The organism is Streptomyces sp. GL_140 (assembly GCF_057834465.1).
This window is the reverse complement of record NZ_CM174404.1, coordinates 6,079,202-6,128,944: the sequence shown is the minus strand read 5'-3', so window position 1 is coordinate 6,128,944 and position 49,743 is coordinate 6,079,202. Positions and strand designations below refer to the sequence as shown.

General features: G+C 69.4%; 79 protein-coding genes (1 of these 79 running past the window's edge). 70 read left to right on the top strand and 9 right to left on the bottom strand.

Annotation, left to right across the window (positions count from 1 at the left end):
* The 4 genes in view from AC3IYJ_RS28755 to AC3IYJ_RS28740 are tightly spaced (each overlapping or abutting the next) and all read left to right on the top strand, a layout consistent with a single transcriptional unit that may run on beyond the window.
* On the top strand, positions 1–559 hold the 3' portion of the coding sequence (locus AC3IYJ_RS28755) for a PBSX family phage terminase large subunit (RefSeq protein ID WP_489397490.1). Its footprint begins 719 nt before the window's first position; 559 of the gene's 1,278 nt are visible here — the last part of the coding sequence; its start codon lies off the left edge, out of view; it ends in the stop codon at positions 557–559.
* On the top strand, positions 556–705 hold the full coding sequence (locus tag AC3IYJ_RS28750) for a hypothetical protein (RefSeq protein WP_489397489.1): 150 nt from the start codon (positions 556–558) through the stop codon (positions 703–705). Before AC3IYJ_RS28755 ends, AC3IYJ_RS28750 begins: the two co-directional genes overlap by 4 nt.
* On the top strand, positions 705–2,291 hold the full coding sequence (locus tag AC3IYJ_RS28745) for a phage portal protein (RefSeq protein ID WP_489397488.1): 1,587 nt from the start codon (positions 705–707) through the stop codon (positions 2,289–2,291). The genes AC3IYJ_RS28750 and AC3IYJ_RS28745 overlap by 1 nt, the downstream gene beginning before the upstream one ends.
* Positions 2,242–3,366, top strand: a complete 1,125-nt coding sequence (locus AC3IYJ_RS28740; protein ID WP_489397487.1) for a phage minor capsid protein — start codon at positions 2,242–2,244, stop codon at positions 3,364–3,366. Before AC3IYJ_RS28745 ends, AC3IYJ_RS28740 begins: the two co-directional genes overlap by 50 nt.
* Here AC3IYJ_RS28740 and AC3IYJ_RS28735 read toward each other — a convergent pair.
* A complete protein-coding gene (locus AC3IYJ_RS28735; protein WP_489397486.1) occupies positions 3,363–3,626 on the bottom strand; it encodes a hypothetical protein in 264 nt (87 codons plus the stop codon). The two genes, AC3IYJ_RS28740 and AC3IYJ_RS28735, sit on opposite strands and share 4 nt — an antisense overlap.
* A 64-nt stretch (positions 3,627–3,690) precedes the next feature.
* Between AC3IYJ_RS28735 and AC3IYJ_RS28730 the strand changes: the two genes are divergently transcribed.
* From AC3IYJ_RS28730 to AC3IYJ_RS28645, 18 genes are all read left to right on the top strand, one after another.
* Positions 3,691–4,374 carry a hypothetical protein gene (locus AC3IYJ_RS28730; protein ID WP_489397485.1) on the top strand — a complete coding sequence of 228 codons (684 nt, stop codon included), beginning with the start codon at positions 3,691–3,693 and terminating at the stop codon, positions 4,372–4,374.
* 14 nt (positions 4,375–4,388) lie between these two features.
* Positions 4,389–5,588 (top strand): SU10 major capsid protein, encoded by a 1,200-nt coding sequence (locus tag AC3IYJ_RS28725; protein WP_489397484.1) that lies wholly within the window; start codon positions 4,389–4,391, stop codon positions 5,586–5,588.
* Between the two features lies 1 nt (position 5,589).
* On the top strand, positions 5,590–5,766 hold the full coding sequence (locus AC3IYJ_RS28720; protein ID WP_489397483.1) for a hypothetical protein: 177 nt from the start codon (positions 5,590–5,592) through the stop codon (positions 5,764–5,766).
* On the top strand, positions 5,766–6,272 hold the full coding sequence (locus AC3IYJ_RS28715; RefSeq protein WP_489397482.1) for a hypothetical protein: 507 nt from the start codon (positions 5,766–5,768) through the stop codon (positions 6,270–6,272). The genes AC3IYJ_RS28720 and AC3IYJ_RS28715 overlap by 1 nt, the downstream gene beginning before the upstream one ends.
* Before the next feature lie 10 nt (positions 6,273–6,282).
* On the top strand, positions 6,283–6,699 hold the full coding sequence (locus AC3IYJ_RS28710; protein WP_489397481.1) for a hypothetical protein: 417 nt from the start codon (positions 6,283–6,285) through the stop codon (positions 6,697–6,699).
* Entirely contained in the window at positions 6,696–7,016 is a 321-nt protein-coding gene (locus tag AC3IYJ_RS28705; RefSeq protein ID WP_489397480.1) for a hypothetical protein, read from the top strand. The genes AC3IYJ_RS28710 and AC3IYJ_RS28705 overlap by 4 nt, the downstream gene beginning before the upstream one ends.
* Complete coding sequence (locus AC3IYJ_RS28700; protein ID WP_489397479.1) at positions 7,013–7,366, top strand: hypothetical protein; 354 nt, start codon at positions 7,013–7,015, stop codon at positions 7,364–7,366. Before AC3IYJ_RS28705 ends, AC3IYJ_RS28700 begins: the two co-directional genes overlap by 4 nt.
* A complete protein-coding gene (locus tag AC3IYJ_RS28695) occupies positions 7,359–7,781 on the top strand; it encodes a minor capsid protein (RefSeq protein WP_489397478.1) in 423 nt (140 codons plus the stop codon). Before AC3IYJ_RS28700 ends, AC3IYJ_RS28695 begins: the two co-directional genes overlap by 8 nt.
* A gap of 73 nt (positions 7,782–7,854) precedes the next feature.
* Positions 7,855–8,313, top strand: coding sequence for a phage tail tube protein (locus tag AC3IYJ_RS28690; RefSeq protein ID WP_489397477.1), 459 nt, complete (start codon positions 7,855–7,857; stop codon positions 8,311–8,313).
* Complete coding sequence (locus AC3IYJ_RS28685; protein ID WP_489397476.1) at positions 8,310–8,783, top strand: hypothetical protein; 474 nt, start codon at positions 8,310–8,312, stop codon at positions 8,781–8,783. Before AC3IYJ_RS28690 ends, AC3IYJ_RS28685 begins: the two co-directional genes overlap by 4 nt.
* A gap of 144 nt (positions 8,784–8,927) precedes the next feature.
* Positions 8,928–11,549: a phage tail protein gene (locus AC3IYJ_RS28680; protein ID WP_489397475.1), complete on the top strand. Its 2,622-nt coding sequence runs from the start codon at positions 8,928–8,930 to the stop codon at positions 11,547–11,549.
* A gap of 9 nt (positions 11,550–11,558) precedes the next feature.
* Positions 11,559–14,267: a hypothetical protein gene (locus AC3IYJ_RS28675; RefSeq protein WP_489397474.1), complete on the top strand. Its 2,709-nt coding sequence runs from the start codon at positions 11,559–11,561 to the stop codon at positions 14,265–14,267.
* 9 nt (positions 14,268–14,276) lie between these two features.
* Positions 14,277–14,759, top strand: a complete 483-nt coding sequence (locus AC3IYJ_RS28670; RefSeq protein ID WP_489397473.1) for a hypothetical protein — start codon at positions 14,277–14,279, stop codon at positions 14,757–14,759.
* A 64-nt stretch (positions 14,760–14,823) separates the two neighbouring features.
* Positions 14,824–15,603: a peptidoglycan recognition protein family protein gene (locus AC3IYJ_RS28665; RefSeq protein ID WP_489397472.1), complete on the top strand. Its 780-nt coding sequence runs from the start codon at positions 14,824–14,826 to the stop codon at positions 15,601–15,603.
* A gap of 9 nt (positions 15,604–15,612) precedes the next feature.
* Entirely contained in the window at positions 15,613–15,876 is a 264-nt protein-coding gene (locus AC3IYJ_RS28660) for a hypothetical protein (protein ID WP_489397471.1), read from the top strand.
* Positions 15,876–16,136 carry a hypothetical protein gene (locus tag AC3IYJ_RS28655; RefSeq protein ID WP_489397470.1) on the top strand — a complete coding sequence of 87 codons (261 nt, stop codon included), beginning with the start codon at positions 15,876–15,878 and terminating at the stop codon, positions 16,134–16,136. The genes AC3IYJ_RS28660 and AC3IYJ_RS28655 overlap by 1 nt, the downstream gene beginning before the upstream one ends.
* 9 nt (positions 16,137–16,145) lie before the next feature.
* Positions 16,146–17,741, top strand: a complete 1,596-nt coding sequence (locus tag AC3IYJ_RS28650; protein WP_489397469.1) for a hypothetical protein — start codon at positions 16,146–16,148, stop codon at positions 17,739–17,741.
* Between the two features lie 77 nt (positions 17,742–17,818).
* Complete coding sequence (locus AC3IYJ_RS28645) at positions 17,819–18,484, top strand: HAD family hydrolase (protein WP_489397468.1); 666 nt, start codon at positions 17,819–17,821, stop codon at positions 18,482–18,484.
* On the opposite strand, the gene AC3IYJ_RS28640 is transcribed toward AC3IYJ_RS28645, so the two are convergent.
* Complete coding sequence (locus AC3IYJ_RS28640) at positions 18,465–19,685, bottom strand: NsdA family TPR-like regulatory protein (RefSeq protein WP_489397467.1); 1,221 nt, start codon at positions 19,683–19,685, stop codon at positions 18,465–18,467. The two genes, AC3IYJ_RS28645 and AC3IYJ_RS28640, sit on opposite strands and share 20 nt — an antisense overlap.
* A 193-nt stretch (positions 19,686–19,878) precedes the next feature.
* Here AC3IYJ_RS28640 and AC3IYJ_RS28635 point away from each other — a divergent pair, with 193 nt between their 5' ends.
* The 4 genes from AC3IYJ_RS28635 (at position 19,879) to AC3IYJ_RS28620 (ending at position 21,063) form a co-directional block, all read left to right on the top strand.
* A complete protein-coding gene (locus AC3IYJ_RS28635; RefSeq protein WP_489397466.1) occupies positions 19,879–20,049 on the top strand; it encodes a hypothetical protein in 171 nt (56 codons plus the stop codon).
* Positions 20,042–20,254, top strand: coding sequence for a hypothetical protein (locus AC3IYJ_RS28630; protein WP_489397465.1), 213 nt, complete (start codon positions 20,042–20,044; stop codon positions 20,252–20,254). The genes AC3IYJ_RS28635 and AC3IYJ_RS28630 overlap by 8 nt, the downstream gene beginning before the upstream one ends.
* 112 nt (positions 20,255–20,366) lie before the next feature.
* Positions 20,367–20,915 (top strand): glycine-rich domain-containing protein, encoded by a 549-nt coding sequence (locus tag AC3IYJ_RS28625; RefSeq protein ID WP_489397464.1) that lies wholly within the window; start codon positions 20,367–20,369, stop codon positions 20,913–20,915.
* 13 nt (positions 20,916–20,928) lie between these two features.
* Complete coding sequence (locus AC3IYJ_RS28620) at positions 20,929–21,063, top strand: hypothetical protein (protein WP_489397463.1); 135 nt, start codon at positions 20,929–20,931, stop codon at positions 21,061–21,063.
* Positions 21,064–21,105: 42 nt separating this feature from the next.
* Here AC3IYJ_RS28620 and AC3IYJ_RS28615 read toward each other — a convergent pair whose 3' ends face one another.
* The 4 genes from AC3IYJ_RS28615 to AC3IYJ_RS28600 form a co-directional block, all read right to left on the bottom strand.
* Positions 21,106–21,348 (bottom strand): helix-turn-helix domain-containing protein, encoded by a 243-nt coding sequence (locus tag AC3IYJ_RS28615; protein WP_489397462.1) that lies wholly within the window; start codon positions 21,346–21,348, stop codon positions 21,106–21,108.
* Between the two features lie 170 nt (positions 21,349–21,518).
* Entirely contained in the window at positions 21,519–22,970 is a 1,452-nt protein-coding gene (locus AC3IYJ_RS28610; protein ID WP_489397461.1) for a recombinase family protein, read from the bottom strand.
* Between the two features lie 71 nt (positions 22,971–23,041).
* Positions 23,042–23,308: a hypothetical protein gene (locus AC3IYJ_RS28605; protein ID WP_489397523.1), complete on the bottom strand. Its 267-nt coding sequence runs from the start codon at positions 23,306–23,308 to the stop codon at positions 23,042–23,044.
* A gap of 193 nt (positions 23,309–23,501) precedes the next feature.
* Entirely contained in the window at positions 23,502–23,903 is a 402-nt protein-coding gene (locus tag AC3IYJ_RS28600; RefSeq protein WP_489397522.1) for a hypothetical protein, read from the bottom strand.
* Between the two features lie 274 nt (positions 23,904–24,177).
* On the opposite strand from AC3IYJ_RS28600, the gene AC3IYJ_RS28595 reads away from it, so the two are divergent.
* The 22 genes from AC3IYJ_RS28595 to AC3IYJ_RS28490 all read left to right on the top strand — a co-directional run bounded on the left by AC3IYJ_RS28595 (position 24,178) and on the right by AC3IYJ_RS28490 (position 35,425).
* Positions 24,178–24,471 carry a helix-turn-helix domain-containing protein gene (locus AC3IYJ_RS28595; RefSeq protein WP_489397521.1) on the top strand — a complete coding sequence of 98 codons (294 nt, stop codon included), beginning with the start codon at positions 24,178–24,180 and terminating at the stop codon, positions 24,469–24,471.
* Positions 24,468–24,650 carry a hypothetical protein gene (locus AC3IYJ_RS28590; RefSeq protein ID WP_489397520.1) on the top strand — a complete coding sequence of 61 codons (183 nt, stop codon included), beginning with the start codon at positions 24,468–24,470 and terminating at the stop codon, positions 24,648–24,650. Before AC3IYJ_RS28595 ends, AC3IYJ_RS28590 begins: the two co-directional genes overlap by 4 nt.
* 84 nt (positions 24,651–24,734) lie before the next feature.
* A complete protein-coding gene (locus AC3IYJ_RS28585; RefSeq protein ID WP_489397519.1) occupies positions 24,735–24,998 on the top strand; it encodes a hypothetical protein in 264 nt (87 codons plus the stop codon).
* Positions 24,995–25,387, top strand: a complete 393-nt coding sequence (locus AC3IYJ_RS28580) for a hypothetical protein (protein WP_489397518.1) — start codon at positions 24,995–24,997, stop codon at positions 25,385–25,387. Before AC3IYJ_RS28585 ends, AC3IYJ_RS28580 begins: the two co-directional genes overlap by 4 nt.
* On the top strand, positions 25,387–25,743 hold the full coding sequence (locus AC3IYJ_RS28575) for a hypothetical protein (protein WP_489397517.1): 357 nt from the start codon (positions 25,387–25,389) through the stop codon (positions 25,741–25,743). The genes AC3IYJ_RS28580 and AC3IYJ_RS28575 overlap by 1 nt, the downstream gene beginning before the upstream one ends.
* Entirely contained in the window at positions 25,740–25,991 is a 252-nt protein-coding gene (locus tag AC3IYJ_RS28570; protein ID WP_489397516.1) for a hypothetical protein, read from the top strand. Before AC3IYJ_RS28575 ends, AC3IYJ_RS28570 begins: the two co-directional genes overlap by 4 nt.
* On the top strand, positions 25,988–26,236 hold the full coding sequence (locus AC3IYJ_RS28565; RefSeq protein WP_489397515.1) for a hypothetical protein: 249 nt from the start codon (positions 25,988–25,990) through the stop codon (positions 26,234–26,236). Before AC3IYJ_RS28570 ends, AC3IYJ_RS28565 begins: the two co-directional genes overlap by 4 nt.
* A gap of 94 nt (positions 26,237–26,330) precedes the next feature.
* Positions 26,331–27,137, top strand: coding sequence for a PD-(D/E)XK nuclease family protein (locus AC3IYJ_RS28560; RefSeq protein ID WP_489397514.1), 807 nt, complete (start codon positions 26,331–26,333; stop codon positions 27,135–27,137).
* A complete protein-coding gene (locus tag AC3IYJ_RS28555) occupies positions 27,134–28,036 on the top strand; it encodes a hypothetical protein (RefSeq protein ID WP_489397513.1) in 903 nt (300 codons plus the stop codon). Before AC3IYJ_RS28560 ends, AC3IYJ_RS28555 begins: the two co-directional genes overlap by 4 nt.
* A 137-nt stretch (positions 28,037–28,173) precedes the next feature.
* Positions 28,174–30,696, top strand: a complete 2,523-nt coding sequence (locus AC3IYJ_RS28550; protein WP_489397512.1) for a phage/plasmid primase, P4 family — start codon at positions 28,174–28,176, stop codon at positions 30,694–30,696.
* Positions 30,697–30,964: 268 nt separating this feature from the next.
* A complete protein-coding gene (locus AC3IYJ_RS28545; RefSeq protein WP_489397511.1) occupies positions 30,965–31,291 on the top strand; it encodes a hypothetical protein in 327 nt (108 codons plus the stop codon).
* The gene (locus tag AC3IYJ_RS28540) at positions 31,288–31,725 is read left to right on the top strand and encodes a RusA family crossover junction endodeoxyribonuclease (protein ID WP_489397510.1); all 438 of its coding nucleotides are present in this window, start codon (positions 31,288–31,290) and stop codon (positions 31,723–31,725) included. The genes AC3IYJ_RS28545 and AC3IYJ_RS28540 overlap by 4 nt, the downstream gene beginning before the upstream one ends.
* Positions 31,722–32,258, top strand: a complete 537-nt coding sequence (locus AC3IYJ_RS28535; protein ID WP_489397509.1) for a WhiB family transcriptional regulator — start codon at positions 31,722–31,724, stop codon at positions 32,256–32,258. The genes AC3IYJ_RS28540 and AC3IYJ_RS28535 overlap by 4 nt, the downstream gene beginning before the upstream one ends.
* 10 nt (positions 32,259–32,268) lie before the next feature.
* Positions 32,269–32,475 carry a hypothetical protein gene (locus AC3IYJ_RS28530; protein ID WP_489397508.1) on the top strand — a complete coding sequence of 69 codons (207 nt, stop codon included), beginning with the start codon at positions 32,269–32,271 and terminating at the stop codon, positions 32,473–32,475.
* Positions 32,476–32,524: 49 nt separating this feature from the next.
* Positions 32,525–32,983 carry a hypothetical protein gene (locus AC3IYJ_RS28525; RefSeq protein WP_489397507.1) on the top strand — a complete coding sequence of 153 codons (459 nt, stop codon included), beginning with the start codon at positions 32,525–32,527 and terminating at the stop codon, positions 32,981–32,983.
* A complete protein-coding gene (locus tag AC3IYJ_RS28520; protein ID WP_489397506.1) occupies positions 32,980–33,285 on the top strand; it encodes a hypothetical protein in 306 nt (101 codons plus the stop codon). The genes AC3IYJ_RS28525 and AC3IYJ_RS28520 overlap by 4 nt, the downstream gene beginning before the upstream one ends.
* Positions 33,282–33,455 (top strand): hypothetical protein, encoded by a 174-nt coding sequence (locus AC3IYJ_RS28515; RefSeq protein WP_489397505.1) that lies wholly within the window; start codon positions 33,282–33,284, stop codon positions 33,453–33,455. Before AC3IYJ_RS28520 ends, AC3IYJ_RS28515 begins: the two co-directional genes overlap by 4 nt.
* Positions 33,452–33,655, top strand: coding sequence for a hypothetical protein (locus AC3IYJ_RS28510; protein WP_489397504.1), 204 nt, complete (start codon positions 33,452–33,454; stop codon positions 33,653–33,655). Before AC3IYJ_RS28515 ends, AC3IYJ_RS28510 begins: the two co-directional genes overlap by 4 nt.
* The gene (locus AC3IYJ_RS28505) at positions 33,652–34,062 is read left to right on the top strand and encodes a hypothetical protein (RefSeq protein WP_489397503.1); all 411 of its coding nucleotides are present in this window, start codon (positions 33,652–33,654) and stop codon (positions 34,060–34,062) included. Before AC3IYJ_RS28510 ends, AC3IYJ_RS28505 begins: the two co-directional genes overlap by 4 nt.
* 82 nt (positions 34,063–34,144) lie before the next feature.
* On the top strand, positions 34,145–34,393 hold the full coding sequence (locus tag AC3IYJ_RS28500) for a hypothetical protein (RefSeq protein WP_489397502.1): 249 nt from the start codon (positions 34,145–34,147) through the stop codon (positions 34,391–34,393).
* Positions 34,394–34,485: 92 nt separating this feature from the next.
* A complete protein-coding gene (locus AC3IYJ_RS28495) occupies positions 34,486–35,211 on the top strand; it encodes a hypothetical protein (protein ID WP_489397501.1) in 726 nt (241 codons plus the stop codon).
* Between the two features lie 25 nt (positions 35,212–35,236).
* Positions 35,237–35,425 (top strand): hypothetical protein, encoded by a 189-nt coding sequence (locus tag AC3IYJ_RS28490; RefSeq protein ID WP_489397500.1) that lies wholly within the window; start codon positions 35,237–35,239, stop codon positions 35,423–35,425.
* Between the two features lie 39 nt (positions 35,426–35,464).
* Here the strand turns inward: AC3IYJ_RS28490 and AC3IYJ_RS28485 are convergent, their stop codons facing one another.
* Together AC3IYJ_RS28485 and AC3IYJ_RS28480 are read right to left on the bottom strand one after the other, a co-directional pair.
* Entirely contained in the window at positions 35,465–35,719 is a 255-nt protein-coding gene (locus tag AC3IYJ_RS28485; protein ID WP_489397499.1) for a hypothetical protein, read from the bottom strand.
* A gap of 141 nt (positions 35,720–35,860) precedes the next feature.
* The gene (locus tag AC3IYJ_RS28480) at positions 35,861–36,154 is read right to left on the bottom strand and encodes a helix-turn-helix domain-containing protein (RefSeq protein WP_489397498.1); all 294 of its coding nucleotides are present in this window, start codon (positions 36,152–36,154) and stop codon (positions 35,861–35,863) included.
* A 156-nt stretch (positions 36,155–36,310) separates the two neighbouring features.
* Between AC3IYJ_RS28480 and AC3IYJ_RS28475 the strand changes: the two genes are divergently transcribed.
* From AC3IYJ_RS28475 to AC3IYJ_RS28420, 12 genes are all read left to right on the top strand, one after another.
* Positions 36,311–36,658 (top strand): hypothetical protein, encoded by a 348-nt coding sequence (locus AC3IYJ_RS28475; RefSeq protein WP_489397497.1) that lies wholly within the window; start codon positions 36,311–36,313, stop codon positions 36,656–36,658.
* On the top strand, positions 36,655–37,050 hold the full coding sequence (locus AC3IYJ_RS28470) for a hypothetical protein (RefSeq protein ID WP_489397496.1): 396 nt from the start codon (positions 36,655–36,657) through the stop codon (positions 37,048–37,050). The genes AC3IYJ_RS28475 and AC3IYJ_RS28470 overlap by 4 nt, the downstream gene beginning before the upstream one ends.
* Positions 37,047–37,550 (top strand): hypothetical protein, encoded by a 504-nt coding sequence (locus tag AC3IYJ_RS28465; RefSeq protein ID WP_489397495.1) that lies wholly within the window; start codon positions 37,047–37,049, stop codon positions 37,548–37,550. Before AC3IYJ_RS28470 ends, AC3IYJ_RS28465 begins: the two co-directional genes overlap by 4 nt.
* Positions 37,547–38,143, top strand: a complete 597-nt coding sequence (locus tag AC3IYJ_RS28460; protein WP_489397494.1) for a hypothetical protein — start codon at positions 37,547–37,549, stop codon at positions 38,141–38,143. Before AC3IYJ_RS28465 ends, AC3IYJ_RS28460 begins: the two co-directional genes overlap by 4 nt.
* A 99-nt stretch (positions 38,144–38,242) precedes the next feature.
* Positions 38,243–38,479 (top strand): hypothetical protein, encoded by a 237-nt coding sequence (locus AC3IYJ_RS28455; RefSeq protein ID WP_489397493.1) that lies wholly within the window; start codon positions 38,243–38,245, stop codon positions 38,477–38,479.
* Positions 38,480–38,774: 295 nt separating this feature from the next.
* The gene (locus tag AC3IYJ_RS28450; protein WP_489397492.1) at positions 38,775–39,038 is read left to right on the top strand and encodes a hypothetical protein; all 264 of its coding nucleotides are present in this window, start codon (positions 38,775–38,777) and stop codon (positions 39,036–39,038) included.
* Positions 39,039–39,148: 110 nt separating this feature from the next.
* Entirely contained in the window at positions 39,149–39,556 is a 408-nt protein-coding gene (locus AC3IYJ_RS28445; RefSeq protein ID WP_489397491.1) for a hypothetical protein, read from the top strand.
* A gap of 30 nt (positions 39,557–39,586) precedes the next feature.
* A complete protein-coding gene (locus AC3IYJ_RS28440) occupies positions 39,587–40,126 on the top strand; it encodes a hypothetical protein (RefSeq protein WP_489402958.1) in 540 nt (179 codons plus the stop codon).
* Positions 40,113–41,390: a PBSX family phage terminase large subunit gene (locus tag AC3IYJ_RS28435; protein ID WP_489397490.1), complete on the top strand. Its 1,278-nt coding sequence runs from the start codon at positions 40,113–40,115 to the stop codon at positions 41,388–41,390. The genes AC3IYJ_RS28440 and AC3IYJ_RS28435 overlap by 14 nt, the downstream gene beginning before the upstream one ends.
* Positions 41,387–41,536, top strand: a complete 150-nt coding sequence (locus AC3IYJ_RS28430) for a hypothetical protein (protein ID WP_489397489.1) — start codon at positions 41,387–41,389, stop codon at positions 41,534–41,536. The genes AC3IYJ_RS28435 and AC3IYJ_RS28430 overlap by 4 nt, the downstream gene beginning before the upstream one ends.
* The gene (locus AC3IYJ_RS28425) at positions 41,536–43,122 is read left to right on the top strand and encodes a phage portal protein (protein WP_489397488.1); all 1,587 of its coding nucleotides are present in this window, start codon (positions 41,536–41,538) and stop codon (positions 43,120–43,122) included. Before AC3IYJ_RS28430 ends, AC3IYJ_RS28425 begins: the two co-directional genes overlap by 1 nt.
* A complete protein-coding gene (locus AC3IYJ_RS28420; protein WP_489397487.1) occupies positions 43,073–44,197 on the top strand; it encodes a phage minor capsid protein in 1,125 nt (374 codons plus the stop codon). The genes AC3IYJ_RS28425 and AC3IYJ_RS28420 overlap by 50 nt, the downstream gene beginning before the upstream one ends.
* Here AC3IYJ_RS28420 and AC3IYJ_RS28415 read toward each other — a convergent pair.
* On the bottom strand, positions 44,194–44,457 hold the full coding sequence (locus AC3IYJ_RS28415) for a hypothetical protein (RefSeq protein WP_489397486.1): 264 nt from the start codon (positions 44,455–44,457) through the stop codon (positions 44,194–44,196). The genes AC3IYJ_RS28420 and AC3IYJ_RS28415 overlap by 4 nt on opposite strands.
* A gap of 64 nt (positions 44,458–44,521) precedes the next feature.
* Between AC3IYJ_RS28415 and AC3IYJ_RS28410 the strand changes: the two genes are divergently transcribed.
* From AC3IYJ_RS28410 to AC3IYJ_RS28365, 10 genes are all read left to right on the top strand, one after another.
* Positions 44,522–45,205, top strand: coding sequence for a hypothetical protein (locus AC3IYJ_RS28410; RefSeq protein ID WP_489397485.1), 684 nt, complete (start codon positions 44,522–44,524; stop codon positions 45,203–45,205).
* 14 nt (positions 45,206–45,219) lie between these two features.
* Positions 45,220–46,419, top strand: a complete 1,200-nt coding sequence (locus AC3IYJ_RS28405) for an SU10 major capsid protein (RefSeq protein WP_489397484.1) — start codon at positions 45,220–45,222, stop codon at positions 46,417–46,419.
* Position 46,420: 1 nt separating this feature from the next.
* Positions 46,421–46,597: a hypothetical protein gene (locus AC3IYJ_RS28400; protein ID WP_489397483.1), complete on the top strand. Its 177-nt coding sequence runs from the start codon at positions 46,421–46,423 to the stop codon at positions 46,595–46,597.
* A complete protein-coding gene (locus AC3IYJ_RS28395) occupies positions 46,597–47,103 on the top strand; it encodes a hypothetical protein (RefSeq protein WP_489397482.1) in 507 nt (168 codons plus the stop codon). Before AC3IYJ_RS28400 ends, AC3IYJ_RS28395 begins: the two co-directional genes overlap by 1 nt.
* A gap of 10 nt (positions 47,104–47,113) precedes the next feature.
* Positions 47,114–47,530: a hypothetical protein gene (locus AC3IYJ_RS28390; protein ID WP_489397481.1), complete on the top strand. Its 417-nt coding sequence runs from the start codon at positions 47,114–47,116 to the stop codon at positions 47,528–47,530.
* Complete coding sequence (locus AC3IYJ_RS28385) at positions 47,527–47,847, top strand: hypothetical protein (protein ID WP_489397480.1); 321 nt, start codon at positions 47,527–47,529, stop codon at positions 47,845–47,847. The genes AC3IYJ_RS28390 and AC3IYJ_RS28385 overlap by 4 nt, the downstream gene beginning before the upstream one ends.
* Positions 47,844–48,197, top strand: coding sequence for a hypothetical protein (locus AC3IYJ_RS28380; RefSeq protein ID WP_489397479.1), 354 nt, complete (start codon positions 47,844–47,846; stop codon positions 48,195–48,197). Before AC3IYJ_RS28385 ends, AC3IYJ_RS28380 begins: the two co-directional genes overlap by 4 nt.
* Positions 48,190–48,612, top strand: coding sequence for a minor capsid protein (locus tag AC3IYJ_RS28375; protein ID WP_489397478.1), 423 nt, complete (start codon positions 48,190–48,192; stop codon positions 48,610–48,612). Before AC3IYJ_RS28380 ends, AC3IYJ_RS28375 begins: the two co-directional genes overlap by 8 nt.
* Before the next feature lie 73 nt (positions 48,613–48,685).
* Positions 48,686–49,144: a phage tail tube protein gene (locus AC3IYJ_RS28370; protein WP_489397477.1), complete on the top strand. Its 459-nt coding sequence runs from the start codon at positions 48,686–48,688 to the stop codon at positions 49,142–49,144.
* Positions 49,141–49,614 (top strand): hypothetical protein, encoded by a 474-nt coding sequence (locus tag AC3IYJ_RS28365; protein WP_489397476.1) that lies wholly within the window; start codon positions 49,141–49,143, stop codon positions 49,612–49,614. Before AC3IYJ_RS28370 ends, AC3IYJ_RS28365 begins: the two co-directional genes overlap by 4 nt.
* Positions 49,615–49,743 lie beyond the last annotated feature (129 nt).

Here is a 49,743-nt window from a genome sequence, read left to right as displayed (position 1 = left end):
CGCCCGCTGGCTGTGCGACGCCATCGACTACGGCACGACGAACCCCTACTCCGATCTCCTGATCGGCCTCGGCGTCGACAACCGGCTGTACGTCGTGTCCGAGTACCGGTGGGACTCCCGGGCCCAGCGCCGCAAGAAGACCGACAGCGAGTACAGCCGGGCACGCCGTGCCTGGCTCCAGGGCGTGCCCCATCCGCAGACCAACGTCCTCGGCGTCCAGCCGGAGTGGACGATCGTCGACCCGTCCGCCGCCTCCTACATCGAGCAGCTTCACCGAGACGGCGTGTCCGGCGTCATGCCAGCCGACAACACCGTCCTCGACGGAATCCGGACGGTCGGCTCCCTCATCGCCGGGGACCGGCTGCGGATCCACACCTCCGCGCGCGGGTTGATCGAGGAGATCCCCGGCTACTCGTGGGACGACGAAGCCGCCGAGAAGGGCGAGGACAAGCCCATCAAGCTCGACGATCACAGCTGCGATGCGTTGCGGTACGGCGTCCGTACGACCGAGGCCCTGTGGCGGCCGCACATTCCGACTCTGCTGGAGGTGGCCGCGTGACCGTCGACCAGGCGATCAGCAACGCCGTCCGGATCCTCCAGGCTGCCGAGACCGAAACGAATCTGGCCCTCATGGAGCGCCTCGACCAACTCGCATGCTCGTGGCTGTCCATCGCCAACCTGCTGATGGAACGGGAGCGTGCCTGATGCCCCTACCCACCGCAGATCAGGCCTGGCCGCCCACAGACTCGCGCGTGCAGACCGCGATGGCCGACTGGGACGCCTGGTTCTCCGCCGACCCCGACCGGCTGGAGCAGCGCTACGAAGGCCGCGGCTACCGCAGTGGGGACCGTCCGGCGCAGTTCGCCACGGGCGTTCGGGGGCGCCTCGCCCGATGGTTCTGGGGCAACCCGACCACCGCCGGACAGAAGCGCACCAAGCTCCACGTGCCGCTCGCCGGGGACATCGCCCGGACCTCCTCCGAGCTGCTGTTCTCCGAACCCCCCAAGCTGACCAGCGCGAGCACGGCCACGCAGGACCGCCTCGACGAGCTCGTCGAGAAGGGATTGCACCCCACCCTGCTGGAGGCCGGCGAGCTCGGCGCGGCCCTCGGCGGCGTGTACCTGCGCATCGTGTGGGACGAAGACGTCGCCGACCGACCGTGGATCGCTCCCGTGGCCGCAGACTGCGCGGTCCCCGAGTTCACGTACGGGCGGCTGCGCGCCGTCACCTTCTGGACGCTCCTCGCCTCCGACGACCCCAACGACCGCAGGGTCTGGCGGCACCTGGAGCGCCACGAGCGCGGTGTCATCTACCACGGACTGTACGAGGGCGGTACAGGCAGCCTCGGCCACCCCGTCCCCCTCGAAGACCACCCCGCGACGGCCCCGCTCGCCAACATGGTTGACGCCGAGGGCGGCATCGAAACCGGCGCCCCCGACCACCTCACCGCCGCCTACATCCCCAACGTCCGCCCCGCGCGAGCCTGGCGACACATCCCGTCCGCCGCCTACTGGGGCCAGTCCGACTTTCAGGGCATCGAGGGCATCCTTGACGCCCTGGACGAGACGTACTCCTCGTGGATGCGGGACGTCCGGCACGGCAAGAGCCGCATCGTTGTTGCCAACGCCCTGCTCCAGTCCGCCGGGCCCGGCCAGGGCGCCACGTGGGACGAGGACCAAGAGATCTACTCCGGGCTGAACATGCTCCCGAGGGCGGGCGACCCCAACCCGATTACGCCCGTCCAGTTCCAGATCCGGGTAACTGAGCACCGCGACACCTGCGCCGAACTCGTCGAGCAGGCCGTACGCCAGGCCGGCTACTCCGCCTCGACGTTCGGGGCGACCGGTGACGCGGCTGCGGTCACCGCAACGGAGATCCGGGCCCGGGAACGCCGCAGCATGGCCACCCGCGCCCGCAAAGCCTTGTACTGGAAACCCGCGGTCGCCGACATCACGGCCGCGCTCCTCGCCGTCGAGGCTGGGCCGCTGTTCGGTGTCGCCGGGCTCGACCTGGAACCCCCGGACGTCGAGTTCCAGGACTCCATCAGCGACAGCCCTGGCGAGATCGCCGCAGCCGCCGAGCTGCTGCGCCGGGCCGAGGCCGCGTCCACGGACACCCTCGTCCGCATGATCCACCCCGACTGGGACGACGACCAGGTCAAGGCCGAGGTCAAAAAAATCCAGGGCGAGGCCGGACGGGTCGTTGCAGACCCGGCCATGACCGGTGCGGAAGGGGGAGGCCATGCCGGTTTCCCCAGCCCTGGCGGAGGACCTGGCCCACAGGGTCCGTGAGCTGTACGCCGCAGCCGAGGGTGTGCTCCTGGAGCGTCTCGCCGCCGCGCTGGAGGCGGACATCGACTCCCCACGGTGGGCCGAACTCAAGCTCGCCTCGATCGGCAACCTGCGAAACGCCGTCGAGGAGATCTCGGCCGCACTTCAGGACGACACCACGGGCGCGGTTGCCGAAGCCCTGATTACGGCCTACAACCGGGGTCGGCAAGCCGCTGTGGTCGAGCTCGGAGCGCTGGATATCGGTCGGGAGCTCGCCGCCCGGCGGGCCCTGCCCAATGCGCCGGCCGTCGACCGGCTCGCCGCCTCGTACGCGCAGGACACCCGCCCGCTCTACCAACGGATCACCCGGTCCGTCGTCGACACCTACCGGTCGATTGTGGCCCGGGTGTCCGGAGCCCAACTGCTTACCGGCATCACCCGCCGAGACGCCTCACAACGGGCCCTCGACCAGTTCGCGGCCCGCGGCATCACCGGCTTCACCGACTCGTCCGGCCGCAACTGGGACATGGCCTCGTACGCGGAGATGGCCGTCCGATCCGTCACGGCGCGCGCCGCGATCGAAGGCCATATCGACTCGCTCGCCGAGATCCGAATCGGGCTCGTCATCGTCTCGGACGCGCCGCTCGAATGCCCGCTCTGCCGGCCCTGGGAAGGCGAAATCCTCACCCTCGGCGCCGAGTCCGGGCCCCACACGGTTCGGGCGCAGCATGAGCTGCACGACGACGGCCGCACGATCGCCGTTCACGTCGCCGGGTCACTGATCGAGGCCCGCGCCGCTGGCCTCTTTCACCCGAATTGCAGGCACTCACTTGGCGCCTACCTGCCCGGGGTGACCACCCGACCGCCGCACCATGCGACGCCGGGCACCACCTACGAGGACACCCAACGGCAGCGGGAGATCGAGCGGCACATCCGCTCCTGGAAACGCCGGGCCGCTGCCTCGATGGACGAGCAGGCCCGCCGCAAGGCTCAGGCCAAGATCCGCGACTGGCAGAAGGCCGCGCGCGAGCACGTCGCCGCGCACGACGACATCCGCCGCAAGCCCGCGCGCGAGCAGATCAGGGCCGCCCGCTAGTCCTCGACCTCGCCGTCCTCGGCACTCGCCTCGAAGAGCGCGGCTTCAACGTCGAGCCATTCGTCGGTAGTGACCTCGCTGCCCTCCGCAGCCTCAACGACGGCACGGCTGGCAAGGGCCATCAGGGCCCTAACCACTCCGTCCTTGTCCTCCGACATTTCCCAGAGGGCCGCTTCACCGCTGGTGTCCTCGCGAAGGAACGCCTTCACCAGCCCCACAGCGGTCCGGAACGCTTCCTCGAACTCAGCTTCGTCTGTCATGTGCGGACGATATCCAGCACCGCTTACGGCCGCACGGCCGGGGCAAACCCGCATGGGAGCACACATGATCACCCCTTTCAGGCACACCCTCGCCACGCACCCGGCAGGCGCGATCCTCGGCTACCGCATGGACGGCCGACCGATCCACGTCATCGCGGGTGGCAGCGACGAGGGCGCCGGCGCCGCAGGTGGCACCCCGCCCGCCGGTGACCCCGGCACCCCGCCCGCAACGCCCCCGGCCACACCTCCGGCCGCCCCCGCCCCCGGCGGTGACGACACGGACTGGAAGGCCGAGGCCCGCAAGTGGGAGAAGTGGGCCAAAGAGAACAAGGGCGCCCGCGAAGAGCTGGACGCCCTGAAGGCTGCCAGCCAGACCGAGCAGGAGAAGGCCGTCACCGCGGCGGAGAAGTCCGGCCGCACGGCAGCCGCCGCCGAGTACGCCACCAAGCTCGCCGCCGCTGAGTTCCGGGCCGCCACCGCGGCCGCCGGGCTCGACCTCGGTGAGGCCTCCGAGCTCATCGACACCTCGCGGTTCGTTGCGGACGGCGAGGTCGACACCGACGCCATCAAGGCCGCGGTGAAGAAGCTCGCCAAGCTCGCCCCCCGCAGCCCCGGCCGGTCCGGCGCGGACCACGGGGCCGGCGGCGAGACCCCCGCGTCCCTCGACAAGCAGATCGCCGAGGCGACCGCACGGCGGGACTTTGCGACCGCCATCCGACTCAAGCGGCAACGCGCCGCGACCACATGACCTGAGGAGACACCATGGCCGGGATCACCGGGATGGGTACGACCTTCAACCTTCCCAACTACGCCGGCGAGCTGTTCGCGCTCACCCCGGATGACACCCCGCTGCTGTCCGCGATCGGCGGTCTGACCGGCGGTGGCATGACCACGGCCGTGGAGTTCGAATGGCAGACCTCCGACCTCCGCGACCCGGCTCAGCGGGTCCAGGTCGAAGGCGCGACCGCGCCGACCGCTGAGGAGCGGGTCCGCGCGAACGTACGCAACCTGGCCCAGATCCACCAGTCGAAGGTGTCCGTCAGCTACACCAAGCAGGCCGCGTTCGGGCAGCTCGCCACCCCTGGCAGCGCCCCGTTCCGGTCCGTGGACGGCGACAACCCGATCTCCACCGAGCTGGACTGGCAGATCGCGCAGGAGCTCAAGTCCATCGCCCTGGACGTGAACTTCTCGTTCATCAACGGGCGCTACAGCAATCCGACGACCAACGCGACCGCCCGCAAGACCCGCGGTCTGCTGGAGGCCATCACCACCAACCGGATCGCGCGGGCCACCGTCGTAACCGGCGCCACCTCGGCCACCGACACCGTCACCGCGACGGCGCACGGCATGTCCGACGGCGACAAGATCGTGTTCGTCATCACCGACGCCATGACCAACGTCGTCGCCGGCCGCGTCTACTACGTCGTCTCCAGCGCGACGAACACCTTCAAGGTCGCGACCACGTCCGGCGGCGCCGCGCTGACCCTGGGCACCGCCACGGGCATCTCGTACAACAAGCCCTGGGCAACGACCCTCACGTCCGACCACGTGTCGGACCTGATCCAGCTCGCCTACGACAACGGCGGCATGTCCGAGCAGGCCACCGCGACGCTCCTGTGCAACAGCATCCAGAAGCGCGCCATCACCAAGGCGTACTCCTCGGCGTACGGTCAGTACACGGAGACGTCCCGCACCGTCGGCGGCGTCAACGTCCAGACCATCGTCTCGGACTTCGGCACGCTGAACCTGATGATGGACCGGCACGTCCCGCAGGACACCATCCTCGCCGTGTCCCTGGAGCAGCTCGCCCCCGTCTTCCTCAACGTCCCCGGCAAGGGCGTCATGTTCGAGGAAGAGCTCGCCAAGACCGGCGCGTCCACTGACGTACAGCTGTACGGCGAGATCGGCCTCAAGTACGGGGCCGAGCGCGCCCACGGCGTCATGACCGGCCTGAAGGTCTGACGTGGCCATCTACGAACGACGCTCCGGCGACCACATCGCCGAGAGTGTTCAGCCGGTCCCCGGTTCGGACGCGGAAGCCGCCTACGCGGCCCTCGCCGACGACCCGGCGTCCGGCTGGCGTGTGGTCGAGGAGACCAAACCCAAGCGCACGTCCAAGGCCCAGAAGGAGGAGGGCTGATGGCCCTGACCACCACAGTCGGCGTGACCGTCGACGGGATCTACACCAAGGCTGGGGACCTGTCCACGGCCTCCGACAGCATGTCGAAGCGGTACGGCGCCTATCTGGCGAGCGGCACCGGCGCCGGAAAGGCGGACCTCCGCTTTGCGGACACGCGCACGCTCACCGCGTCCGCGACGGAGGACATCGACCTCGCGGGCAGCCTCGTGGACATCTACGGGGCGACGCTGACGTTCGCCAAGGTCAAGGCGATCATCATCTCCGCGGCGGCCGGGAACACCAACAACGTGATCGTCGGCGCGGGCACCAACCCGTGGATCACTGCCCTGAACGCCACCGGCACGCTCACCCTGCGGCCGGGCGCCTGCGTGGCGCTGTTCGCGGGCGCGGCGGATGCCACGACCTACGCGGTCACGGCGGCCACCGGCGACGTCCTGAAGGTCACCAACTCGGCGGGCTCCACGTCCGTGACGTACGACATCGTGATCATCGGCTCCAGCGCGTAGGAGGTGGCCCATGGCCCGTATCTACGCCACCGCCGAGCAGTACGAGACGTACACGGGGGCGGACGCCCCTGCGGACATCGACTCCCGGCTTGCTCGCGCGAGCCAGATGCTCGACGCGCAGGTGTTCCGGCTCTGCGCATACGCCGTCGGCGACACCGGCCTCCCCACGGACACCGTGGTCGCAGCCGCATTCGCCGACGCAGTGTGCGCGCAGGCCCAATGGGGCGTCGAGGTCGGCGACACCGTCGGGGCGGCCGGAGTGGGCTACGGCTCGGCGCAGATCGGCTCGGTCAACCTCGGCCGGTCCGTCACGGCCGTGTCCGGCGACGACTCCCCGGCCCGGCAGATCGCCCCCGCAGTGTGGGACGCGCTCCGGGCCCCGGACCTCACCCCGGACCGGATCCAGCTCGGGGCGGTGGCCTGGTGAGCACCATCCCCGGCTGGCTCCTCCGCTACACGATCACCATCGAGGCGTACACCGGCGAATCGGCGTACGGACCCCAGTACGCGGCCCCCGTCACCGCGCGGGCCTACGTCGAGGAGACGACCCGCACGGCCCGGACCAAGGACGGCGAGGAGATCACCTCGACGGCCACGAGGGTCTGGTTGTTTCCCACCCAAGCCTGCCCGCCCGAGTCGCGGGTGACGCTGCCTTCTGGGCGGGTCGCCTCGGTCATCACCTCCACCCTCTACGCGGGCGCCGGCCTGCCGACTCCGGACCACCGGGAGGTGACCTGCACGTGAGCCAGTACGCGCGCATGAGCTGGCAGGGCGGCCGCCTCGGAGCGTCCCGGCGGGGGCAGGCGGCGGCCGAGGAGGGTCTCCAGAAGGCCTTGGAGCATCTCCTCTTTGAGTCGCGGAAGCTGGTCCCGCTGGACGAGGGCACACTTGAGCGCAGTGGGCGCGTGACCCGCGACGGCCTCAACGGAGCCGTCACGTACGACACCGTGTACGCCCGGATCCAGCACGAGAACCTGGACTACAAGCACCTGCCGGGCCGCATGGCGAAATATTTGGAAATCCCGCTCAACAGGGATAAGGACGTCATGCTCCGGCTGATGGCGGTCCCCCTGCGGAGGTGGCTGCGTGGCTAGCCTCCTCGACGGTCTGGCCCGCCATCTGGCCGCTCAGGGCCTCGGCGTCTACGACGAGACCGGCGTCACCGGCAGCATTTTCCTCGAAGCCAAGCCGTCCACCCCGGACGTCTGCATCGTCCTAACCATCTACGACGACGGCGCCGAGGCCGACAGCCAACTCGGCTACGACGAGGTACCCGTGCAGGTCAAGGTTCGTGGCACTACCGACCCGCGCGTAAGCCGTGACCTCTGCCAGGACATCCGCTCAGAGCTCCACGGCCTTGGCGAAACCACCCTGCCCGACGGCACGTACTTGCTCCTCTCCCGCGCGAACCAGGCCGTGGCTGGTCTCGGCACGGACGAAAACCGGCGCCACGAGCACGTCTGCAACTGCCGGATGCGTGTTCGCAGCGTGACCGCGCACCGCGTCTGACCCCACCCCCCTTTCCTTCAGCCCGTACGGCACTGCCGGCGGGCTCCTCGCCATGCCCGGAGGAGACACAGCCATGGCAGTGAACACGTACAACGCGCGCGACGCGCGTTTTCAAATCGAGGACTACAACGCACCCGGCACGTGGGTGGATATCGCGATCGGTGCGATCAACACGTGGACCAAGAGCGAGGAGGAGGAGACCACCGACGTCACCACCTTCGGGTCCCTGGGCCAGTCCGAGTCGTACAAGATGCAGATCGGGAAGAGCGTGCAGCTGGAAGGGTTCCGGCTGCGGGACCCGGTGACTTTCGCCCTCGACCCTGGTCAGACCATCGTCGAGGGCATGAACGAGCGACTGGGTCCGGACTCGCTGACCGGCTTCCGGTACGCGCACAAGGACGACACGTCCTGGGTGGTGTTCACCAAGGCCCGCATCACGCTCGGCGACCAGGGTGGCGGCAACAACGACGAAGTGTCGTGGTCAGCGACATTCACGAGGTCCGGCCCGAGCACCACGGCGGTCAAGTCGTGACGGCCCCTCGCGCCACCAAGGCGCAGTCCTGGGAGGACTTCAAGGCCGAGGCCTTCGGGGCCCGCACCGAGATCATCGAGGGCGTCACCGTCCCGGTCCCCTCGGACATCCCGCTCAACTTCGCCGCCCTGTTCTCCACGCTCGGCGCCGAGTCGGAGATCTCCGACTTCGGTGACGCCGTCGGCCTGCTCTACGGCGAGGGCGTGTTCGAGCAGTGGGTCGAAAACGGCATGGGCGCCATCGGCCTGCTCACCGCCCTGATGTGGGGCTACATGCAGGGCAACGGCAAGACCGACGTCGAGTTCGGCGACGCATTCCAGCTCGTCACCAGCGACGACCCGGGAAAAGCAGCGGCCGCGCTCGTCGGGAACCGAGCCGCACGGCGATCGCAGTCCAAAACCACTGGTGGGCGATCGTCGCGGACTTCCGCCGCGAGTACGGGATCCCCGCGGGCGCGATCCCGCACCTAGGCGAGCGCGAGTTCTGGCACCTCGTCTGCGGTCTCTCCCCGGAAGCCATGTTCAGGCGGGTCGCGGCCGACGACCTCTCGGTCATCGATGACGACGCCCTGATCCGCGCTGCCCTTCGCAGCTGACCACGAAGGGCGGCACCCCATGGCCATGACCGTCGGTGAACTCGTCGGCTACGTCCGCGCGGACTCCTCCGACTGGACCCGCGGCCTCGCCCGCGCGGAACTTGCCGCCCAGGGATTCACCGTTGACGCGGCCGGCCGCCTGCGCAACCTTGCGGGGCACTTCGTTGCCGAAGCCTCCGTGATGAACCAGGCCCTGGGGACTGTCGAAGAGGGCCTGGAGGACGTCTCCACGCAGACCTCGGAGACTGCGGCGGTCGTCGAGGTCGAGACCCGCACCATGGCCATGCGCTTCCGGGCGCTGGCGCGCGCCGCCGACGATCTGGGAACCTCGCTCGGGGCGCGTCTCGGCCGGGCCGTGAGCAGCCTGCGCAACATCAACATCGACACCGACCGGCTCGGCTCCATGGCGGGTCGCATCAGTGGCGTCGCGATGTCCTTCGCGAAGGTCGGCGCCGCGATTGGCGCGGCCGGGCCGCTGGTGGCCGGGCTGGCCGCGACGGTGGTCCAGATCGCCCCGGCGGCTCTGGTCGCCGTGTCCGGGCTTGTGGCTCTCAAGCTGGCGACGGGCGCGCTCAAGCTGGGCATGGTGGGTGTGGGCGACGCGGTCAAGGCCGCGATGGACCCTTCGGACCCGCAGGCCTTCGAGGAGGCCATCAAGAACCTCGCACCGTCTGCCCGTGCTTTCGCGCGCGAGGTCCGCACCCTCCAGCCCCAGCTGAAGAGCATTCAGCAGACCGTGCAGCAGGAAATGTTCCGCGACCTGGACACGGTCCTCCGCGACCTGGGCAAGACCACCCTGCCGATCCTCAAGTCCCAGCTCAAAGAGACCGGCATCACCCTCAACTTCATGGCCAAGGGCGTCGGTGACGCGGCCATCGAAATGAGCCGCAACGGCACCCTCGGCAAAGCCCTCTCGGGGGCAAACGAAGGCCTCGCCAACCTGTCGCAGGCCCCCGGGCTCGTGGTCCGGGCCCTGGGCCAGGTCGCTGCAGCAGCCGCGCCCAGCTTCGCCCGGCTCACCGAAGCCGCGGGCGCCGGCCTGAACACCCTCTCCGGCCGCCTGGACAAGGCGTTCGCGTCGAACAAGATGCAGCAGGCCATCGAGGACGCGATCACCGTCTTCAAGCAGCTCTTCGACGTCGTCGGCAACGTCGGCTCGATTGTGGGGTCCGTCTTCTCTGCCGCCCGTACCACCGGCGGCGACTTCCTCGGCGTCCTCACCCAGATCACCGGGGCGATCGCGGAGGCCTTCGCCAGCCCCGCCGTGCAGGGCGCTCTCCAGGCGATCTACGGGACGATGGCGGTGCTCGCCCAAACCGTTGGCCCGCTCCTCATCACCGCGCTCAAGGCCATCGCCCCGGTGTTCACGGCGCTCGGTCCGCCCGTCCAGCGGCTCATCGAGATCCTCGGGGCCGCCCTCGGCCCGATCATCGCCGCACTCGGCCCCGTCCTGGAGGCCGCCGCGGAGGCTGTCGGCGCGCTCCTCGACGCGGTCGGCCCCCTGATCCCGGTGTTCGCGAGCCTGATCGTGGGGCTCCTGCCTGCGCTGACACCGATCCTCAAACTGGTCGCGAACGTCTTCAAAATGCTGGCCCCGCTGGTCGCGCAGCTCGCGGGTGTCCTGATGTCCGCGCTGACGCCGATCCTGGCCGCTCTGATCCCGGTCCTGGAACCGATCCTCGACGCGTTCATGACGCTCACCGAGGCCATCCTGCCGATCCTGTCGGCGCTGATCAGCGCACTCGCCCCGGTCATCACGCAGCTCGCCGGGATCTTCGCGCAGTTGATGGTGGCGCTGGCTCCGGTCATCGCACAGCTGGTGCTGCTGGTCGCGAAAGTCCTGACCGACATGACACCAATGCTGATCACCGTCATTGGCTGGATCGGCAAACTCGCCGAAATGTTCGCTGGTGAGCTCGGCCGGGTCATCAACACCGTGGTCCTGCCCGCCATCGAAGCCATCGTGGCGCTCCTCAAGGGCGACTTCAGCGGAGCGTGGGACGCCGCGAAGAGCATGCTGAGTGGCGTCCTCGACTTCTTCGTCCGAGCGTTCATTGAGCTCCCCGGCCGCGCTGGCTCGGCGCTCGCCGGACTCGCGGGCGCACTGTGGGACCGCGTCCAGGAGGCTGGCGGCCGGATGATGGACTCGGTCCGGCAGAAGAAGAACGAGTTCGTGGACTGGATCCGTGGGATCCCCAGCGCCGCCCAGAACGCCCTTGGTGACCTCGGCAGCATCCTGTGGAACGCGGGCGCCCGCCTGATCAGCGGGTTCATCGAAGGCATCCGGTCGAAGATCGGATCCATCAGGTCCACGCTCAGTGGCATTACAGGCATGTTGCCCGATTGGAAAGGGCCGGCTGATGTCGATGCCCGGATCCTTACCCCCGCCGGCCGCAGCATCATCGAGGGGTTCCAGCGGGGCATCACCGCGCAGACTCCGGCGCTTCAGCAGCAGCTCGGCGGCCTCACGGGCGCCCTGCCGGGGATGGCCCTCGGCCCAGCGGGCGCGGGCGGCCTTCAGGGAGGTGGGGGGCAGCCTCGCACGATCATCGAGTTCGAAGGACCAGAGGCCTTCAAGGCCCTGATCCGCCGCATTGTCCAGGTTGATGGGCGCGGGTCCGTCCAGACCGCTTTCGGCTAGGAGGCCCGCATGTCAGTACCCGACGCCCGCGTCGAGCTCCAGATCGCCGGCACGTGGACGGACGTCACCAACGATGCCCTCCACGCGGGCGCAATCCGGTACAGCTGGGGCCGTCGCGGGGAAGGGTCCCAAACGGACCCTGCGGCAGCCTCGTTCGCACTCCGCAACCCTGACGGCAAGTACAGCTCCCGGAACCCGGGCAGCCCGTATTTCGGGCAGTTGGGCCGCAACACGCCCGTGCGCCTTACGCACGGTGGCGGAACCGTGGGGCTTGTCATCCCGAGTGGGGTCCGAGGAGGCGCGACCACTCCCGACGCGGCAACCCTCGACATCGTGGGCGACATCGACGTCCGTGCCGATCTCACTCCAGCCCATTGGGCAGGAGCGAGCAGCGCCAACAGCTTTGGCGTCCTGGGCAAGTACAACACCACCGCGAATCAGCGCTCATGGCTGCTGTGGCTCCACGAGGACGGGGTGGCCGAGTTCCGGTGGTCCACCGACGGGACCACTACCGCCAACGCCACCTCTAGCCAGCCCGTACCGTTCGGCCCCGGCGAGCGCGGAGCCCTCCGGGCCACGTTGGACGTCAACAACGGAAGCGGCGGCTACACCGTCGTTTTCTACACCGCGCCCACCATGGCAGACCCCTGGGTACAGCTCGGCACCAGCACCGTCACCACCGCCGGCACCACATCAATCTTCAACTCGACCGCTGTTGTGGAAGTGGGGGACATCGCCACCTCCACGCTTGCGGCCACCTCCCGCCAGTACCACTCCATCGAGATCCGCAACGGGATCGGCGGATCTGCTGTCGCCAACCCGGTGTTCAGCGCGCAGGCCAGCGGCACCACTACGTTTGCTGACCCAGCCGGACGAACATGGACCGTCGGAAACGGCGCGGAAATCACCTCCCGCCGTATCCGCGCCGTCCTGGAGGCATCCTCATGGACACCACAGTGGGGTGCGGGCGGCCACGACGTCACCACCCCCGTTGAGGCGGCCGGCATCCTGCGGCGCCTCGGCCAAGGCGCGAAAGCCCTGGCCTCGCCACTGCGGCGCAGGATCCCCACGGTAGGGGCTCCGGTCGCCTACTGGCCGCTGGAGGACGGCCGGTCTGCCCTCCAGGCCTACTCGCCACTGCCGGCCGTGTCACCGCTGGCCGTATCCGGATTCGAGTTCGCCGCAGACAACACACTCCTCGGATCCGCGCCGCTTCCCCGCATCACGGCATCTGCCAGCATGCTCGGCGTGGTCCCGGCCCACACCGCTACGGGACAGTGGCTCGTTGCTTGTGTCTTCTACTGGGCGACCCCGCCCGCCTCGCCCACCGTCCTCATGGACTTCGCGACCACGGGAACTGCCGCTCGCGTCGTCCTCACCGTCGACAACGGCAGCCTCTCCCTCGACGGATATTCCAGCACCGGCGCGAGCTTGTTCAGCGTGCCTTCGGTAACCACTGGTTTCGGATTCCATGGCGCCTGGACCCGTCTGGAGATCAACGCCGAGCAGACGGGCGGGAACACCCGGTACCGGATCGGCTGGGTCGACGTGTCGGGGGGCGGCTTCGGAAACGACACCACCATCGCCGCGACCGCAGGAACCGTGACCACGATCGGCACCTCGTTCGGCGCGCTCGCGGCCGACGTGCGCCTCGGCCACCTCGGAGTGTTCGCCAGCTCGAACACATCCGTCTACGACCGTGCCGATGACGGCTGGTTCGGCGAAACCGCAGCCGCCCGATTCCGCAGGCTGGCCACCGAGGAGAACGTGCCAGCCATTGCCGGGACCGCCCCGACCCAAATGGGCCCCCAACGCTCTGAAACCCTCCTAACCCTGCTCGGCGAATGCGAGACCTCGGATGGCGGGATCCTGTACGAGGACCGGGAACGGGCGGGCCTTATCTACCGGGGCCGCACCACCTTGTACAGCCAGACCCCGAGGCTGACCATCCCCTACGCGCAGCTCGCGCCGCCGCTGAAACCGGTCGACGATGACCGGCACCTTCGCAACGACCGCACCGTGAGCCGCGTTGGCGGCTCGTCCGCGCGGGCCGTCCTGACAAGCGGTTCCCTGTCGACTGCGGCCCCGCCGTCAGGTGTCGGCACCTATGACGACTCCCAGACCATGAGTTTGGCCTCTGACGGCCAGTGCGAGGACATTGCCCACTGGCTGCTACATCGAGGCACCTGGGATGAGGCCCGGTATCCGAGCGTGCGGATCTACCTGCACAAATTCCCAACACTCATCCCGGCGGTGGCCGCGCTCCAGCCGGGCGACATCATCCGCATCACCGGTCTGCCTGCGTGGCTTCCACCTGGCCCTCTCGATCTGATGGTCGAGGGCGGCGACGAAGAGCTGAAGACGTTCGAGTGGACAGTCACGCTGGCATGCTCGCCGGCGGGCCCGTGGACCGTGGCCGTGGTCGACGACCTCGTCACCGGCCGGGCCGACACCGACGGCTCGACCCTCGCCTCGGGCGTCACGTCGACCGCGACGTCCCTGTCGGTTGCAACCGTGGGCGCACCGCTGTGGTCCACCTCGGGCGCCGAGCTCCCTGTCGACATCGAGGTCGGCGGCGAGGTCATGCGGGTGACCGCGATCTCGGGCGCGGCCAGCCCGCAGACGTTCACCGTGACCCGCTCGATCAACTCGATCGTCAAGGCGCAGTCCGCCAGCGCGGACGTTCGCCTCGACCAGGCCCCAATCATCAGCTACTGAGGAGGCGCCATGGCGTACACAGGATGGGTCGCCGGACTCCGGACCACCGCAGCCCGCCTCAACGCGATCAGCGCAATCTGGACGCCGTACACGCCCACCTGGACGTCCTCGACCGGCGCCGCGGTCTCTCTCGGCAATGGCACTCTCGACGGCGAGTACGCGCTGGACGGCGGCCTCTGCCACGTCAGGGCCTCGCTGGTGGGCGGGAGCACTACAACGTGGGGTGGCGGCCAGTTCAGGTTCGCGCTGCCCTTCGCGTGTGCTTCGCTGGCCAGCTCCAGCATGTCGTACGTCGGTAGCGCCCTGGCCCTCGACCCCGGCGGCGCCTACTACCCGGGGGTCTCGCGCGTCCTGTCCGGCGACAGCTTCGCCATGGCCCTGTCGTCGACCGCCGCGAGCGGCGCGACGCCGGGCGAGTGGAACGCCACTCGACCCTTCACCTGGGGCAACACGGACAACTTGTCCATCTGCCTCGTGTACAAGCCTGCGTAGCCACCCCGCCACCCACCGCCCCGAGCCTGATGGCCCGGGGCTTTTGTCATGTCTTGGAGGTGTCATGGCCTGGTACCCAGGCGCCGAGAAAATGGAGCTCCAACCGGAGTCCGATTCCCAGCCCGCAATTCGACCGACGCAGTTCATCATGCACTCCGTCGCAGCCCCGTGGGACGAGAATCGGATCTACGCCTACTGGCGCGATTCGACGAACCTCGAAAGTCACTTCGGCCTCGACTACGACGGCTCACTCGGCCAGTACATCGGCACCCAGACCAGGGCTGATGCCAACTACCGAGCCAACCTTCGGCCGGACGGCACCGGCGCGGTATCGATCGAGACTGCCTCGAACGACGACGCCACCGACCCGTGGACACCGGAGCAGGTCGAGCAGCTGATCCGGCTCGGCGTGTGGCTCCACCAGGAACACGGCCTCCCGCTGCGGGTGTGCCAGACCGCCGACGACCCCGGATACGGCCACCACCGGCTGCACACGGCATGGGCCGTGTCCGGCACGGACTGCCCCGGCGACGCCCGCGTGCAGCAGTTCAAAAAGATCGTCTTCCCGGGCATCGTCGCCCGCGCGACCGGCGCCCCCGACCCGTCCCAGGAGGACGACATGGCAACCCCGAACGAGCTCTGGTCCTACAAGGGCACCGGCGAACCCATCGACGCGTACGGCTACCTGGTCACCGCGAGCAAGCGGGTGGCCGTCCTGTCCGACCAGGTGGCCGCGCTGACCACGAAGGTCGCCGCGTTGGAGACCACGGGCCTCACCCCGGAGCAGGTCGCCGCCATCGCCAACGCCGTCGCGGACGTTCAGGCCGCACGCCTCACCAACTAGGAGACCTCCATGACCAGCCCGTTCCCGCCCGTCGATTCCATCCTCAAGACCGGCGCCACGTACGCCAAGGACGTCGCCGAGCGCACCATCTGGACGTTCGCCGCAGCCACCGGCGGCCTCCTCGTCGCGTCCGGTCCGGCCGATATGCTCCACGGCTCCTTCTGGCAGTCCGTTGGCACGGCCGGCATCGTCGCCGCGGGCACCTTCGTCAAGGGGCTCCTGGCCCGGCTGGTCGGTGACCCGAACAGCGCGTCGACCGCCAAGGGGGTCTAGTGACCACCCCCGATCCGGGCGTCTACATCAGCTCCGCACAGATGTATGGGGAGGTGAGGGGGCTGACGCAGACCGTAGGGCGGATCGAGTCCAAGCTCGACGGCATCCTCGACGACACGAAAGACCTCCGCCGTGACTTCGCGGATCACGAGACGCGGATTCGCACCCTGGAGCGGTCCCGCTGGCCCCTGCCCACCCTTGGCGTCCTCGCCGGGGTCGGCGGAGCCGTGACCGGGGCACTCGCCCTCTTGGCCCGGTAGGAGGACACCATGTCGACCAGGCGCACCGTCACCGGCAGCGTGGCGGACATCTTCACTGACCTCGGCGCCCCGGTGACCGTCACCCTGGCATGCCTGCCGCGCCGCTGGACCGACGAGACCGGCAACCGGCTGCTCGTCGGCCCGGACCATCCAGTCACCGTCACGGCCGGCGCGTGGTCGGCGTCGCTGATCCCCACGGACGCGGCAGGGATCGAGCCCGCGACGGGCCGCTACTACCGGATCACGGAGTCCCTTGCCGGGGTTCCGGTCCGGGTCCGGACGTTCGCGGTCCCAACGGGCGACGGTTCACCGCTCGACATCCTCGACCTCGTCGTCGCCGACCCGGGGCTCCCGGGCTACGTGCGGGGTGCTGCAGGTCCGGTCGGGCCTGCGGGGGCTCCGGGAGCGAACGGCGCACCCGGCGCTGCAGGAGCCCCGGGAGCGAAGGGCGACACGGGCGATACGGGGCCGCAGGGGATCCAGGGCATTCAAGGCCTGCAGGGCACCGCAGGCACTGCCGGAGCCGCGGGGGCGACGGGCCCTCAGGGCGCGATCGGTGCGTCCGGAACGGTCGTCACGACCAGCGGGGCCACCATCACTGACGGCACCATCACTGATCTGCCCTCGTCCACGCCGTGGATCATCGTGCAGACGAGCGCGGGCACGCCGCTCCAGTGCACCATCCCCGCAGCAGTCGGCGACCGCATCGACGTCGACCTCGCCATGATGTACAACGGCGCCCACTTCATGGACGTCGCCCTACTCACCAGCGGCGGGGCTGTCTCCATCTACGGCGGCTCCGGCACGAGCACACCGCTGGCCGAGGGCGCGCCATGGCTGTACCCGAGCACCAGCTTTTCGAAGGTGACGAGCCAGTTCTTCGTGGTGCAAGCAGGCCACATCGACGGCTCCGGAAACATCACCGTGGCCCTCGTCCACAGTGGCACCGCCGCCGGCCGGGTCTACGCCAACACCGTCTATCCGTGGCGGATGAGGCTCTGGAACTTCGGCGCGGTGAACGGTTCGGCCGCTGGCTCTTGGCTGCCGCGCCCGTCGGAGCAGGGGCTCATCACGTGGACTGGCGACCCCAACGATGCCGGGCATGTGACGGCGCAGAGCAGCGCGGGTGTCGCGGGCCGGATCACGTTGGTCAAGATCCCGATCCGGGAGCAGGTCACCGTCGCGAACATCTGGTTGGGCCTGTCCGGTGTCGACGCGGGCGCCTCGCTGAGCAACTGCTACCTCGGCCTGTACGACAGCACAGGAGCCCTGAAGGGTGTCACTGCGGACATCTCCTCGTTGCTGATGTCGGGCGCTACGGCCAAGGCCCTGCCGCTCGCCACGCCGTTCGTTGCGGCACCCGGCAACTACTACATCGCGATGCTGCTCGGCAACGGCTCCACCTGGACGACCAACTCGCTCACCTTCAAGGCCACCGGGGCCGGGATCTCGGTGAACGCGAACCTGACGGCGCCGAACCTCCGCTACTCCACGATCCTCACCGGACAGACGTCGTTGCCGTCGAGCCTGACGCTATCGAGCCAGGCAACCAGCACGATCAACACCGGCTGGGGATCCCAGTGGTACGCCCTCTCTGGACCCTAGGCAGCACGATGCCCCCTCTCGCCTACGGGCGGGAGGGGGCGCTTTCGTGCGTTCGGCCCCGTGGATAGGCTGCTCGCATGACGATTCGCGCTGTGGTGTTCGATGTCGGTGAGTGCCTCGTGGACGAGACCCGGGAGTACGGCACCTGGGCCGACTGGCTCGGCGTCCCCCGACACACCTTCGCCGCGATGTTCGGCGCCGTGATCGCACAGGGCCGCGACTACCGCGAGGTCTTCGAGCCCTTCAAGCCCGGCTTCGACCTGACGGCCGAGCGGGAAGCACGTGCTGCCGCTGGCCTCCCGGAGTGGTTCGGCGAGAACGACCTCTACTCGGACGTCCGCCCGGCGCTCGCGCAGCTCCGCGCGGACGGCCTGTGGCTGGGCATCGCCGGGAACCAGACCGTTCGGGCGGGCGGTCTGCTCCGCGAGCTGTTCACGAAGGATGTCGACCTGATCGGTACCTCGGACGACTGGGGCGCGAGCAAGCCGGATCCGGAGTTCTTCGAGCGGGTCGCCGCCGTCGTCCCGGCCGCCCCCGGCGAGATCCTCTACGTCGGCGACCGCGTCGACAACGACCTCCGCCCCGGCGCCGCCGCGGGCATGCACACCGCGCTCATCCGCCGGGGCCCGTGGGCCACGATCCAGTGGAACACCGCCGAGGCCCTCGAACTGCCAACGTTCCGCGTCGAGAGCCTCGCCGAACTGTCCCCTCGGATCACCGAGTTCAACAGGCGAGAGCGCTGACGACGGCACCCCAGCCGTAGAGACGATCATCGAGGTCGCGGACGTACTGCTCGTGTTCCCACGGAGCGAGTGCGCGCCGCACCTCGCGGACCCGCTCCAGCCCGGTGGCGTACCAGTGCGTCTCCAGCAGCTCCAGCGCGCGAAGCGCGTACCGCGCCGCGTCCTCCGGGCGTCCGGCGGCGGCCTCGACCGCTCCGAGGTCTCCGAGGATGACGGTGCGCTGCTTGTCGGCGTCCTCCGGAAGCTCGTCGAGGACGTGGAGCAGCGTCTCGCGGGCCTGCGGCAGGTGCCCGGCTGTGAGCTGGGTATTGCCCTTGAACGCGGCAAGCCGGACGGGGCTGAACCAATCCATCCACTCGGGGGTGGGGCCTGCGTCGTCCTCGACGACGGTCTCACCGTGGGCGATGAGGTTGAGGGCGGCTCGCGTGTCCCCGCAGCGGGTGGCGCATTCGGCCTCGACGGCATCGAGCCAGGCCACGAACTGGCCGCTGGCTTGGCCGCGCCGGGCGTAGGTGCGGGCCGCGACCATGCGCTCTGTGGCGGCGGAACACTGCCCAGACCATCCGGGGATGAACGCCATGTGCGCCAGGATCGCGGCGCCGAGCAGCGTGTCGTCGGCCTCGCCCGCGGCTTGGAGAGCACGGACCCACGTGTCGCCGGCCCGGGTGGGCTCGCGGAGGTCGAAGAACTCGATCCGGCCTGCCAGGAGCCAGCTCTCCGAGAGAGCCACGGCGAGGGTCTGACGCGTTCTGCCGGTAGTCGCGTCGAGGAGCTGGCCGCCGAGGGTGGCATGTGCTGCAACGGCCGGGTGCAGGACCGACGGGGTGACGGTCCAGTACAGCCGTCGGTGTGCCCGGGTGACCGCAAGGAAGTCGGAACCGGCGGTGGCTGGTTGTGGTGCGCTCGAGGCGCGCAGCGGTCCGCGGTTCGCAGGGGCGATAAGGCTGGTGCTGGTCTGCGGTCCGGTACCGGGCGGCACGTTGAACCCGAGCTCGTCGAGGGGGCGGCCGAGCAGGTCGACGAGTGCCTGCCGCACGTCGGTCTGCGGCAGGGGCGGGTTCTCGGCTTCGTAGCGGCGGGCCTGCCGTAGGCCGATGTGGATCCCGCGGGCGGCGAGGGCGTCGACGAGTTCCTGCTGGGTCCGGTAGCCGGCGGCCTGGCGGGCCGCCCGGAAGCGCGCGTTGCCGGTGGGTCGGGTCATTCCAACTCCCGTAGTGGGTAGGTGTCCTGACCTACTGTCTCAGGACGCCCTCTTGACTGCCATGGTTCACCAGAATGGGGGCAGCAAAGCCCTATTTGAGGACCCAGAAAGGCCGCTCTGAAGTCCTAGCAATAGGACTTTCCTAGGTCCATGGTGTCTCTCACCACCCGTTGACGACGGTAGGGAGTGACCCGTGACCAGCCCGACCCACAGCTGCGCCCGCGGCGTATGGAACCTCGACACCCCGGACGATCCCCGTATGGGCATGGCTGAGGTGGTCGAGCCGAGCGCTGATCTCCTTGACCGGGCGCAGGCCGGCTGGGCGCGATTCACCAGCACGGATGGAGACGAGTCCGATGGCTAAGCCGGGAGAGCACCTGGCCCACCCGCTCCTGAACCAGCGGGTCCGCGATATTGCCTCCGGTACGGAGGGCCAGCTCATGGCCGTCGTGTATGAGGAGGTCCGCCGCGTCTATGGCGACCCCCAGTACGCGCCAATCGCATACATCCGAATGAAGTCCGGTCTGGAGCTGTCGACCTCGGAACGCAACGTCGAGGCCACCGGATGACCGGGCTTCCGCAGCAGCTCTGCTACGTGCTGATCGTGCTCGGCATCCTCGCCGTGATCGTCGTCGGCACCACCTGACCCGCACCTTCCTGCACATGACCTAGGGGAGAAGCATGTCCAGTCCCGTACCGAACCCTGTCCCGCCGCCGTGCATCAGCCAGCCCGGCAACCCGCAGCCGTCCGGCGTCCTGACGGCCACCGCCCCCGCAAGCGCGCGGGCTCTGCTCAGCGATGCCGAGTTCAACGGCGTCATGCACACCGTCCTGGATAACAACCCCGGCATGGCCATGGACCTCGCCTCCCGCATCGTTGTCGACGCGCTGGCGTTCCTCGCCACGGCCGCCCGGACCCCGGCGGGTCTCGTACCGTCCCGTGTCGTGGACGAGGGCTGGCACGCGCTCGTACTCCACACCGCCCTCTACCAGTCGCTGTGCTTCCGACTCTGCGGCGGCTTCATCCACCACCTGCCGGAGCGGCCCGACCCCACCAACCGCTCACACAGCTCCGTCGAGCGCACCGTCGCCGCGATCGAGGCCGCGGGCTACAGCGTCGACGCGGACCTGTGGCGCGGCCCGGAGGACACCCTCGTCACCGTCGCCGCTTCCTGCCGTCACTCGGACGACGGCGGCCCGATCGTCATCATCCCCAAGCCCAAGGGCTGAGTAGGCTGCCGCCATGAACGAGTGGATCGACCCCCGGTACGCCGACCTTGTCGAGGCCCTGCACGAGGCATTGCGCGCTCAGGACCCGACCCGGCAAGGACCTGCGCCGGTCCGCGGGTTCGTCGTGGCGGAGCCTGACGAGAGCTGATCTGAGAACCGCCCCGGCCGACAGTTCCCCCTCCGGCCGGGGCTACTCCCGGACGAGGTGCGCGAGCGGTACGCCGATGGCGTCCGCGATGAGGATGAGCGTGTCGAGGAGCGGGCTCGCCTGGCCCTGCTCGATACGGACGTACGTTGCCCGGTCCATGTCGCCAGCTTGCTCGGCCACGAACTGCTGTGTCAGCTTCCTGTCCGTCCGGGCCTGTCGAATCTGTTCGCCGATGCGTCGTCGTCTGGCGAGGACGTGAGCGGGTACAGGGTGGGCACGGGACACCCGTACACGCTGACGTGATCATGAACTGATGTATGTAGGGTGCACCCTACATCGACTCATCTCCCGCAAATGTGGGCATCAGCCTGCACACCAGACCGGCCCTCCCAGTCCTGCCCCCCAGGCGGCGGGAGCGGCCAGCGGGGCCCCCGCCTGCCAGCGGGGGCCCTGCTTCATTTCCACGCGACCTGCACAGAATTCGGGTCCCAATACCCGCCACCGGGCTGCCGGCCCCGGCGGGCCCGGTTGATGGTCACGGTCATCAGATACGAGATCACCGCCCGCTTCCGAGACAGATCCAGCCCGTTCCACGCTTCCTCAACGTCCTCCGCCGTGAGCAGGGCGGCCACCGGATTCACCTTGACCGCACGCGACAGCACCTCTTCCGCTGCGGCAATCCGCTGCCGCGCAGCCTCGGACGCCAGAGTCCACGACCGCATATCCAGCTCTCCACGCCCCAGAGCGCCCGCCAAGCCGTCCAGGGTGAACCGTGCCTGCCTCCGGTCCTCCTGGGCGCCCCGTACATCCACAGGGTCCTCACGGGTCGCCAGAAGGTCTGCTGCATCAGGGAGGGAGAGCCGGTCAAGCACGGCGAGTTGAACGACATCGTCTACGAGGTCTCGCCGACGGCTCACGTGCTTCTGCGACCGGCACCGGTAGTTGAGCATCCGTTCCCGATCGGGGTGGTTGCCGCTGCCGTCCGTGGACGAAATCACGCTCTTGCCGCAGGTCCCGCACACGTAGAGGCCCGTACCGAGGGCAACCCTGGCGTTCCCGGCTGGCCCGATCTTGCGGCTCGGGTCCTTGAGCATGGCGACAACACTCCGCCATGTCGGCTCGTCCAGCGCGGCAGGCCACTGGGCCGGCCCCACCTCCTCACCCCTGTGTACGACGATGCCCGCGTTGCGGGGGCGTAGGAGCATCTTGCGGATCTCGGAGGCACTCCACTGCCCGCCGGTACTCGTGAGGGCTTCACGGGCCCGCAGATCCCGCTGAATGGAGTACAGGGAGGCTCCGGCGAGAACGCTGCGTGCAGCGTGCTGGATGCACTCCACCTCGGCAGGGATGGGCGTCATACCGTCGACCTCCCAGCCGAAGGGCCGTCGGCCGCCGAAGTGCTTACCCATTTGCGCCATCTGATCCCGGGCGCGCTTCTGTCTTTCGACCATCCGCTCGACCTCGTACCGAGCCTGCACTCCGAGCTGCCGGGCGATCATCCGTCCGGTGGCAGTGGTGAGGTCTAGGTGGCCCGCCTTGACCGTGCGCGTCTCGACGCGCCGCGGCTCGCAGATGTCGATGTACCGCTCGAGCTCGGCAGGCGACCGGTGGAGGCGGTCCGTGTGCCAGGCGATGACGCACTCGCCAGCGCCCGCCTCGAGCCCTTGGAGCATCCGGATGTAGTCCGGGCGTGGCTTGCCCGAGTAGGCCGAGAGGTCGTTGTCTTCGAAGACTTCGACGACGCGGTACTCGGTGTCGCTGTTGCTGAGCTGTTCGGCCAGTGCGTAGCCGTCTTCGATCTGGCGGTCACAGCCGAGTCCGGCGCCCTCGCGGTCCGAGCTGATGCGGGCGTAGAGGTAGCAGCGGACTACGCGGCGCCCTGTCGGGCCGGTGTTCTGTGACTCCATGCCTCTATGCTCGCACTTTAATTCCGTCTTTCGTGGGCCTTTGCTAGGTCGAAGGCCCACTAAAGGCAGTTTTAAATCTCGGGGTGCGCCCGCACCTCTTCGACCGGATCCATCGGGTTGTAGAGGACAGCCATGCCGACCTGAGTCGCGTGGGCGAGGTGATCGGTGAGTTCCTTGGCGAGCTGCTCGCTGCCGTGGTCCGGGTGGACGGCGAGGACCGTCTTACCGCGAAGCTGAATGGGGATCATGGCGTAGCCGTCCGGTACGAGCGCGGAGACGACTACTTCAGCTTCCACTGGGCGCGGACGCTCCCGATGGGTGTACTCACTGTCAGCCATGCGACCCCCTTGGCGCTGCCTGCGTCACAAACCGCGCACAAGTTCGAATGCGAGCGCGCAAATGCAGACTATCGGACCTAACGCGCCCCCAGGCGGTGCCGCCAATGGTGTCGCATTGAACGGCTTCTGACTACACCGAGCATATGAAAACTACAGAGCGTGTTCAGCCCGCTGGTGGCATATGCCTCGATGTCTATTCCTGTCGGGTGAACGATTCAATGAGTCGCTGAAGCTGCTCACGCTGGGTAGGCGTCAGCGGCGCAAGGCTGTCGACGAGCGCACGCGCCTCACCCGACGCGGACCACTCAACGTCGACACCGAAGAACTCGGCGCCAGCGGCGTCCTGCACTTTCCCAAGCGGCACGTCGAGGCCGACGGCCAGTCCCCGCAGCATCGGGTAGTCCGGGATCTGCACCGGGAGGTCGGTCGCGAGGCGGTGAAGCCAGGAGGATTTCACGGTCTGCTCGCCGGTTTCCGGGTCGATGCAGCGCGCGGCGAGCTTGTCGTAGCTCAGCCCGAGAGTGTTCTTGCGGTCGCGCGCGAGGTCTCTCAGCTGGCTTCGCCCCGCCGCAGGGGAACGATCTTGTGCAGCCATGAGGGTCATCCTGCCACTCCGAGTCATGTCATGGGCCGTGGGGTGTCCATGCGACCAGTGAGGCGGTCCACCTATCCCCCCAAGTGGCGGGGGGTCTGCCATCCCACTCGCCGGACAGAGTGTCCATGCAGTGCAGCGGCGCACGCTAGGGCGCAAAGCAGAGTTTGGCCAAATTCACACGCCACACCCAAGAGGCTGGACGTGACGTCCAAGCTATGCAATGCTTCATCCATCCAAGCAGTGCAACAATTCACTGCACGAGGTGGACGCATAGATGTCTGACCACAAGCCCATTCCGCTCTTCCGACTCGTCGACCGAGACCTCCTGGCCAAGCTCATGGAACGCACCGGCACCGGCGCCGCAGTTACCGGCCGCGAGCTCGCCACGAAGGCCGACGTTTCACACAGCACCATCGGCAACCTACTGACAGGCGAGCAGGAAGCAGTCTTCTACCCGACCGCCTGCGAGATCGCATCGGCCATCGGCGTAGATGTCCTGATCCTGTTCACCCCCACGGGGCGAGCTACCCGCCACTCGGGCCGCTCCCGGCTGCGAGTGCCGGCGTGACCGCCACTTTCAGCCGCACAGCCGCCCAGCAGCGCCTCGGCCCCGCCGCAGTGCAGGCCATCCGCGAACTCGTGGCTGCGGCTCCGCCGCTCAGCCCCGACACCCGGGCCCAGATTCAGTCGCTCTTCGACACCGCACGGCCTGCCACCGGTCCGGCTGGCCTGCCCATCGCCGCCTGACCCCATGAAAACGGGGCCGCCCGGACGGCTAGGTCCGAGACAGCCCCGGCATTCCTCACCAACACCGAGAAGACGAGGAACACCATGAACCACCAGCCTACCGTCACCGGCCTCCCCGGCCAGAGCGGCATCACGCACCACATTCCCGTCCCGCTCCCGGCCCCGCCGGTCGAGCTGTACAGGGACCTGCGTGGCTTCGTGTGGCGGCTCGTCGAGGACGGCCAGGACGGCCGCCTCTTCGTCCCGGAGCAGGTGAACCCCGCCAACTGCCCGCGGATGGTGTGGGCCCGCGAGGACGAACTCGCCGAGGTCGTCGGCCCGCTGGTCCGCCTGGAGCGTGCGGCGTGAACACCCAGTCGATCGGCAGCGCGTCCCGTGTGATCTGCGAGGCCATGGGCCGCCCGAACGCGGTCCCGGCGACGATCGCTGTGGCGCTGGACGCGAACGGGCTGCTGAACACCGTGGAGACGGCCGCCGAGTTGGTGGCGCTGCGGGACCGGGTGGCCGAGCTGGAGGCCCTGGAACCCGCCACGTACCAGACGTGCCCCACCTGCCACGCGGCGTACCGGTACGGCACACCGTGCAGTACCTGCGCATTCCAGGCCCAGGTGGCCGCTGCCCGGAACTCGATCGCCACCGAGTTCCCGCACGTGGCCGCGCTCCTCGCCGAGGACCCGCACGACGGGCCCCTCCACCACGACTACCGCCTCGGCCACGACCTCCCGGAGACCTCCTGATGAGCAACCTGCCCGTTGACGGCCCGTACCGGATCGGCGTCACGCCTCTGCCCGGCGGCGCCCGCATCGACATCAACCACTACCTCACCACGGTGCTCGTCTCCCTTGCCGAGCTGGCCGCCGAGGACGGCAAACAGCTCCTCCACCAGCTCCAGGACATCGCCGCCGCACACGCCGCCTCGTCGGGCGCCGACTCCCACGGCGCCCACGAGCGGGACACGCTCGTCGAGCAGCTGCTCACCGAGGTCGGCCACGAGTGCGCCATGAGCGTCTACGGCGCCGGGGTGTCTCGGCTCGCGTCGGCTCTGCTCGTCGCCGGACGCCGGTCGGTACCGAGGCAGCGGGGTGCCGCGTGAACGCCCTCAACCGTATTCGCTGCGAGCCCAGCATCAAGGCCCTGCCGAACCGGTGGCGGCCCGTCTACATCCAGCAGGACGGGGAGCCGGATGGCATCGCCCCAGTCTGCTCCGACGAGGACCACGAGGACGCCGACGCGGACGGCGGCGTGTACGGATGCTGCCCGGAACCGCTCATCGAGGTCCCGGACCCGCACCTCGCCGAGTACCTGGCCGCGCTCCTGAACGCGGACCGAGGTGACCGATGAACGCGGCCGCGCCGGCCCCGGCCGATACCCGACTGCCCGTGCTTCGCACCGCGGCCGCGGAATGGCTCGGGCAGTGGACGACCCGCCGCGTGCAGCACCTGTACGCCGCGCACTTCGGGCCCGGCCCATGGCGCCAAGCCGCCCGCGAGGACCTCGCGGAGCTGCACCGGCAAACGCTGCTGCACCTCCACGACGAGGACCCGGGGCGCCGCTTCTACACCGTGAACACGTACGGAGGCATCTGATGTTCATCCGCCGCAGCACCTACCAGCGGCTCGTCGCCCGCGCCGAGGCCTACAGCCAGGCCTACGTGGACGCGCGCCGGGCCGGGGTGGCGAAGTGATCGCGACCGGCAGCGACGAGTACGGCGAGCAGCTGGCCGCGCGCATCGGCCAGCTCATCATCGACGCGGACAAGAACTCCGGCCGCAGCCGTCAGCGGGCGATCGGCCCCTCCGAGGTCGGCGAGCCGTGCGAACGCCAGCTCACCTACAAGATCCTCGACTGGCCCGAGACCAACACCAACCGCGACCCCATCGCCGCGATCATCGGCACCGGATTCCACATGTGGATGGCCGAGAAGTTCGAAGCCCGCCAGACGCCCATGCCCGACGGGCAGCCCCGGTACCGCATCGAGGAACGCGTCACCGTGCGCCAAGGACACACCGAGGCCGCCACACTCACCGGCAGCTCGGACCTGTTCGACCGGCTCGCCCTGCTCAACAACGACTGGAAGCTCGTCGGCAAGAGCAGCCACGACAAGTACCGGCGGCAGGGCCCCGGCGAGAAGTACCGCGTCCAAGCCCATCTCTACGGCCTCGGCCAGGAGAACGCCGGACACCGGCCCACCCGCGTCGCCGTGACGTTCATCGGCCGACACCACGAGCTGATGGTCCACGTGTGGTCCGAGCCCTACGACCGCAGCATCGCCGAAGCCGCGCTCGCCCGCCTCGACCGGATCCGCGACACCGCGGCCGGACTGGAGCTCGACCACCACCCCGAGAACTGGCGGCTCATCCCCATCCCCAACAAGCCGAACTGCCGGTTCTGCCCCTGGCTCAAGCCCGGCAGCGACGACCTCGCCGCCGGATGCCCTGGACAGCCCAGCACCAACCCGGGCGCCTCGCTTGAGGCCTTGATCGCATGACCGCCCGGTTCGTGCGCCAGCGCCGCTGCGTCATCTGCGACCACCGCGTCCACGCCGTGCCCGACCGGCGGCCGCCCGCGCAGTGGGACTCGCGATGCGACGAAGGGTGCGAGTGCACAACCGCCTACTGCCAGCCGTACCGGGTCTACACGGACGGCACCACCGATCGACGGGACATGGGCCCGTTCGGCACCAGCAACCAGCAGGAGCAGAAGCAGATGACGACACCGCAGCAGTACCAGGCCCCCTCCGCTGACGACTTCCTCATGGGCGGAGGCGGCGCCCCCAGCGCCAAGTTCCCCACCCCGGGAACCAGCCTCACGGGCCGAATCACCGAGCGGCCCACAGTCGAGCAGCAGCGCGACATCAAGGACGGCACGCCCAAGTTCTGGTCCGACGGCAACCCCATGAACCAGCTCGTCATCACGGTCCAGACCGACCAGCGCGACCGTGAGATTGAGGAGGACGACGGCCGGCGGCGGCTGTTCGTCAAGGGCCAGCTCAAGAACGCGGTCGCCGACGCGGTCCGTGGGGCCGGAGCCCGCGGCCTGGAAGTCGGCGGGATCCTCACCGTGACCTACACCCACGACGGCCAGGCCACACAGCGCGGGTTCTCCCCGCCGAAGCAGTACACCGCGCAGTACGTCGCCGCAGTCGCCGCTGAGCTGCACGCACTGGACCCCGGCACCGTGCCCACGCCTCCCCAGCAGTACACGGCGCCGCCAGTGGCCGCACCCGCGCCGCAGTACACGGTGCCCGTCCCGGCCCCCGTTCAGCAGCCCGCGTCGGTGGCCGCAGCGCTCAGCCCGGAGCAGCTCGCCAACCCGGCCATCGCCGCGCTCCTCGCCCAGCAGGCCGCACAGCAGGCGCAGGCCGCGACCACTCCGCCGCCGTTCTAGCCGCCGTTCGGGGCTGCGCGACCACCGCTCCGCAGCCCCGAACGGACCAACCCGCCTCGGACCCGGCGTGACGCCGCCGAATCGACTCCGGCCCGAGGCACTGCACCCGACACCGCACCACGGCACGAGGAGCCATCTTGAGCGACACCGCACCCGACATGCTCGCCGCAGCCCTTGCGCTGCACGCGGCTGGCTGCTCGGTGGTCGCCGTCCGCACCGACGGCTCCAAGAGACCTCAGGGCGACTGGAAGCGGGCGCAGACTGAGCGGGCCTCGGAAGGCCTCGTCCGCTCCTGGTTCACCGGTGGCCACCCCGGAGTCGGTGTCGTCTGCGGCGCCGTGTCCGGCGGCCTGGAGATGCTGGAGCTGGAGGGCCGCGCCGTCGACGAGGGCGTCCTCACGCAGCTCGTCGACATCCTCGCCAACTCCGGCATGGCCGAGCTGTGGCAGCGCATCGCCACCGGCTGGCTGGAGCGCTCCCCCTCCGGCGGCCTCCACCTCCACTACCTCGTCACCGGCGGCGCCCCGGGCAACACCAAGCTCGCCAGCCGCCTGGCACGCGAGGACGAGCTCACCGACGACGAGCGGGACGTCCTCGTCCGGCACCCCCGCAAGAGGCTCCTGCGCGGCCTCGTCGAAACCCGCGGCGAGGGCGGCTTCGTCGTCACCGCGCCCAGCCATGGCACCGTCCACGCGACCGACCGACCCTACGAACTCCTCGCCGGGGGCCCGGCCACACTGCCGACCATCACCGCCGACGAGCACCGAGCGCTGCACGCGGTGTGCCGGATGCTCGACACCGTCCCGACCGACGAACACCTTGATCACTTTCCCGCTACCGCGAAAGTGATCACCGAGCCCCTCGACGAGGCCGCCGCGTTCCTCTTCGGTAGCAGCCCGGCCGGAACCGGGGCCAGCGGACTCACCCCCGGGGACGATTTCGAGCAGCGCGCCAGCTGGACCGACATCCTCACCCCGCACGGCTGGCGCCTCATGTTCGTCTCCGGCAGCACCTCCTATTGGCAGCGCCCCGGGAAGGACGGCCGGGAACCTTCGGCGACCACCGGCCGTGCCATGGACCGCGACCGGCTGTACGTCTTCACCACCTCGACCGAGTTCGTTGCCGAGCGCCCCTACACGAAGTTTGGCGCCTACGCCCTCCTCAACCACGGCGGCCAGCACTCCGACGCCGCACGCGAGCTCCGCCGTCAGGGCTACGGTGCGCCCGCACCCGAGCCCGTACGCCACCTCACTGCAGTCCCCAACCCCCGGCCCTCGATCGACGGCACGGCCGCACTCAACGTGGTCCAGCACCCAGCCACCGAGATCGGGCCCGAGACCTACACGCGGACCGACGACGGGAACGCTCTGCGCCTCGTCGACCTCCACGAGCAGGAGGTCCGCTACGTGCCGCAGCGCGGCCGCTGGCTCCGCTGGGACGGACACCGGTGGGCATGGGACGAAGCCGGGGCCGTCCGCGAAATGGCCCGAGCCATTGCCCGCGACCTCCCCAACGGCGAGGGCGAGGCCAAACACCGCGCGCGCTCCCTCTCCACCGCAGGCATCGCCGCAATGGTCACCATGGCGCAGACCGACCCCCGCATCGTCGTCCACGCGGGCCAGCTCGACGCGCACCGCATGCTGCTGAACACCCCGAACGGCGCCGTCAACCTCAAGACCGGCACACTGTCCGCCCCCGACCCGGACGAGATGCACACCCGCGCCACCCGCGTCGCCCCCGACGAGACCATGGCCACCCCGAAGTGGGACCGGTTCCTCGCGCAGACCTTCGGCGACGACCAGGAACTCCGCGGCTACGTCCAGCGCATGGCCGGGTACGCGGCGTCCGGGTCCGTGCGCTGGCACATCCTTCCCTTCCTGCACGGCCCCGGCGGCAACGGCAAAGGCGTGTTCCTCAACGTGCTCCGCTCCGTCCTCGGCGACTACGCGGCCACCGCCCCGAACGCATTCCTCATGGCCGGGGCCCAGCGCCACGAAACGGAGATCGCCCGGCTCCACGGGCTGCGCCTCGTCATCGCGTCCGAGGTCAACCAGGAGGCCAAGTTCGACGAGGCCAAGGTCAAGGAGCTCACCGGCGGCGACGGCCTCACCGCACGCTTCATGCGACAGGACCACTTCACCTTCGAGCCCACACACAAGCTGTTCCTGATGGGCAACCACCAGCCCCGCGTCTCCGCCGGCGGCAAAAGCTTCTGGCGGCGCCTGCGGCTGATGCCCTTCACCCGCACCCCGAGCGAGGTGATCGAAGACCTCGACCTCATGCTCATCGCCGAGGAAGCCCCCGGGATCCTCGCGTGGATCGTCGCCGGAGCCGCCGAGGTGTTCCGCGACGGCCTACAGGACCCAGCCTCGGTCACCGCGGCGACCGCGCAGTACGCCGAGGAGGAAGACGCGCTCGCCCGCTTCCTCACCGAAGCCTGCTCCGTCGGCGGCGGCGCGCACGTCCGCACACTCACCGACCGGTTCCGGAAGGCGTATGAGCAGTGGTGCCGCGTGGAGGGCGAGGAGCCCATCGCCGCACGGCAGCTCGGCCGCGAACTGCGCCGGTTCGAAATCGTCCGCAAGCCCAGCAACGGCAAGTACGCGTACATCAACGTTGCACTCAACGCGCCCTCCGCTGACGAGGAGGACGACGAATGATCACCCTTCAAGTGCCATCACAGTGCCGTTGCAGTGCCATCAAAGTGCCGTTGAAAGTGCCGTTGAAATCAGTACGTCTTTGCAGCTCACAGACGTGCAGTGCCATCAGTGCCGTTGAAAACAGCTATCCAGCTCCGTACGCACACAAGAGCATTGATGCTCAGAAACTGGCACTAACGGCACTGACGGCACTGCCACCCCGGATGACCTGCGGAAACAGCAGTGCCATCAACGGCACTGCAACGGCACTGCCCTCCGGCGGCACCCGATGACCCATCCCGGCGTCGCCGCAAAGATCGCAGCCTCCGCAGACCACGCGATCGAACGCACCTGCCCGCGCTGCAGCGCCCTGATCCTCACCGCGTGGGCCGGCCGTACTGCGGCCCTCCACGTGGTCGCCGACGCGGAACCCATCGACCTCGCCACGGAAATCCAGGCCCGCATGACCGGCCGGCTCACCTGGCGGCTGCTCACCAGCACCCTCGGCGTCCGCCGCATCGTCTGGCGCGACCCACTCACCGTGCCCCACCACCAACACCCCGTACTCCGAGACCACCGCTGCCCCCCGCAGCCAGTACAGGAGGCCCTGCTGTGACCCGACACTTCGCCATCCACCTCCCAGCAGGGATGGCCCTGCTCAACGCAAACCAGCGCCCGCACCACGCGGTCAAGGCGAAGCTCACCGCGGCCATCCGCGGCGCTGCGATGGAGGCCTGCTCCGAGGACCCGACGATGCACGCCGCGTTGGCACAGGCCAACCCCGGGCCCGTGCTGCAGCGCGCCTACATCCTCGGAGTGCTCCACCCTCCGTCGCGCCGCCGCGCCGACCCGGCCAACTGGTATCCGAGCTTCAAAGCCGCAGTCGACGGGCTCGTCGATGCAGGGGTGCTGGAGGACGACGACCACACCCACCTTGTCGGCCCCGACATGCGCATCGGCCCCGTGGTCAAGGGCGGCCGCATCAGCCTGCACATCCAGGAAGTCGACACCGTCACGTTCGCCGCGTTCCAGTGGAGGACCGCATCATGATCAACGACGAGTGGACGCGCCACGACAACCCCCGGCCCTGCACCAACGACCCGGAGCTGTGGTTCTCCACGAGGTCCGAGGACAAGCGGAAGGCCCGCGAGTTCTGCGCTGGCTGCCCGTTGCTCCAGCCGTGCCGGGACTACGCGCTCGCCACCCGCCCGACACACGGAATGTGGGGCGGCCTCACCGCGAAGACCCTCCGACCCGGGGCAGTACCGGTCACCCCGCGGCGCGACAGCAAGACGCCTGTGGACTGCGACAGCCCTACCTCGTACGCGCAGCACCGGCGTCGCGGCGAAGTCTGCGAGCCATGCCAGGCCAAGCGTGCCGCGCAGGTTGAGAGCAGCCGCCGAGCCCGGTTGGAGCGCGAGCACACCCTCCACGGCGGCTCGATGACCGGCTACAACGCACACGTCGCCCTCGGCGAACAGCCCTGCCTGCTCTGCCGCGCAGTCAACGCACGCCGCCTCGCCGCACGCCGCGCCGCGCTCCGATCCCCTCAGACCGGCCGCAGCCGCGCCGACGCCGCCTGAAAGGCCCGCCATGCCCGAGACACGCGAGACCTATGGCCACGAACCCACCCTCAGCTTCATCGACGGCCGAGCCCTCGCCAACATCTGCCCCCGCTGCCACACCACCACCACGCACTACGACGAGGCCTACCAACCCACCCGCTACACCCGCCCCGTCCGCTGGCCCTGCGGCACCGCTGTGCTCCTCGGCCTCACAGAACCCCCAGACGCCGCCTGACCGGCTCACATCCGGTTCCCCGATCCGCGCGCGCAACAAGGAGACCCGCATGACCAACCGGTTCGAGTTCACCGACGAGGACGGCGACCGCCTCACCTGCCGCCCCATGCTCGGCATCCCCGCCATCCTCCTGAAGACCAGCCCGAACGGTGTGGTCATCCCCCTGGCTCGGCTGGAGGAGCTCGTGAACGGCGAGCGCGACATGGCCCGCCAGGCCGGCGGACAGACGCCGGAGCCGCACGACGAAGCGCTCTGCGGGCACTGCGATGTCCCGAGGGCCAGCCACCACCACCCGTGGACCAGCACCAGTGACGTGATCGCCAACGACCCGCAGAGCGCTGCCGAGCAGCTGGCCGCCGCGTTCACCGTCGCCGAGCGGCAGTTCCTCACCTTCGCCCTCGACCTCGCCTCCGACCACATGGCCGACCGGGGCGACGAGTTCAGCGACGAGGACGAGGCCGCGCTCGACCGGTTCCGCGCCATGGCGGTTGGGGAGGCCGGAGCATGAGCCAGCAGCAGCCCCCCGCCCTGCCCGACTTCCTCGTCGGCTACCTCGCCCAGCAGGACGCCTACCGCTTCACCGCGGTGAACCAGATGCTGCGCGGCTTCACCGAGCGCGAGGTGCTGCTCATCAAGGAGGCCGCCGTCATGGGCTGGGTCCAGGGCCGCATGCACGCGGAGCAGAAGGTACCGGGAGACCGCCAAATCCTGTTCACCGTGGCCGACGGGTGCCGGGCCCACGCCGACCTGTACCCGACGATCACCGGCTGGACCCCGAGCGTCGACGAGGACGACGGGGAGGAGCCGTGAGCGGCTGGGCGGTGGTTGGCCTCGCGCTCGGCGGCTGGTTCGTCCTCGCTGTCGCCCTGGGTCTGCTTCTGGGCTACGCCATCCGCCGCAACACCCGAACCCCCAACCGCGCCGTACGAGGCCCGCACGCGACCACGTGGGGCCGCCAGAAGACCAGGAGCCGACGATGACCGAGCTCACCACCCCCTTCGACAGTGCCCTCGACCGCGTGAACGAAGCCACCACCAACCTCACTCGGCTCACCACCACCCTCGGTAAGCCCCGCAACCTCACGACCAGCGAAGCCCTCGCGGCTGTCCAAGCCCAGGGAACTCTTGCGGTGGCCTCCGCCCTGCTCGCCCTCGTCGAGACCCTGCGGAGCCAGCCGTGACCGAACAGCCCGTCCGGCACACCGCCGACACGATCACCGACACGGCACTCGACGAGCTGTACGCCGAACGGGAGCGCTACCGGCTGGCGTGGACCAGTGCCCGCAGCCGGGCCGGCGGTGCCCGCATCGCATGGCGCTGCTGGTTCCGGCTCGCAGAGAAGCGCCGCACCCGCGCCGAGCAGGCCGAAGCCGCCATCGCCCGCGTCCGAGAAGTGCTCGCACCGCGTAGCTGGCCGTACGCCGAGGTCCGCGCTCGTGACCTCCGTAGAGCCCTGGACGGCCCGCCAACGAGCCCTGAGACGCCACCGAAGCACCTTGCGAAGGGAACGAACGCCGAGGACTGCCCGGCCTGCGAAGGCACCAACCCCGACTACCCATTCCTCTGCCCCGGACCGGAGACCCCGTGAGCCTCGACATCACCGTCGTCATTTGCGTGACCCTGATCATCCTTGCCCTGATCGGCGCCAAGAACCGGAAGGGCGAGTAGCCGTGGCCCGCTCAATCGGCATGGCCGCCGACGCCACCGTCTTCCGCGCCGTCATCACCATCACGAATCGCGACGGCACCGAGGACACCAAGCACGAGGGCCCGTACGGCTCCATCGGCGCCGCCCGAGCCCGCGTCACCTTCTGGACGAACTACCTCACCGAGCTGGACGAGGAGACGTTCAAGCCCACCGGCAAGAGCCGCGCACACGGCTACGTCGAAGAGGGTTCCGTCGCCTGGAAGCCCGCCTGAGACATGCGTGAGGGGCGCATCCACCGTCCGCCACAGACCGGATGCGCCCCCAGGTGATCCCACCGTACCCCCGCCCAGCCACGGGAGCACCGATGCACACCACCAGCCCCGCCACAGAAGCCCTCATCACCATCGCCACCCTGTGGCCGCACCTCGACGACGCCCTCGACCAGCACGGCGCCGCAACCTGGCCGCCCGCCGGCCGCATGAGCACGTACCTCGCCAGCCTCGACCAGGCCGACCGCGAGGAAGCCGCCGCTCTCCGCGCGCTGGAGCGCAGCCCGGAGCAGGTCGGCGAGACCCGGGCGCCGCTGTCCATCCGGGTGCTGGACACCGCACGCCTCGTCGAGACCACGCTCATCCACTGCGCCGACACCCTCGCCCCGCAAATCACCCGGCCCGCGCTCAGCCACGCCCCGGCGGACTGGCGGGCCCGCGGCTGGTCACCGGTCGACCGGGCGCTCCGCAACCAGTGCGCCGACGACGAGCAGGCCGACCCGCGACGCTGGCGCTACGTTGGGCTCCGGACCGCCGAGTATGCCGCCGGGTGGCTGCACGCCCGCGTGAGCGACGAGGAGGGGCCGTTCCGACCGCTCACCGCCGCGCAGCTACTCCACGTCGAGCAGGTCGCCGCGGGCTGTGCCGAGCGCATCAAGTCCGCCCTCGACCTCACCGCGCGCACGGTCCCGGCGGCCCGGCCATGCCCGAGCTGCTTCGGCGAGGTGACCGTCCTGGCCGGCGGCGGCCGGGACCCCGAAGCGCGCTGCGCGGGCGCCTGCGGCCGGGTGTGGACCCTCGCCAACACCATGGCGGCGTAGGGGGCCGACGAGGCAGAGTGACGCCATGACGACGCACGCGTATTTCAGAGGCGGGTTCCGCGACGGCCACACCGAGCCGCTCAACACCGACGACGAGGTCCGGACGATCGTCTACGGGCGGAGCGACGGGACTGCTGTGGCGTACATCAATGTTCAGGAGACCAAGCTCATCGACGGCGTCCCACACGCCGTGTACGAGCTGCGCACCCGCTGAACGGGCGGCTCCGGGGTCCGCACTCCGGGGCCGCGTAGGTCACGGCAGGTCAGTAGGCGGCGGCTCGTACTCGGCCTCGTAGACGTGCGGGCCGTCGCCCTGCCACTCGATCAGCGTCGAATCCGCGAAGACCAGCTGATCGGGGTCCGGGAGCTCAGCCCTGCGCAGGAACTCCACCAGGTCCGCATCCGAGTGCGCGACGCCGAGGACCATATCGATGCCCTGCACGCGGATCGTCACCCGCCGGCCACCCGACGCAGCGATCCGGTGTACGACGATCGGCGCATGCTCCATCCGTCCAGCCTGCCGCCGGACAGATCTAAGCGCATCCGGACAGCAGAGAGCCCCGTTCCCGTCGCCGGGAACGGGGCTGATCACTTTCGCGGAGCCTCGAAAGTGACAAGCGTTTTCACTTTGGCGGCATCCGCAAAGTGATCACTCGGCGGCCTGCTTCGGCCGGTGCGACCCTGACCCGGAGTAGCCGCGGAACACGTCCTGCACGGTGCTCAGCTTGCATCCGAGCCGGTCGGCGATCTGCCGGTACGAGAGGCCGTTGCCGTCATCCCACAGCCGGATGATCAGCTCGCGGCGTTCGGCCGACCACACCTTGTTGCGCAGCACCTGCGCGGCCATGATCCGATTCTGCGCCCGCACGCGCGCCTCAGGGTCGGTGATGCGCTCGACCTCATCCAGGGCTTCCGTCACCCGCTGCACCTCCTCGTCGCTCACTCCAGCCCCTTCGTTCGGGCAGGCCGCTTGCCATCACTGTAGGGGCCCCCTACAGTCGTGAGCAAGCAGTCCACACACTGCTCAACAAGTCGGCCCCGGCCGGAGTTCGCACCTCCGCCGGGGCCGGCCATCCACCTGCACGAACAGGGGACAGCCATGACACACCGTACCCAGCTCAGCCAGGCCGAAGAAGCCCTCCGCCAGGCGACCCGCGACGAGACCGTCAAGGACACCGACGCCCTCTCGGACCTCATCACCGCCGTTGCCGACCGGCTCAGGCAGGAGCACCCGACCAACCCGGCCACCATCGTCGACCTCGACGACCTCGCCGCCGAAGTCACCTGGGTCCACGTCAAGCACCGCTCGTACCGCGGCCACATTGACCGCGCCCGGCACGGACTCCTCCACCGACTCGTGTTCGGGGCCCTGCTCATGCCGCGCCCCACCGAGACCCGCGGCGAGCTCGCACTTCGCCTCCTCGACTTTGCCGGGGCCGGCCGATGACCAGCCCGACCGAGGTCGCCACCCGGCGTGCCACCGTGCGCCGCCTGGCGCAGACTGGCGCATCCTCCCGGCGCATCGCCGACGAGCTCGGCGTCTCCAAGGACACCGTGCTCCGCGACCTGCGCCAGACCGAAGCAGCACCAGCCACCCACCGCGAGCGCCTGGCGCAGCGCGTGGCGCAGTCCGCCGCAGCCGTGCGCCACCTCAGCGCCGCAGTTCAGGACGTTGTCGACGCCCGCCCGGCGTACACGCTCACCGACGATGCGACAGCGGCGCACTGGGCTGGCGCACTCCGCGCCGCCGCGGCGCAGCTCCTGGCGCAAGCCGACGCGTTCGCCGACTGCTACCCGAGCGTCACCCTGGCCGACCGCGCACCCCGGAGTACCCCGTGATCACCCCAACCCTCGGCGGCGTCCTCTTCGGCATGATCTTCCTCGTCTGGGAAATCGCCCGCTGGTACCCCGGCATCAAAGCCCTCCGTGCCGACCCGGTACGCCACGCTGGCGACCTGCTCCCCTTCATCCTCTGCTGGGGCATCGGCGCTCTCAGCGTCATGGTCGTGGGCGGCATCGTCGGGTTCCTCGGCGACATCGCCCTGTGGGGCATGAACACCTTCGGCGACGGCATCCTCATCTTCGGCGTCGGCGCCAAGACCGGCACCGCACCCGGCACCGCTGCCGCACCCCTCACCGAGGGCGGCCTGTTCATGACCGCCCTCGTCCTCGTCGCGTTCATCGCCCGCCGCAACTTCGGCGCCACCGGCTCCAAATGGCGCGGCTGGCTCTCCGGAATCGGCCTCGCGCTGACCGGCAGCATTGCCCGGTATGCCGCGATCCCCCTGGCTTCCGCCGCGAACCTGTCCGGCATCTGGCTTACGGGGATGATCCGGTGAACGCTACCGAGCCGTCCACCGCTGACGAGGAGCACGCGGGCGGGCGGGTCGCGGGCGGCTGCGTCCTCGCGGTCGCCCTCGGCGGCGCCGGAGCGGTGGCCTACGCGGTCCCGGACGTCGCCTACTTCGTGACCGGGCTCCTGACGGCCGCCGGGTACCGCATGGCCCGCTCCTGGGCCGCCGGGCGCCGCACGGAAGCGAATGCGGAGCCGGTCGACATTGTGCCCGCGCTTCAGGGCCTGGCCGCGAACGGCGGCCACGTTCTTCTGACCCGGCTCCAAGAGGCCGCCGGACTGCCCGACACCAAGGCCGTGCGTGCCCTCCTCAGCGAGGCGGGAGTCCGCGTGCGGGCCGGGGTCCGCGCGGGCGGCCGCAATGGGCCTGGCGTCCATCACGACGATGTGCCGCCCCTTCCCGCACGCGAGAGTGGCGCCCCTTCCGGCGGTTGTTTGTGCAGTTCAGGGACCAACACCAACGCCAACAACGGCCCGCCGGAGGGGGCCCGAGCGGGGTTGCGTGTAGAGGCCATCGGCCAGGCCGGAGCCGTCGTCCGAGTCCCCTCCGAGTCTCGCACGTACAAGGTCGGGGGGTGAGCCACATGGACTACTGCGCAGACTGCGGATGGTGGACCAAGCCCGGCTGCGGGCACTGATGAAGTCCAAGCCCTCACCGGAGCAACGATGATGGACGGCATGAGCGAGCCGCACAGTCCCATGTACCGCCACAACCTCCGCTTCGAGAATCACAGCAAGGTCGTCGACTGGGAGCCAGGGTCCATGTGGGCCGAGCAGGTACCGACAGACGAGACCACGGTTACATGCGCGTGCGGCCTCAACACCGGAGCGGTCCCGAGCAACGAGGCACGCCTCGTCTACGAGGAGCACCGCAACCTGATCCGCGACGAGATCGCCGCCGGGACCATCGACTGAATCGAGCCACGCACGAGGGGTGTTGTACCGGCCATCCCGGGCGTAGCGTGAGCCCCACACCGCCGAGGGGGCCATCCTCGGAGAGCCCCGACCGTGCGCTGACACGGTCGGGGCTCTTCTGCACCTAGTTGCAAAACCGGCGCCCGTGCCCCATCCTGGCCTCACGTCCGGCGTGCCTGGACATCGAAGCCCCGCCACCGCGCGGGGCTTTCGCGCGTTACAGACCGGTCACACGCCAGACGCCCCCACACCCCCAGTGCAACGATGCGGCTCCACCACCGCACCAGGGGGCATCATGGGCTTCATCAACAACGCCAAGGGCGAGACCGCCGCCAAGGCAGCTGCCGCTGCATACACCGCTGGCCGCCAGGTCTTCGCCTTCAAAATCATCGAAGCGAACACGAACAGCCGCAGTACGGGCCCCATGATCGGCGTGGCTGAGCAGATCGAAGGCATCGAAAGCCAGGGCTGGCACCTCACCAACATGGCTGGCGCCGAAGGCAAGGCCCTGGGCAGCGAGCGCACCGCGCTCCTCTGCCTCTTCCGCCGCCGCCAGTAGACCCCCACGCCCAGCACACCCGGAGCCCCGCCAATACACGCGGGGCCTTCGTGCGTCACAGGTCAGTCACAGCCACCACACAGACGCCTGTACCCGGACACAGTGACGCGATGCGCACACACCACAGCATCACCATCCTCGCCGCAGCCGGCGTCCTCGCCCTCACCGCGTGCAACCCGCAGGCCACCAGCACCGGCCGGCCCGCACCCAGCAGCCCGCCGGCCGCCGCACCAACCCCCGCGAGCAGCACGCCTGCGGCGCCCAAGGCCTCAGCCCCCGCGCCCGCTCAGGGCACTGTGCCCAACGCGGTCGGTCAAGTCCTCCAGGCTGCCCAGGACAACGCGCAGGCCGTGGGCTTCTACCTCCTCGGCTCCACTGACGCCCTCGGCCAGAGTCGCCACCAAGTCCTCGACCGCAACTGGAAAGTCTGCTCCCAGACGCCCGCCGCCGGCACGATGACGGCCACGAGTACGAAGCTCGTGTTCCACACGGTCAAGCTCGAAGAGACCTGCCCCTGAGATGAACCGGAGGTGGTGACCGTGGCCGCGATGGGCGACAACCAGTACAACGGCGCCAGGGTCACCACCGAGGAACTCGACGAGCTCCGCCGCCTCCACGCGCAGGGCCTCGGCCGGAACGAGATCGGCCGCGCCATGGGCCGCAGCCAGCGCACCATCAGCGTCTACGCCGCCCGCCTCGGCCTGGCCTTCGACCGTACCGCCACCGAGGAAGCCACCCGAGCCCGCAAAGCGGACCTGGAAGAGAAGCGAGTCATCCTCGCCGAAGCCCTCACCGACGACGCGCTCGCCCTGTCCGCGCAGGTGTGGGAGCCGACGACAATCCACTCCTTCGGCGGCAAGGACCACACGTACAACAGCCGGGACATCCCCGAGCCGCTCGCCGCGGACAAGCGGTCGCTGATGGCCGCCGCCGCAGCCGCCGCCGCGCAGTCCGTACGCCTCGTCCCGCCGGCCGAAGACTCCGGGGCCGCTGACGCCCGCTCGATGCTCGGCAAGCTGTTCCAGGGCCTGGCTGAGGCGGTGAAGGAGGACCAGGGCAGCGAGGAGGCCGAAGGTGAGTCTCCTTGACGCCCTGCCCCTGTCCCGCAAACAGATCCTGTCCATCGTCCAGGCCGATGCCCGCATCAACTTGTGGGAGGGCTCGGTCCGGTCCGGGAAGACCATCGCGTCGCTGCTCCGCTGGCTGATCTACGTTGCCGACGCACCGACCGGCGGCGAGCTCGTCGTGGTCGGCCGGACCCGCGACTCCCTGTACCGCAACATCATCGGCCCGCTGATGAACAGCGACCTGTTCGGCGAGCTCGCGCAGCAGGTCAAGTACACCAACGGCGCACCCATCGCCTACATCCTCGGCCGGGCCGTCCACGTCATCGGCGCCAACGACGCCAAGGCCGAACCCAAGGTCCGCGGTATGACCTGCGCCGGCGCCTACGTCGATGAGCTGACCACCCTCCCGAAGGCGTTCTTCGACCAGCTCGTCGCCCGCTGCTCCGTCCCTGGCGCGCAGATCTTCGCGACGACCAACCCGGACAACCCGGGGCACTGGGTGAAGCGGGACTACCTGAAGCGGGCCGCCGAGACCCGGCTGTCGTCGTGGCACTTCGTCCTCGATGACAACCCGTTCCTCGACCCCGCCTACGTCGCCGCGCTCAAGTCGACCTACACCGGCCTGTTCTACCGGCGGAACATCCTCGGGCACTGGGTGCAGGCCGAGGGCGCGATCTACGACGCGTTCGACGAGCAGCGCCACGTTGTCGCAGAGGTCCCGCACATCGCCCGCTGGCTGTGCGACGCCATCGACTACGGCACGACGAACCCCTACTCCGATCTCCTGATCGGCCTCGGCGTCGACAACCGGCTGTACGTCGTGTCCGAGTACCGGTGGGACTCCCGGGCCCAGCGCCGCAAGAAGACCGACAGCGAGTACAGCCGGGCACGCCGTGCCTGGCTCCAGGGCGTGCCCCATCCGCAGACCAACGTCCTCGGCGTCCAGCCGGAGTGGACGATCGTCGACCCGTCCGCCGCCTCCTACATCGAGCAGCTTCACCGAGACGGCGTGTCCGGCGTCATGCCAGCCGACAACACCGTCCTCGACGGAATCCGGACGGTCGGCTCCCTCATCGCCGGGGACCGGCTGCGGATCCACACCTCCGCGCGCGGGTTGATCGAGGAGATCCCCGGCTACTCGTGGGACGACGAAGCCGCCGAGAAGGGCGAGGACAAGCCCATCAAGCTCGACGATCACAGCTGCGATGCGTTGCGGTACGGCGTCCGTACGACCGAGGCCCTGTGGCGGCCGCACATTCCGACTCTGCTGGAGGTGGCCGCGTGACCGTCGACCAGGCGATCAGCAACGCCGTCCGGATCCTCCAGGCTGCCGAGACCGAAACGAATCTGGCCCTCATGGAGCGCCTCGACCAACTCGCATGCTCGTGGCTGTCCATCGCCAACCTGCTGATGGAACGGGAGCGTGCCTGATGCCCCTACCCACCGCAGATCAGGCCTGGCCGCCCACAGACTCGCGCGTGCAGACCGCGATGGCCGACTGGGACGCCTGGTTCTCCGCCGACCCCGACCGGCTGGAGCAGCGCTACGAAGGCCGCGGCTACCGCAGTGGGGACCGTCCGGCGCAGTTCGCCACGGGCGTTCGGGGGCGCCTCGCCCGATGGTTCTGGGGCAACCCGACCACCGCCGGACAGAAGCGCACCAAGCTCCACGTGCCGCTCGCCGGGGACATCGCCCGGACCTCCTCCGAGCTGCTGTTCTCCGAACCCCCCAAGCTGACCAGCGCGAGCACGGCCACGCAGGACCGCCTCGACGAGCTCGTCGAGAAGGGATTGCACCCCACCCTGCTGGAGGCCGGCGAGCTCGGCGCGGCCCTCGGCGGCGTGTACCTGCGCATCGTGTGGGACGAAGACGTCGCCGACCGACCGTGGATCGCTCCCGTGGCCGCAGACTGCGCGGTCCCCGAGTTCACGTACGGGCGGCTGCGCGCCGTCACCTTCTGGACGCTCCTCGCCTCCGACGACCCCAACGACCGCAGGGTCTGGCGGCACCTGGAGCGCCACGAGCGCGGTGTCATCTACCACGGACTGTACGAGGGCGGTACAGGCAGCCTCGGCCACCCCGTCCCCCTCGAAGACCACCCCGCGACGGCCCCGCTCGCCAACATGGTTGACGCCGAGGGCGGCATCGAAACCGGCGCCCCCGACCACCTCACCGCCGCCTACATCCCCAACGTCCGCCCCGCGCGAGCCTGGCGACACATCCCGTCCGCCGCCTACTGGGGCCAGTCCGACTTTCAGGGCATCGAGGGCATCCTTGACGCCCTGGACGAGACGTACTCCTCGTGGATGCGGGACGTCCGGCACGGCAAGAGCCGCATCGTTGTTGCCAACGCCCTGCTCCAGTCCGCCGGGCCCGGCCAGGGCGCCACGTGGGACGAGGACCAAGAGATCTACTCCGGGCTGAACATGCTCCCGAGGGCGGGCGACCCCAACCCGATTACGCCCGTCCAGTTCCAGATCCGGGTAACTGAGCACCGCGACACCTGCGCCGAACTCGTCGAGCAGGCCGTACGCCAGGCCGGCTACTCCGCCTCGACGTTCGGGGCGACCGGTGACGCGGCTGCGGTCACCGCAACGGAGATCCGGGCCCGGGAACGCCGCAGCATGGCCACCCGCGCCCGCAAAGCCTTGTACTGGAAACCCGCGGTCGCCGACATCACGGCCGCGCTCCTCGCCGTCGAGGCTGGGCCGCTGTTCGGTGTCGCCGGGCTCGACCTGGAACCCCCGGACGTCGAGTTCCAGGACTCCATCAGCGACAGCCCTGGCGAGATCGCCGCAGCCGCCGAGCTGCTGCGCCGGGCCGAGGCCGCGTCCACGGACACCCTCGTCCGCATGATCCACCCCGACTGGGACGACGACCAGGTCAAGGCCGAGGTCAAAAAAATCCAGGGCGAGGCCGGACGGGTCGTTGCAGACCCGGCCATGACCGGTGCGGAAGGGGGAGGCCATGCCGGTTTCCCCAGCCCTGGCGGAGGACCTGGCCCACAGGGTCCGTGAGCTGTACGCCGCAGCCGAGGGTGTGCTCCTGGAGCGTCTCGCCGCCGCGCTGGAGGCGGACATCGACTCCCCACGGTGGGCCGAACTCAAGCTCGCCTCGATCGGCAACCTGCGAAACGCCGTCGAGGAGATCTCGGCCGCACTTCAGGACGACACCACGGGCGCGGTTGCCGAAGCCCTGATTACGGCCTACAACCGGGGTCGGCAAGCCGCTGTGGTCGAGCTCGGAGCGCTGGATATCGGTCGGGAGCTCGCCGCCCGGCGGGCCCTGCCCAATGCGCCGGCCGTCGACCGGCTCGCCGCCTCGTACGCGCAGGACACCCGCCCGCTCTACCAACGGATCACCCGGTCCGTCGTCGACACCTACCGGTCGATTGTGGCCCGGGTGTCCGGAGCCCAACTGCTTACCGGCATCACCCGCCGAGACGCCTCACAACGGGCCCTCGACCAGTTCGCGGCCCGCGGCATCACCGGCTTCACCGACTCGTCCGGCCGCAACTGGGACATGGCCTCGTACGCGGAGATGGCCGTCCGATCCGTCACGGCGCGCGCCGCGATCGAAGGCCATATCGACTCGCTCGCCGAGATCCGAATCGGGCTCGTCATCGTCTCGGACGCGCCGCTCGAATGCCCGCTCTGCCGGCCCTGGGAAGGCGAAATCCTCACCCTCGGCGCCGAGTCCGGGCCCCACACGGTTCGGGCGCAGCATGAGCTGCACGACGACGGCCGCACGATCGCCGTTCACGTCGCCGGGTCACTGATCGAGGCCCGCGCCGCTGGCCTCTTTCACCCGAATTGCAGGCACTCACTTGGCGCCTACCTGCCCGGGGTGACCACCCGACCGCCGCACCATGCGACGCCGGGCACCACCTACGAGGACACCCAACGGCAGCGGGAGATCGAGCGGCACATCCGCTCCTGGAAACGCCGGGCCGCTGCCTCGATGGACGAGCAGGCCCGCCGCAAGGCTCAGGCCAAGATCCGCGACTGGCAGAAGGCCGCGCGCGAGCACGTCGCCGCGCACGACGACATCCGCCGCAAGCCCGCGCGCGAGCAGATCAGGGCCGCCCGCTAGTCCTCGACCTCGCCGTCCTCGGCACTCGCCTCGAAGAGCGCGGCTTCAACGTCGAGCCATTCGTCGGTAGTGACCTCGCTGCCCTCCGCAGCCTCAACGACGGCACGGCTGGCAAGGGCCATCAGGGCCCTAACCACTCCGTCCTTGTCCTCCGACATTTCCCAGAGGGCCGCTTCACCGCTGGTGTCCTCGCGAAGGAACGCCTTCACCAGCCCCACAGCGGTCCGGAACGCTTCCTCGAACTCAGCTTCGTCTGTCATGTGCGGACGATATCCAGCACCGCTTACGGCCGCACGGCCGGGGCAAACCCGCATGGGAGCACACATGATCACCCCTTTCAGGCACACCCTCGCCACGCACCCGGCAGGCGCGATCCTCGGCTACCGCATGGACGGCCGACCGATCCACGTCATCGCGGGTGGCAGCGACGAGGGCGCCGGCGCCGCAGGTGGCACCCCGCCCGCCGGTGACCCCGGCACCCCGCCCGCAACGCCCCCGGCCACACCTCCGGCCGCCCCCGCCCCCGGCGGTGACGACACGGACTGGAAGGCCGAGGCCCGCAAGTGGGAGAAGTGGGCCAAAGAGAACAAGGGCGCCCGCGAAGAGCTGGACGCCCTGAAGGCTGCCAGCCAGACCGAGCAGGAGAAGGCCGTCACCGCGGCGGAGAAGTCCGGCCGCACGGCAGCCGCCGCCGAGTACGCCACCAAGCTCGCCGCCGCTGAGTTCCGGGCCGCCACCGCGGCCGCCGGGCTCGACCTCGGTGAGGCCTCCGAGCTCATCGACACCTCGCGGTTCGTTGCGGACGGCGAGGTCGACACCGACGCCATCAAGGCCGCGGTGAAGAAGCTCGCCAAGCTCGCCCCCCGCAGCCCCGGCCGGTCCGGCGCGGACCACGGGGCCGGCGGCGAGACCCCCGCGTCCCTCGACAAGCAGATCGCCGAGGCGACCGCACGGCGGGACTTTGCGACCGCCATCCGACTCAAGCGGCAACGCGCCGCGACCACATGACCTGAGGAGACACCATGGCCGGGATCACCGGGATGGGTACGACCTTCAACCTTCCCAACTACGCCGGCGAGCTGTTCGCGCTCACCCCGGATGACACCCCGCTGCTGTCCGCGATCGGCGGTCTGACCGGCGGTGGCATGACCACGGCCGTGGAGTTCGAATGGCAGACCTCCGACCTCCGCGACCCGGCTCAGCGGGTCCAGGTCGAAGGCGCGACCGCGCCGACCGCTGAGGAGCGGGTCCGCGCGAACGTACGCAACCTGGCCCAGATCCACCAGTCGAAGGTGTCCGTCAGCTACACCAAGCAGGCCGCGTTCGGGCAGCTCGCCACCCCTGGCAGCGCCCCGTTCCGGTCCGTGGACGGCGACAACCCGATCTCCACCGAGCTGGACTGGCAGATCGCGCAGGAGCTCAAGTCCATCGCCCTGGACGTGAACTTCTCGTTCATCAACGGGCGCTACAGCAATCCGACGACCAACGCGACCGCCCGCAAGACCCGCGGTCTGCTGGAGGCCATCACCACCAACCGGATCGCGCGGGCCACCGTCGTAACCGGCGCCACCTCGGCCACCGACACCGTCACCGCGACGGCGCACGGCATGTCCGACGGCGACAAGATCGTGTTCGTCATCACCGACGCCATGACCAACGTCGTCGCCGGCCGCGTCTACTACGTCGTCTCCAGCGCGACGAACACCTTCAAGGTCGCGACCACGTCCGGCGGCGCCGCGCTGACCCTGGGCACCGCCACGGGCATCTCGTACAACAAGCCCTGGGCAACGACCCTCACGTCCGACCACGTGTCGGACCTGATCCAGCTCGCCTACGACAACGGCGGCATGTCCGAGCAGGCCACCGCGACGCTCCTGTGCAACAGCATCCAGAAGCGCGCCATCACCAAGGCGTACTCCTCGGCGTACGGTCAGTACACGGAGACGTCCCGCACCGTCGGCGGCGTCAACGTCCAGACCATCGTCTCGGACTTCGGCACGCTGAACCTGATGATGGACCGGCACGTCCCGCAGGACACCATCCTCGCCGTGTCCCTGGAGCAGCTCGCCCCCGTCTTCCTCAACGTCCCCGGCAAGGGCGTCATGTTCGAGGAAGAGCTCGCCAAGACCGGCGCGTCCACTGACGTACAGCTGTACGGCGAGATCGGCCTCAAGTACGGGGCCGAGCGCGCCCACGGCGTCATGACCGGCCTGAAGGTCTGACGTGGCCATCTACGAACGACGCTCCGGCGACCACATCGCCGAGAGTGTTCAGCCGGTCCCCGGTTCGGACGCGGAAGCCGCCTACGCGGCCCTCGCCGACGACCCGGCGTCCGGCTGGCGTGTGGTCGAGGAGACCAAACCCAAGCGCACGTCCAAGGCCCAGAAGGAGGAGGGCTGATGGCCCTGACCACCACAGTCGGCGTGACCGTCGACGGGATCTACACCAAGGCTGGGGACCTGTCCACGGCCTCCGACAGCATGTCGAAGCGGTACGGCGCCTATCTGGCGAGCGGCACCGGCGCCGGAAAGGCGGACCTCCGCTTTGCGGACACGCGCACGCTCACCGCGTCCGCGACGGAGGACATCGACCTCGCGGGCAGCCTCGTGGACATCTACGGGGCGACGCTGACGTTCGCCAAGGTCAAGGCGATCATCATCTCCGCGGCGGCCGGGAACACCAACAACGTGATCGTCGGCGCGGGCACCAACCCGTGGATCACTGCCCTGAACGCCACCGGCACGCTCACCCTGCGGCCGGGCGCCTGCGTGGCGCTGTTCGCGGGCGCGGCGGATGCCACGACCTACGCGGTCACGGCGGCCACCGGCGACGTCCTGAAGGTCACCAACTCGGCGGGCTCCACGTCCGTGACGTACGACATCGTGATCATCGGCTCCAGCGCGTAGGAGGTGGCCCATGGCCCGTATCTACGCCACCGCCGAGCAGTACGAGACGTACACGGGGGCGGACGCCCCTGCGGACATCGACTCCCGGCTTGCTCGCGCGAGCCAGATGCTCGACGCGCAGGTGTTCCGGCTCTGCGCATACGCCGTCGGCGACACCGGCCTCCCCACGGACACCGTGGTCGCAGCCGCATTCGCCGACGCAGTGTGCGCGCAGGCCCAATGGGGCGTCGAGGTCGGCGACACCGTCGGGGCGGCCGGAGTGGGCTACGGCTCGGCGCAGATCGGCTCGGTCAACCTCGGCCGGTCCGTCACGGCCGTGTCCGGCGACGACTCCCCGGCCCGGCAGATCGCCCCCGCAGTGTGGGACGCGCTCCGGGCCCCGGACCTCACCCCGGACCGGATCCAGCTCGGGGCGGTGGCCTGGTGAGCACCATCCCCGGCTGGCTCCTCCGCTACACGATCACCATCGAGGCGTACACCGGCGAATCGGCGTACGGACCCCAGTACGCGGCCCCCGTCACCGCGCGGGCCTACGTCGAGGAGACGACCCGCACGGCCCGGACCAAGGACGGCGAGGAGATCACCTCGACGGCCACGAGGGTCTGGTTGTTTCCCACCCAAGCCTGCCCGCCCGAGTCGCGGGTGACGCTGCCTTCTGGGCGGGTCGCCTCGGTCATCACCTCCACCCTCTACGCGGGCGCCGGCCTGCCGACTCCGGACCACCGGGAGGTGACCTGCACGTGAGCCAGTACGCGCGCATGAGCTGGCAGGGCGGCCGCCTCGGAGCGTCCCGGCGGGGGCAGGCGGCGGCCGAGGAGGGTCTCCAGAAGGCCTTGGAGCATCTCCTCTTTGAGTCGCGGAAGCTGGTCCCGCTGGACGAGGGCACACTTGAGCGCAGTGGGCGCGTGACCCGCGACGGCCTCAACGGAGCCGTCACGTACGACACCGTGTACGCCCGGATCCAGCACGAGAACCTGGACTACAAGCACCTGCCGGGCCGCATGGCGAAATATTTGGAAATCCCGCTCAACAGGGATAAGGACGTCATGCTCCGGCTGATGGCGGTCCCCCTGCGGAGGTGGCTGCGTGGCTAGCCTCCTCGACGGTCTGGCCCGCCATCTGGCCGCTCAGGGCCTCGGCGTCTACGACGAGACCGGCGTCACCGGCAGCATTTTCCTCGAAGCCAAGCCGTCCACCCCGGACGTCTGCATCGTCCTAACCATCTACGACGACGGCGCCGAGGCCGACAGCCAACTCGGCTACGACGAGGTACCCGTGCAGGTCAAGGTTCGTGGCACTACCGACCCGCGCGTAAGCCGTGACCTCTGCCAGGACATCCGCTCAGAGCTCCACGGCCTTGGCGAAACCACCCTGCCCGACGGCACGTACTTGCTCCTCTCCCGCGCGAACCAGGCCGTGGCTGGTCTCGGCACGGACGAAAACCGGCGCCACGAGCACGTCTGCAACTGCCGGATGCGTGTTCGCAGCGTGACCGCGCACCGCGTCTGACCCCACCCCCCTTTCCTTCAGCCCGTACGGCACTGCCGGCGGGCTCCTCGCCATGCCCGGAGGAGACACAGCCATGGCAGTGAACACGTACAACGCGCGCGACGCGCGTTTTCAAATCGAGGACTACAACGCACCCGGCACGTGGGTGGATATCGCGATCGGTGCGATCAACACGTGGACCAAGAGCGAGGAGGAGGAGACCACCGACGTCACCACCTTCGGGTCCCTGGGCCAGTCCGAGTCGTACAAGATGCAGATCGGGAAGAGCGTGCAGCTGGAAGGGTTCCGGCTGCGGGACCCGGTGACTTTCGCCCTCGACCCTGGTCAGACCATCGTCGAGGGCATGAACGAGCGACTGGGTCCGGACTCGCTGACCGGCTTCCGGTACGCGCACAAGGACGACACGTCCTGGGTGGTGTTCACCAAGGCCCGCATCACGCTCGGCGACCAGGGTGGCGGCAACAACGACGAAGTGTCGTGGTCAGCGACATTCACGAGGTCCGGCCCGAGCACCACGGCGGTCAAGTCGTGACGGCCCCTCGCGCCACCAAGGCGCAGTCCTGGGAGGACTTCAAGGCCGAGGCCTTCGGGGCCCGCACCGAGATCATCGAGGGCGTCACCGTCCCGGTCCCCTCGGACATCCCGCTCAACTTCGCCGCCCTGTTCTCCACGCTCGGCGCCGAGTCGGAGATCTCCGACTTCGGTGACGCCGTCGGCCTGCTCTACGGCGAGGGCGTGTTCGAGCAGTGGGTCGAAAACGGCATGGGCGCCATCGGCCTGCTCACCGCCCTGATGTGGGGCTACATGCAGGGCAACGGCAAGACCGACGTCGAGTTCGGCGACGCATTCCAGCTCGTCACCAGCGACGACCCGGGAAAAGCAGCGGCCGCGCTCGTCGGGAACCGAGCCGCACGGCGATCGCAGTCCAAAACCACTGGTGGGCGATCGTCGCGGACTTCCGCCGCGAGTACGGGATCCCCGCGGGCGCGATCCCGCACCTAGGCGAGCGCGAGTTCTGGCACCTCGTCTGCGGTCTCTCCCCGGAAGCCATGTTCAGGCGGGTCGCGGCCGACGACCTCTCGGTCATCGATGACGACGCCCTGATCCGCGCTGCCCTTCGCAGCTGACCAC

Bases quoted from the DNA above. Each gene is read 5' to 3' on its own strand.
- AC3IYJ_RS28585 (WP_489397519.1), top strand. From the start codon at position 24,735: ATGAACCACCAGCCTACCGTCACCGGCCTCCCCGGCCAGAGCGGCATC.
- AC3IYJ_RS28745 (WP_489397488.1), top strand. From the start codon at position 705: ATGCCCCTACCCACCGCAGATCAGGCCTGGCCGCCCACAGACTCGCGC.
- AC3IYJ_RS28595 (WP_489397521.1), top strand. From the start codon at position 24,178: ATGTCTGACCACAAGCCCATTCCGCTCTTCCGACTCGTCGACCGAGAC.
- AC3IYJ_RS28675 (WP_489397474.1), top strand. From the start codon at position 11,559: ATGTCAGTACCCGACGCCCGCGTCGAGCTCCAGATCGCCGGCACGTGG.
- AC3IYJ_RS28470 (WP_489397496.1), top strand. From the start codon at position 36,655: ATGACCAGCCCGACCGAGGTCGCCACCCGGCGTGCCACCGTGCGCCGC.
- AC3IYJ_RS28510 (WP_489397504.1), top strand. From the start codon at position 33,452: ATGACCGAGCTCACCACCCCCTTCGACAGTGCCCTCGACCGCGTGAAC.
- AC3IYJ_RS28415 (WP_489397486.1), bottom strand. From the start codon at position 44,457: ATGACAGACGAAGCTGAGTTCGAGGAAGCGTTCCGGACCGCTGTGGGG.
- AC3IYJ_RS28520 (WP_489397506.1), top strand. From the start codon at position 32,980: ATGAGCCAGCAGCAGCCCCCCGCCCTGCCCGACTTCCTCGTCGGCTAC.
- AC3IYJ_RS28715 (WP_489397482.1), top strand. From the start codon at position 5,766: ATGGCCCTGACCACCACAGTCGGCGTGACCGTCGACGGGATCTACACC.
- AC3IYJ_RS28440 (WP_489402958.1), top strand. From the start codon at position 39,587: ATGGGCGACAACCAGTACAACGGCGCCAGGGTCACCACCGAGGAACTC.
- AC3IYJ_RS28645 (WP_489397468.1), top strand. From the start codon at position 17,819: ATGACGATTCGCGCTGTGGTGTTCGATGTCGGTGAGTGCCTCGTGGAC.
- AC3IYJ_RS28535 (WP_489397509.1), top strand. From the start codon at position 31,722: ATGATCAACGACGAGTGGACGCGCCACGACAACCCCCGGCCCTGCACC.
- AC3IYJ_RS28730 (WP_489397485.1), top strand. From the start codon at position 3,691: ATGATCACCCCTTTCAGGCACACCCTCGCCACGCACCCGGCAGGCGCG.
- AC3IYJ_RS28565 (WP_489397515.1), top strand. From the start codon at position 25,988: ATGAACGCGGCCGCGCCGGCCCCGGCCGATACCCGACTGCCCGTGCTT.
- AC3IYJ_RS28490 (WP_489397500.1), top strand. From the start codon at position 35,237: ATGACGACGCACGCGTATTTCAGAGGCGGGTTCCGCGACGGCCACACC.
- AC3IYJ_RS28670 (WP_489397473.1), top strand. From the start codon at position 14,277: ATGGCGTACACAGGATGGGTCGCCGGACTCCGGACCACCGCAGCCCGC.
- AC3IYJ_RS28605 (WP_489397523.1), bottom strand. From the start codon at position 23,308: ATGGCTGACAGTGAGTACACCCATCGGGAGCGTCCGCGCCCAGTGGAA.
- AC3IYJ_RS28690 (WP_489397477.1), top strand. From the start codon at position 7,855: ATGGCAGTGAACACGTACAACGCGCGCGACGCGCGTTTTCAAATCGAG.
- AC3IYJ_RS28475 (WP_489397497.1), top strand. From the start codon at position 36,311: ATGACACACCGTACCCAGCTCAGCCAGGCCGAAGAAGCCCTCCGCCAG.
- AC3IYJ_RS28425 (WP_489397488.1), top strand. From the start codon at position 41,536: ATGCCCCTACCCACCGCAGATCAGGCCTGGCCGCCCACAGACTCGCGC.
- AC3IYJ_RS28710 (WP_489397481.1), top strand. From the start codon at position 6,283: ATGGCCCGTATCTACGCCACCGCCGAGCAGTACGAGACGTACACGGGG.
- AC3IYJ_RS28525 (WP_489397507.1), top strand. From the start codon at position 32,525: ATGACCAACCGGTTCGAGTTCACCGACGAGGACGGCGACCGCCTCACC.
- AC3IYJ_RS28625 (WP_489397464.1), top strand. From the start codon at position 20,367: ATGTCCAGTCCCGTACCGAACCCTGTCCCGCCGCCGTGCATCAGCCAG.
- AC3IYJ_RS28405 (WP_489397484.1), top strand. From the start codon at position 45,220: ATGGCCGGGATCACCGGGATGGGTACGACCTTCAACCTTCCCAACTAC.
- AC3IYJ_RS28455 (WP_489397493.1), top strand. From the start codon at position 38,243: ATGAGCGAGCCGCACAGTCCCATGTACCGCCACAACCTCCGCTTCGAG.
- AC3IYJ_RS28390 (WP_489397481.1), top strand. From the start codon at position 47,114: ATGGCCCGTATCTACGCCACCGCCGAGCAGTACGAGACGTACACGGGG.
- AC3IYJ_RS28495 (WP_489397501.1), top strand. From the start codon at position 34,486: ATGCACACCACCAGCCCCGCCACAGAAGCCCTCATCACCATCGCCACC.
- AC3IYJ_RS28640 (WP_489397467.1), bottom strand. From the start codon at position 19,685: ATGACCCGACCCACCGGCAACGCGCGCTTCCGGGCGGCCCGCCAGGCC.
- AC3IYJ_RS28665 (WP_489397472.1), top strand. From the start codon at position 14,824: ATGGCCTGGTACCCAGGCGCCGAGAAAATGGAGCTCCAACCGGAGTCC.
- AC3IYJ_RS28725 (WP_489397484.1), top strand. From the start codon at position 4,389: ATGGCCGGGATCACCGGGATGGGTACGACCTTCAACCTTCCCAACTAC.
- AC3IYJ_RS28650 (WP_489397469.1), top strand. From the start codon at position 16,146: ATGTCGACCAGGCGCACCGTCACCGGCAGCGTGGCGGACATCTTCACT.
- AC3IYJ_RS28610 (WP_489397461.1), bottom strand. From the start codon at position 22,970: ATGGAGTCACAGAACACCGGCCCGACAGGGCGCCGCGTAGTCCGCTGC.
- AC3IYJ_RS28370 (WP_489397477.1), top strand. From the start codon at position 48,686: ATGGCAGTGAACACGTACAACGCGCGCGACGCGCGTTTTCAAATCGAG.
- AC3IYJ_RS28450 (WP_489397492.1), top strand. From the start codon at position 38,775: ATGGGCTTCATCAACAACGCCAAGGGCGAGACCGCCGCCAAGGCAGCT.
- AC3IYJ_RS28740 (WP_489397487.1), top strand. From the start codon at position 2,242: ATGCCGGTTTCCCCAGCCCTGGCGGAGGACCTGGCCCACAGGGTCCGT.
- AC3IYJ_RS28410 (WP_489397485.1), top strand. From the start codon at position 44,522: ATGATCACCCCTTTCAGGCACACCCTCGCCACGCACCCGGCAGGCGCG.
- AC3IYJ_RS28485 (WP_489397499.1), bottom strand. From the start codon at position 35,719: ATGGAGCATGCGCCGATCGTCGTACACCGGATCGCTGCGTCGGGTGGC.
- AC3IYJ_RS28420 (WP_489397487.1), top strand. From the start codon at position 43,073: ATGCCGGTTTCCCCAGCCCTGGCGGAGGACCTGGCCCACAGGGTCCGT.
- AC3IYJ_RS28575 (WP_489397517.1), top strand. From the start codon at position 25,387: ATGAGCAACCTGCCCGTTGACGGCCCGTACCGGATCGGCGTCACGCCT.
- AC3IYJ_RS28735 (WP_489397486.1), bottom strand. From the start codon at position 3,626: ATGACAGACGAAGCTGAGTTCGAGGAAGCGTTCCGGACCGCTGTGGGG.
- AC3IYJ_RS28660 (WP_489397471.1), top strand. From the start codon at position 15,613: ATGACCAGCCCGTTCCCGCCCGTCGATTCCATCCTCAAGACCGGCGCC.
- AC3IYJ_RS28620 (WP_489397463.1), top strand. From the start codon at position 20,929: ATGAACGAGTGGATCGACCCCCGGTACGCCGACCTTGTCGAGGCCCTG.
- AC3IYJ_RS28545 (WP_489397511.1), top strand. From the start codon at position 30,965: ATGACCCATCCCGGCGTCGCCGCAAAGATCGCAGCCTCCGCAGACCAC.
- AC3IYJ_RS28600 (WP_489397522.1), bottom strand. From the start codon at position 23,903: ATGGCTGCACAAGATCGTTCCCCTGCGGCGGGGCGAAGCCAGCTGAGA.
- AC3IYJ_RS28630 (WP_489397465.1), top strand. From the start codon at position 20,042: ATGGCTAAGCCGGGAGAGCACCTGGCCCACCCGCTCCTGAACCAGCGG.
- AC3IYJ_RS28555 (WP_489397513.1), top strand. From the start codon at position 27,134: ATGACCGCCCGGTTCGTGCGCCAGCGCCGCTGCGTCATCTGCGACCAC.
- AC3IYJ_RS28530 (WP_489397508.1), top strand. From the start codon at position 32,269: ATGCCCGAGACACGCGAGACCTATGGCCACGAACCCACCCTCAGCTTC.
- AC3IYJ_RS28445 (WP_489397491.1), top strand. From the start codon at position 39,149: ATGCGCACACACCACAGCATCACCATCCTCGCCGCAGCCGGCGTCCTC.
- AC3IYJ_RS28395 (WP_489397482.1), top strand. From the start codon at position 46,597: ATGGCCCTGACCACCACAGTCGGCGTGACCGTCGACGGGATCTACACC.
- AC3IYJ_RS28680 (WP_489397475.1), top strand. From the start codon at position 8,928: ATGGCCATGACCGTCGGTGAACTCGTCGGCTACGTCCGCGCGGACTCC.